The organism is Streptomyces sp. NPDC100445, assembly GCF_044759735.1.
Classification (GTDB): Bacteria; Actinomycetota; Actinomycetes; order Streptomycetales; family Streptomycetaceae; genus Streptomyces.
This window is the reverse complement of the sequence record NZ_JBIVZV010000012.1, coordinates 1-57499: the sequence shown is the minus strand read 5'-3', so window position 1 is coordinate 57499 and position 57499 is coordinate 1. Positions and strand designations below refer to the sequence as shown.

Here is a 57499-nt window from a genome sequence, read left to right as displayed (position 1 = left end):
CGCGGTGTTGAGCAGGACGACCGGCTTGTCGGTGCGGCCGTGCTTCTTCAGCTCCAGGATCTCGGTGGCCTCGTCGAGGGTGCCGGTGCCGCCCACCATGATCACCACGGCGTCGGCCTTCTCCAGCAGCAGCTTCTTGCGCTCGGCGAGGTCGGCGGCGACGACCATCTCGTCGGCGCCGGGCCGTGCCTTGTTCGCCAGGAACTCCACCGAGACGCCCAGCAGCCTGCCGCCCGACTCGTGCACACCGTCGGCGACCACCTTCATCAGGCCGACGTCCGAGCCGCCCCAGACCAGCGTGTGACCGGCCCGGCCGATCAGTTCGGCGAACGCCCGCGCGGGGCGGGTGTACCGCTCGTCGAGATCGGCGGCGGACAGGAAGACGCAGATGTTCATGGCCCCTACCGTACGGTGGCCGGGCCGCGCGGGAAGAAGCGCGGCCCGAGCGGTGCTGACCCGGTATGACACGAGGACACACGATCACGATCGAGAAGAGCGGGCGGCACGTGCGCGTGGAGCGCGACGGCCGGGTGCTCGCCGAGTCCGACCGCTCGCTGGAGCTGCGGGAGACGGGCTGCCCGGTGCGGTACTACGTGCCCGCCGAGGACGTGCGGCTGGACCTGCTGACCCCCTCCGACACGCGCACGGTCTGCCCCTTCAAGGGCACGGCGTCGTACTGGTCGCTGCCGGACGCGCCCGACCTCGTCTGGGCGTACCCCGACCCGCTGCCGGGGGTCGCCGAGATCAAGGACCACTTCTGCTTCTACGACACCGAGGTGTCCTGACCGGCGGGGAGGCCGGCCGGGCGGCGGCCGGGCTCAGACCGCCGCCGCTGCGCGGGTGGTGGTGGCGATCGTCGCCGAGCCCACCACGCGCGTGCCGTCGTACAGCACGATCGCCTGGCCGGGGGCGACCCCGCGGACCGGCTCGGTGAAGGTGACCCGCAGCTCGCCGCCGGCCGGCTCCGCGGTCACCTCGGTCTCGCCGCCGTGGGCCCGCAGCTGCGCGGCGTAGGTACCGGCGGCGGTGGGGGCGGTGCCGCACCAGCGGGGCCTGATCGCGGTGAGGGCGGTGACGTCCAGGGCGGCGGCGGGGCCGACGGTGACGGTGTTGGTGACCGGGGAGATGTCCAGGACGTAGCGGGGCTTGCCGTCGGGGGCCGGGGTGCCGATCCGGAGACCCTTGCGCTGGCCGATGGTGAAGCCGTACGCGCCCTCGTGCGTGCCGAGCCGGGTGCCGGACTCGTCGACGATGTCGCCCTCGGCCCGGCCGAGCCGCTTCGCCAGGAAGCCCTGGGTGTCGCCGTCGGCGATGAAGCAGATGTCGTGGGAGTCGGGCTTCTTGGCGACGGCCAGGCCCCGGCGCTCGGCCTCCGCGCGGATCTCGTCCTTGGTGGTGACCGTGTCGCCGAGCGGGAACAGGGCGTGGGCGAGCTGCCTCTCGTCCAGCACGCCGAGCACGTACGACTGGTCCTTGGCCATGTCGGAGGCGCGGTGCAGTTCGCGGGAGCCGTCCTCGCGCACGATCACCTTGGCGTAGTGGCCGGTGCAGACGGCGTCGAAGCCGAGGGCCAGCGCCTTGTCCAGGAGCGCGGCGAACTTGATCTTCTCGTTGCAGCGCAGGCACGGGTTCGGGGTGCGGCCGGCCTCGTACTCGGCGACGAAGTCCTCGACGACGTCCTCGCGGAAGCGGTCGGCGAGGTCCCAGACGTAGAACGGGATGCCGATGACGTCGGCGGCGCGGCGGGCGTCGCGTGAGTCCTCGACGGTGCAACAGCCCCGCGCGCCGGTACGGAAGGACTGCGGGTTCGCGGAGAGCGCGAGGTGGACGCCGGTGACGTCGTGGCCGGCTTCCGCGGCGCGCGCGGCGGCGACGGCTGAGTCGACCCCGCCGGACATGGCGGCGAGGACGCGGAGGGGGCGGGTGCGCTGCGGGGTGTCAGTCATAGCCCTTCCAGGGTACGGGGGCGTGGGAACCCGGTCGGCCGGATATGCGTTGACGGTCCGTGGGGGGTGGTGACGGAAGTGGCGGCGAAGGACGGGGACCGGCGGCTGGGCCGGCGCGCCCTGCTCGTCGGCGGGGCCGCGGCCGCGGTGGGCACCGCCGCGCTGGCCCGCCAGGAGCTGTCCCGCCTGTGGTGGCGGCTGCCGGGGGTGGCCGAGCCGCGGGTCGCGGGCGCGGTGGACTTCCGGGGCGCGCGCTGGGTGGCGGCCTCCCCGGCGAACTACCGGCGGGCGGACCGGCCGCGGGACTACCCGGTGGACCGGGTGGTGGTGCACGTCACCCAGGGCGACTACGCGTCGGCGGTGAAGGTGTTCCGGGACCCGGCGCACGGGGCGGCGGCGCACTACGTCGTGCGCCGGGACGGGCGGGTCACCCAGCTGGTCCGGGAACTGGACGTCGCCTTCCACGCGGGCGACCGGGGGTACAACGAGCGCAGCGTCGGCATCGAGCACGAGGGGTTCGTGGCGGACGCCTCGTCCTTCACGGACGCCCTGTACGCGGCCTCGGCGCGGCTGACGGCGGCGGTCTGCCGGCGGTACGGCATACCCGTCGACCGGGAGCACATCGTGGGGCACGTGGAGGTGCCGGGCACGGATCACACCGACCCGGGCCGGTTCTGGGACTGGGAGCGGTACATCGGCCTGGTCCGCGCCGCGCGCGCCGGGGACGCGTCCGGCCCGGTCCGTACGACGGGCCCTAGGTGAGGCCGGCCGCGCGGGCCCGTTCCACCGCAGGGCCGATCGCCTCGGCCACCGCGTCGACGTCGGCCCGGGTGGAGGTGTGCCCCAGGGAGAACCGCAGGGTGCCGCGGGCGAGGTCCGGGTCGGTGCCGGTGGCGAGGAGGACATGGCTGGGCTGGGCGACGCCCGCGGTGCAGGCGGAGCCGGTGGAGCACTCGATGCCCTGGGCGTCCAGCAGGAGCAGCAGGGAGTCGCCCTCGCAGCCGGGGAAGGTGAAGTGCGCGTTGGCGGGCAGGCGGCCGTCGGGGGCCGGGTCGCCGCCGAGCAGCGCGTCCGGCACGGTCGTGCGGACGGCGTCGACCAGCCGGTCGCGCAGGGCGCCGATCTCGCGGGCGAACCGCTCCTGCCGTGCGGCGGCGAGCCGGCCGGCCACGGCGAAGGAGGCGACGGCGGGGACGTCGAGCGTGCCGGAGCGGACGTCGCGTTCCTGGCCGCCGCCATGCAGCACGGGCACGGGGGTGTGGTCGCGGCCGAGGATCAGGGCGCCGATGCCGTACGGTCCGCCGATCTTGTGGCCGGACACCGTCATCGCGGCGAGACCGGAGGCCTCGAAGCCGACCGGGACCTGACCGAACGCCTGGACCGCGTCGGCGTGCAGCGGAACGCCGAACTCGGCCGCGACATCGGCGAGTTCACGGACCGGCATGACGGTGCCGATCTCGTTGTTGGCCCACATCACGGTGGCCAGGGCGACATCGTCGGGGTTGCGGGCGACGGCCTCGCGCAGGACCTCGGGGTGGACGCGGCCGTGGGCGTCGACGGGAAGGTACTCGACCGTGGCGCCCTCGTGCTCGCCGAGCCAGTGCACGGCGTCCAGCACGGCGTGGTGCTCGACGGGGCTGGCCAGGACCCGGGTGCGGGCCGGGTCGGCGGCGCGGCGCGACCAGTAGAGGCCCTTCACGGCCAGGTTGTCGGCCTCGGTGCCGCCGGAGGTGAACACGACCTCGCTGGGGCGGGCGCCCAGCGCTTCCGCCAGGGCCTCGCGGGATTCCTCGACCGTACGGCGGGCCCGGCGGCCGGAGGCGTGCAGTGCGGACGCGTTGCCGGTGATGCTCAGCTGGGCGGTCAGTTCCTCCGCCGCCTCCGGGAGCATCGGAGTCGTGGCGGCGTGGTCGAGGTATGCCATGGTGACGCCGATTCTACGTGGCGCCCTCGGCCGGCCCAGGCCGCACCGGGCCGCTTGCGGCGCCTCACAGGCTCCAGGACACCGTGCCGGACACCTCCATGGCCGCCACCAGCACGGCGAGGTCGGCGACGCCCAGGGCCAGGCCCAGCCAGGCGCGACCCGGGCGGCCGGTGCCGCGCCACAGGGCGACCGCGGCGAGGACGACGGCGACGGGGCCGAGGAAGAGGTTGAGGACGAGCAGGCCGAGCAGGCCGAGGACGAAGGACGCCACGGCCATGCCGTCGGCGTCACGCACGCGCGGGCGGGTGTCGGCGCGGGGCGCGGCCGGTGCGGTGAGGTGCATGGGTGTCAGCTCCTGATGGTCCCGGTGATACGGGTGGTCACGATGGTCGTGGTGCTCCTGGTGTCCGCGTGGCCTCGGGCGGCCCCGGCGGCGGACGCCGCGGCCGGTCAGTCGGTCGTGGGCCGCCGACGGGCGTGGCGCTCGCGGAGGGCGAAGACGGCGAGCCAGACGGCGATGACGGCGGCCAGGGCGGCGGTGACGGTCAGCGGCGCGTGGGCGACGGTGCCCAGCACGACCCCGAACAGCATGAGAGCGGCGACGAGGAACAGCATGGGATCGGATCCCCCTTCGGAATACCTCGTGGACGATCGGCGTGATCGGTCGGTGCGTCCGGTCGGCGTGAAGTTTGGGTGAACAGTTGTAGTAACAGTTGTTCACTGACTCCGAGTCTAGCGCCTCCGACGGCTTTCCAATTCCGGAGAACAGTTGTTAACTGGATGACATGAGTCACACCCTCGGCATCCGCCAGGCCCAGAAGCAGAAGACCCGGCAGGCTTTCCTCGACGCGGCGCTCGCGCTGCTGGAGGAGCAGAGCCTGAGCAGCCTGGGCCTGCGCGAGGTCACCCGGGCCGTCGGCGTCGCGCCGACCGCCTTCTACCGGCACTTCCGCTCGACCGCCGACCTCGGGGTGGCCCTGGTCGACGAGGCGCTGGGGAGCCTGCACCCGATGGTGCGGACGACGGTGTCCACGACGGGCGACAGCGAGGAACGCATCACGCGCGCCGTCGAGCTGATCGCCGGTCACGTGGCGGCGTACCCGGCGCACGTCCGCTTCGTCGCCCGGGAACGGCACGGCGGGGTGCAGCCGGTGCGCGAGGCCATACGGGACCAGTTGTCGCGGTTCGCCGAGGAGGTGAAGGCCGAGCTGGCCGGGGACCCGGAGGCGGCGGGCTGGAGCGACGACGACCTGCTGATGCTGGCGCACCTCTACGTCGACCAGATGCTCATCACCGCCTCGCTGTTCCTGGAGGCGCTGGAGGCCCCGGAGGAGGAGCGCGAGCGGGTGACCCGGCTCGCCACCCGTCAGCTGCGGCTCATCACCATCGGTCGGGGCCACTGGCTCGACTGAGCTCCCCCGCCGCGCGGGCGTACGGGCGTACGGGCATGAAGGTGAGGGACGGCCCGGGAGCCGCCCCTCACCTCGGTCCGGTGCCCGTCAGCCGAGCCGGGCGCGGGCCAGCTGGCGGGACTGGGCGACCAGGTGGTCCTCGCTGTCCCAGACCTCGGCGTCCTCCTCCAGGAAGCCGCCGGCCAGGTTGCGGGTGGTGATGGCCACGCGCAGCGGGCCGGCGGCCGGCCGCCGGCGGACGTGGACGGTGAGCTCGACCGTCGGGACCCAGCCCTGGAGGCCGATCTCGAAGGCGGTGGGCGGGAGGGCGTCCACCGCGAGGAGCAGCGACAGGGGGTCGGCGTCGCGGCCGTCGGCGAGGCCGAACCAGGCGCGCATCTCACCCTTTCCGGAGGGCGCGCCGAGTGCCCAACCGAGGGTCTCCGGGTCCAGCTTGAGCATCAACCGGTCGGCGATCGCCGAGCTGCCGGGGACGGGCGCCGGCGCGTCGTCCGGGCCGAAGCAGCGCTCCAGCGGCGGGATCGCGGGCGGGGTGGCCGTGGTACGCACGTCGTCGGGGAGGGCGGCGAGGTCGCCGTAGGAGGCGAGGACGCGGATGCGTTCGACCTCGTTGCCCTCGTCGTCGAGCTGGAGCAGCGAGGCCTGGCCGGTGGAGAGGGTGCGGCCGGTGCGGACGGTCTCGGTGCGGACGACCGCCGGACCGGGCCGGGAGGCGGTCAGGTAGTGCGCGGTGATGGTGAACGGGTCCGGGTGCGGGAGGGTGTCCGCCAGGGCCCGGCCGAGGACGGCGAGCAGATAGCCGCCGTTGACGGCGTTGATGATGGTCCAGCCGGCCGAGAGGTCGACGTCGTAGACGCCGGGCTCGCGCCGGGTGACCGCGGTGTCGCGGTCGAACTCGCTGTCGCCGATCACGGCCCGCGACGGGGAGGGGGCGGAAGTCGCTTCTGGCATGGAGGAACGGTACAACAGCAAACTACTAAGCGGTAGCTTTGTCCATTGCGGCCCTATCCGCTGTCTGCCATCGGTGAACACCACCCCCAGCGGGCGCGCCGATCACTACCGTCCAGTCCATGACGACGGTCACCACCCGTACGGTCGAATACCCGGCCGACAACCTGACGATGATCGGACACCTCGCGCTCCCGGCCGGTGCCGGGCGCCGGCCCGCGGTCCTGATCGGCCCCGAGGGGATGGGGCTCAGCGATGTCGAGCGCCGGCGGGCCGAGGCTCTGGCCGAGCTGGGTTACGTGGCGCTGGCCTTCGACCTCCACGGCGGACGCTATCTGGCGGACCCGGAGGAGATGTTGGCCCGTTGCCTGCCGCTGCTCGCCGATCCCGACCGCATGCGCGGAATCGGTCACGCGGCGCTCGACGTGTTGCGTGCCGAACCACGGGCCGACCCCGACCGGACCGCCGCCATCGGCTACGGCACCGGGGGCGCGGTCGCCCTGGAACTCGGTCGCGACGGCGTCGACCTGCGCGCTATCGGGACAGTCAACGCGACCACCACGGGCCGTCCGGGCGAGGCGGCGCGCATCCGCTGCCCGGTATGGGCCGGGGTCGGGTCGGAGGACCCGATCATGCCGCCCGCGCAACGGGAGGCGTTCACCGCGGAGATGCAGGCCGCGGGCGTCGACTGGCGCCTCGTGGTCTACGGAGGAGCCCTTCACGCCTTCCACCACCCGACGGTCGACCACACCACGCCCCCCGGCGTCGGCCACCACCCACGGCACGCACAGCGAGCCTGGCGTGACATCGTCGCCCTGCTCACCGAGTGCCTGCCCGTCACCGATTGATCCGGTCGGCTCCTGACACCTCGGTCAGTCGATGCCTTCGACGATGCGGAAGTCGCGTTCGACGCCGTCGGCGAGGGCGGCCAGCGCCTCCTGGTAGGCCGCGCTCTCGCGCGCCGCGACGGCCTGCTCGAAGCTGTCGAACTCGATCAGGACGGTGCGCTCGGCGATTCCGGCGTCACGACGAGAGCGATGAACATCAGGGCGGGGACCAGCAACGGCGTCTCGGAACGCGCCACCGGCAACGCCTTCCCGCGACCCCGCCGACCGGCTGCCCGGTCACCGCTTCGGCCCTTCTCGGTCCTGGCTCTCTAGCTCTGCCAGGTGCTTCAGCGCCGGAAGGGCCGCCATCAGCGCCTCGACCTCGTCGCCGGTGAGCTCGCCGATCAACCGCTCGAACGCGAGGACGCGCGCCTGGCGCCGCGTCCGGACATAGGAGGCGCCGGCCTCGATGAGGCACACCAGCGTGACCCGCTTGTCGGACGCGTCGCCCGCCGCTCGACCAGGCCGGACTCCTCCATCACTCGGACCAGGGCGGTCATCGCGGGCTGGGTGACGCCCTCGACCGCGGCCAGATCGGTGATGCGCCGCGGGCCGGTCCGGTCCAGGGTGGCCAGGGTGGCGGCGGACGTCAGGCTCGTGTCCCGGGGCAGGCGCCTCGCGACCCTGGTGGCCAGGCCGTAGAGGGCTGCCCCGATGGCGGCGGACGCGCCGGGAGCGGTGTCTTGACGGCTCACGCTCGGCTCGACTCGGCCCGGGCGGCCTGGATCCACACCCGCGACGACGGCCGGCCATCGCCGGCCTCGGGGGGGTTCGGGCCTCCGGGTGAGGTTCCGGTAATTTCTGAGTAAGTGTCCGGACACGTCCACAACCCCTGGTCGCGGATTCCCCTCTATGGGGACATGAGCCTCACCGGGACTCCGTTCCTCTACACCACCCTCGCCCTGTCGGTGGCCGCCCTCATACTGCCGCTCGTCCTGTGGTCGCGGATGCGCGGACCCCGGCCGCTGCGGGCCGCGGCCCGGATCCTCATGCTGCTGTTCGCCCAGGGCACGGCCGTCACCCTGGTCTTCGTGCTGGTCAACAACCAGAACAACCTGTACGACAACTGGGCGGACCTGCTGGGCACCGGCAACCACGTCCAGGAGGCCGCCGACCTCGGCCGGGACGGCACCGGCGGCATCGCGGTCAAACGGCTGCCCAAGGTCAGGCAGACCTTCCGGGCCGCCGACGGGCCCGGCATGCGCGCGGCCGGCGGCGTGCGGGTCACCCAGCTGCGCGGCCGGGTCTCCGGGGTGAACGCCGAGGTCTACGTCTGGCTGCCGCCGCAGTACGACGACCCGGCCTACCGGCACAAGCGGTTCCCCGTGGTCGAACTGCTCCCCGGCTACCCCGGCTCCGCCAAGGCGTGGTTCGGGTCGATGCGGACCCACGAGCAGCTGCTGCCGCTGATGCGCAGCGGTCGGGTGGCGCCGTTCATCCTGGTCGCCCCGCGCACCAACCTGCTGGCCGGGGTGGACACCGGCTGCGCCAACGTCCCGGGCCAGGTCAACGCCGACACCTGGCTCAGCGTCGACGTGCCGAAGATGGTCACCGACAACTTCCGGGCCCAGCCCGCTCCCCGCGGCTGGGCGGTGGCCGGGTACTCGGCGGGCGCGCACTGCGCGGTCAAGCTGGCGGTGGCCCACCCCGGCCGGTACCGGGCCGCGGTCAGCATGTCCGGCTACAACGACCCGATCGGCGAACGCAGTTCCCTCGCCGCCCAGACCCCCGCCCTGCGCGCCGCGAACAACCCCTACCTGCTGCTCAGGAGGGCCGCCGCGCCGCCGCCCGTCGCGCTGTACCTCTCCGGCGAGTCCGGCGACGGCTACCAGGCGGGCGAGGCCCTGGCGTCCGCCGCCCAGGCGCCGACCACCGTGCACGTGGTGTTCCTGCCGCGCAGCGCGGGCGGCCACACCATGGCCCTGTGGCGGCCGCAGGTCCCCGCGGCCTTCCGCTGGCTGACCCTCCAGATGGGCCAGAACCGTGCCGCCGGTCAGGACGGCTCCCTCGCCGGATCTACTCCTCGGTCACCGTCGAACGGCGGTTCCACGCGCGCGGCGCTCGCCAGTGGAACCGCATCGCGAGCAGCCGGAGCACGAAGGCCGTGACGACCGCGAGCCCGCTGGTGAACGGGGTCAGGGCGCCGTAGCGCAGGCACAGCGCCACCATGGTGGCGCCGACGATCGCCGGGACCGCGTACAGGTCGCGGTCCCAGCGCAGCAGCGAGGGCACCTCGTTGGCCAGCACGTCGCGCAGCACACCGCCGCCGACCGCGGTGGCCAGGCCCATGGTGGCCGACGCGGTCAGGCCGAGGCCGTAGCTGTACGCCTTCGTCGTACCGCTGACGCAGAACAGGCCGAGGCCGGCCGCGTCGAAGACGAGCACCGCGGCCTGGATGCGCTCGACGTGCGGGTGCAGGAAGAAGACGACGAGCGTGGCGAGCAGGGGCGTCAGGAAGTACCCGAGGTCCGTGAAGGCGGCCGGGGGCACGGCCCCGATGACCACGTCGCGGAACAGCCCCCCGCCCAGCGCGGTGACCTCGGCGAGGACCGCGATCCCGAAGACGTCGAAGTTCTTCCGGACGGCCAGCAGGGCGCCGGAGATCGCGAACACGAAGATGCCGATCACATCGAGCGTGTGCTGGACGGAGGGACTGAAGAGTTGCTGGAGCTGCACCCTGACATTCTCACCCGCCGGGGAGCAGAAACCTTACAAAGCCAGGCTCACAGGGTCGGTTTCCCTGTGGTGAACAGCCAGGAGTCGAACAGATCGTCCAGCTGCTGACCGCTGACCCGCTCGGCGAGGCGGACGAAGTCGGCAGTGTCCGCGTTGCCGTACCGGTGCAGTGCCGTCCAGGCGGGCAGCAGCCGGAAGAAGGCGGTGTCGCCGATCCGCTCGCGCAGGGCCTGGAGCGTCATCGCGCCCCGCTGGTAGACGGCGGAGGCGAACATCGTGTCCCGCTGCGGGTCGCCCACCTTCACCTGCCAGAAGGAGGAGTCGGCGGGGCGGGCGTCGTAGGCGGCGCGGAAGGAGTCGTGGGCGGTGCGGGTGCCCTGGTGCTCCGCCCACAGCCACTGGGCGTAGGTGGCGAACCCCTCGTTGAGCCAGATGTCCTTCCAGCGGGCCACGCTCACCGAGTCGCCGAACCACTGGTGGGCCAGCTCGTGCACGATGGTCGTCTCGCTGCGCACGGCCGAGTAGGCGGGCTTGCTCTGCACCTCCAGCGAGAACCCCGCGTCGGGCATGTCGTCCACGATGGCGCCGGTCTCCTCGAACGGGTACGGCCCGAAGACCCGCGACCAGTAGTCGGTGACGGCGGAGGTGACGGCGTACACGTCGACGCTGTTGGCGTTCTTCAGCACGGGGTCGATCGCCACGTACACCGGGATGCCGCCGGGGGTCCGTCCGGTGCGCACGTCGAACTTCCCGATGGTGGCGGTGGCGAGGTAGGTCGCCATCGGCCGGGACTCCCGCCAGTGGGTGTACGTCGAGCCGCCCCGGTCGTACGTCGACACCAGCCGGCCGTTGGAGACGGCGGTCAGCCCCTCGGGCGCCTTGATCCGGATGTCGTAGGTGGCCTTGTCGGAGGGGTGGTCGCTGGACGGGAACCAGGTGGAGGCGGCGTTGGGCTCGCAGGCGACGAAGACGCCGTCGTCGGTCTTCATCCAGCCGTACCGGGAGCCGAAGACGATGGGCCCGCCGAGGGCTTGCGGCACACCGCCGTAGGTGACGGTGACGCGGAAGTCCCGTCCGGCCCGCAGGTCGCGCCGCGGGGTGACGGTGACCTCGTCGCCGTCGCGCGTGAAACTCGCCGGCCGGCCGTCGACCTCGACGCGGGTGATCTCCAGCTGCTGGAGGTCGAGGTCGAAGGAGGAGAGGGTGCGGGTGGCACGGGCGGTGAGGGTCGTACGGCCGTCGAGGCGGCCGGTGCCGGGGGCGTAGGCCACGTCGAGGTCGTAGTGGCGGGCGTCGAAGCCGCCGTTGCCGAGCCGGGGGAAGTAGGTGTCGCCGATCCCCGGGGCGCCCTGGGTGGGGGCGGCCGAGGCGGCGACGACGAGGAAGGAGGCCGCCGCGGTGGCGACGGCCCCCAGACGTGCCGAACGGGAGAGTGCCATGAGTCGTCGTCCCTTTCGAGCATGTACCGGTCAGTGGGCTGACACGGACGACTCTGCGCTCTCCCGATCAGGCATGTACATGACTTTGCCCAGTCGTCATGTGCTACTTCCCGGGGGCCTCCGGGGACTCACCACCGGCGTCCGCGCCCTTCGGCGCCTTGCCGGTCCCCTCGGCCTTCTCGCCCTTCACGGCCTCGGCAGCCTTGTCCTCCGGGACCTCTGAGGCAGGAGCCTCGGCCGCGGGAACTTCAGTGGAAGAAGCCTCGGTCGCGGTCACGGGGGTCTCGGTCAAGGGAGCCTCGGCCGCCGGAGCCTCGGTCACGGAGGCCTCGGTCACGGAGGCCTCGGTCACGGGAGCCTCGGCCGTAGAAGCCTTAGCCGCCGGAGCCTTGATCGCGGGGGCCTTGGTCGCGGAGGCCTCGGTCGCAGAAGGCTCGGTGTCCGAAGCCTCGGTCGCCAGGACCTCGGCCGCTGGAGCCTCGGACGTGGAAGCCTCGTCCTCCGGGGTCTCAGTCGCAGAAGCCTCGGACGCCGGGGCCTCGGCCGCCGGGGTTTCCGGCGCGGACGGCTCCGGTGCGGGCTCCTTCGCCTTCGGCTCGTCGGCCGGGACCTCTTCCGTGGCCGAGGCCGAGGTCGAAGCCTCCTCCGCGGCTGCGGGAGCATGTTCCGACGCCGTCGGCGTCGCGGTGCGCGCGCCCGGTCCGGTGTGCGCGCCCGCGTCCGCGGCCGCCTCGGACGCGGCCACCGCCTCCGGTGCCGCGACCTCCTCCGCCGGCTCCGGCGCCGCCGCCCGGCCGCCGGCCACCTCGGACACCGGCTCCTTGCCCGCCGCGTCGGCGGAGGCCACCGCCGACGACAGCAGGACCGTGTCCTGCGGTGCCTGGTCGGCGAAGTTCTCCGGGTGGTGGCAGGCGACCCGCTGACCCGGCCGCAGCTCCACGAGCTGCGGCTCGGTCGTCTTGCAGATCTGCGTCGCCTTCCAGCAGCGGGTGTGGAACCGGCAGCCGGAGGGCGGGGCGATCGGCGACGGGACGTCACCGCGCAGCAGGATGCGCTCGGTCTTCTGGCCCCGGCGCTTGGGGTCCGGGACCGGCACCGCCGACATCAGGGCCTTGGTGTACGGGTGCATCGGCGCCTCGTACAGCGAGTTGCGGTCGGCCAGTTCGACGATCTTGCCGAGGTACATCACCGCGATGCGGTCCGAGACGTGCCGGACCACGGAGAGGTCGTGGGCGATGATCACATAGGTGAGGCCCAGCTCCTGCTGGAGGTCGTCCATGAGGTTGACGACCTGCGCCTGGATCGACACGTCCAGCGCGGAGACCGGCTCGTCGGCCACGACCAGCTTCGGCTTGAGGGCGAGCGCGCGGGCGATGCCGATGCGCTGGCGCTGGCCGCCGGAGAACTCGTGCGGGTAGCGGTTGTAGTGCTCGGGGCTGAGGCCGACCAGCTCCAGCAGACCCTGGACCTCCTTCTTCACCCCGCCCTCGGGCTCCACGCCCTGGAGCCGGAAGGGCGCGGAGACGATGGAGCCGATGGTGTGCCGGGGGTTCAGGGAGCCGTACGGGTCCTGGAAGATCATCTGGATGTCGCGGCGCAGCGGACGCATCTGCCCGGTGCCCAGCCGCGTGATGTCCCGGCCCTCGAAGGTGATCTTCCCGCCGGTCGGGTCCTGGAGCCGGGTGATGACCCGGCCCATGGTCGACTTGCCGCAGCCCGACTCGCCGACCACGCCCAGGGTCTCGCCCTTGCGCACCTCGAAGTCGATGCCGTCGACGGCCTTCACCGCGCCGACCTGGCGCTGGAGGATGCCCTTCTTGATCGGGAAGTGCTTCGTCAGGCCCTCGACCCGGAGCAGCACGTCACGGTCCTCGGGGGCCGTCGCCTGCTGCGGGATCACGGCCTCGGCCCCGTCCGTCTTCTTGGTCTCACTCACAGCTTCGGCGCAATCTCTTCGGTCCAGATCCGCTGGCGGTCCTCGGCCGACAGGTGGCAGGCGGACCAGTGCCCGGTACCCACCAGCTCCAGCTCGGGGCGCACCGTCCGGGTGACGTTCCCCTTGGGGATGTCCGCGTACGGGCAGCGCGGGTGGAAGGCGCAGCCCGAGGGGACGTTGATGAGGCTCGGCGGCTGGCCCTTGACCGGGATGAGCCGTTCGGAGGTGTCGCGGTCGATGCGGGGCATCGAGCCGAGCAGGCCCCAGGTGTAGGGGTGCTGCGGCTGCTCGAAGACCTCGCCGGCCGGACCGCGCTCGATGCACCGGCCGCCGTACATCACCAGGACGTCGTCGGCGATCTCGGCGACCACACCCAGGTCGTGGGTGATCATGATGACCGCGGAGCCGAACTCCTTCTGGAGGTCGCGGATCAGGTCGAGGATCTGCGCCTGGACGGTCACGTCGAGCGCGGTGGTCGGCTCGTCCGCGATGAGCAGCTCGGGGTTGTTCACCAGCGCCATGGCGATCATGGCGCGCTGGCGCATACCGCCGGAGAACTCGTGCGGGTAGCCGTCGACGCGCTTGGCGGGCTCGGGGATGCCGACCCGGTCGAGCATCTCGATCGCACGCTTGCGGGCGACCTTCCTGCTGACGTCGTGGTGCACCCGGTAGGCCTCGACGATCTGGTCGCCGACCTTGTAGTACGGGTGCATCGCGGACAGCGGGTCCTGGAAGATCATCGCCATCTCGCGGCCGCGGAGCTTGCGCACCTCGTCCGGGGCGGCGGAGACCAGCTCCTTGCCGTCCAGCCAGATCTCGCCGGACATCCGCACGTTCTTGCCGCGCGGGCCGAGCCGGTGCAGGCCCATGACGGCCAGCGAGGTGACCGACTTGCCGGAGCCGGACTCGCCCACGATGGCGAGGGTGCGGCCCTTCTCCAGCGAGAAGCTGAGCCCGTCGACGGACTTGACCAGGCCGTCGTCGGTGGGGAAGTGCACCTTGAGGTCGCGGACCTCGAGGAAGGCTTCCGGCGCCTTGCCGGCGGGCGTGGGCCCGCCCACGGCGGCACCGGTCTTGGAGAGTTCGGTCACGAGAGCCTCACCCGCGGGTCGGCGGCGGCGTACAGCACGTCCACCAGGAGATTTGCGATCACGACGAAGAAGGCGGCGAGCAGGGTCACGCCGAGGATCTTGGGCAGGTCGTTGTCGGTGATGCCCTGTACCGCGTACTGGCCGATGCCGGGCAGCGAGAAGACGCTCTCGGTGATCACGGCGCCGCCGAGCAGCAGACCGATGTCCATGCCGAAGACGGTGATGATCGGGGTGAGGGCGGCACGCAGTCCGTGCCGGACGACGACGTTGCGCTCCTGGAGGCCCTTGGCGCGGGCCGTGCGGATGAAGTCCTCGTTCATCGTCTCCAGCATCCCCGAGCGGGTGAGCCGCGCGTAGATGGCGGAGTACAGCAGGGCGAGCGAACACCACGCCGGGAAGAGGGTGTTGGCCCACTGCGAGGGGTTATCGGTGAACGGGACGTAGGACTTGCCGAAGATCGGCCACTGGTACTCGAAGAGCAGGATCGCCAGGTTGCCCGTGAAGAACATGGGCAGCGAGACACCGGCGAGCGCGATGCCCATGAATCCGCGGTCGAGTGCCGAGCGCGGCTTCAGCGCCGAGACGACGCCGGCCACCACGCCCGAGAGCAGCCACAGGACGGCGGCACCCACGGCCAGCGAGAGGGTGATCGGAAGGCGCGAGGTGAGCTCCGGCCAGACCGCCTGGTGGTTCTTGAAGGAGTAGCCGAAGCAGGGCGCGTCGCAGTGCACCGTGGTGGGGCCGAGGTCGTAGGTGGCGCCGGCCACGATCCCCTTGATGAAGTGCCAGTACTGGACGTAGACGGGCTGGTCCAGACCGAGGTTGTGCTTGACGGCGGCGATGTCCGCCGGCGACGGGCTTTTGCCGATGTACTGCTGCGCCAGCTGGTCCGCTGTCTGGCCGACGAGCCGTGGCAGCAGGAAGAAGATGGCGAAGGTGACCGCGGAGACGACCAGCAGCAGGATCACTGCCGCGAACGTCCGGCGGAGGATGTACGAGATCACGGGGATCGGCGCTGGTGCCCGCGGGCCGCGAAACCCGCGGGCACCAATGCCTTCACCTGCCTTCCGGGGCTGCTACTTCGACGCGACGCCGATGTTGAGGTAGTCGTACTGACCGCTGAAGGCCGCCGTGGAAACCAGGTTGGTGTAGTTCTGCGGGCGGGCGAGCAGGACCTTGAAGTAGGTCAGCGGGACGAGGACGGCATCGTCCATGGTCTTCTTGTCGATCTGCGTGTACAGGCTGTTGCGCGCGGCGGTGTCCTGGGTGCCGATCGCCTTGCCGAGGAGCGTGTTGACGTCCTTGTTGTCGTACTGCGACAGGTTGGTGTTGCCCGACTGGCTGATCGCCTTGCCGTTCAGGATCTGCTGGAGGAAGCCGTAGCCGGACGGCCAGTCGGCACCCCACTGCATCATGATCAGACCGAGGTTCTGCTTCTCCGAGAACTTCGGCACACCCACGTAGTCGGTGAAGTACTTGCCCGACGGGTACTGCTTCAGGGAGGCGTTGATGCCGACCTTCTTCAGCGAGTTGATGATCGCCGTGGCCGCGTCGATCTCCGGCTGCCGGTCGGAGCGCGCCGAGATGTTGGTGTTGATCGGCGCCTTGCCGCAGGCCTTCAGCTGCTCCTTGGCCTTGGCCGCGTCGCCCTTGTTGCCGTTGGTGGCGTACGCGTCGTTCTTCTCGTAGCCCGGGATGTCCGGCGGCAGGACGGTGGAGGCGACCTCACCGCGGATCGGGCCGCCCTCGGCGGTCTGCACCGAGACCTTGTCGATGGCGTACTGGACGGCCTTGCGGCACTCGACCTTGTCGAACGGCGCGACCTTGGTGTTGATCGCCAGGTACACGAGACGGCCACCGTAGGTGTTGTCCGTGTTGGCCTTCTTGTCGGCGTCGGTGAGGACCTTGGCCTGGGTGGAGGCCTGGACACCGGTGCCGGCCAGGTCGATCGCGTCGCCGGCGAGGACGTCCTGGTCGATCGTCTCGGCGTTGACCTTCAGCTTGACGACGATCTTGTCGGGCAGCTGCTTGCGCAGCGGGTCCGTCTTCGGGTCCCAGTTCGGGTTGCGCACCAGCACGGCCTGCCGGCCGTCCTGGTAGCTCTGGAACTTGTAGGAGCCCGAGGAGACGATGTGCTTGATGTAGTCGACGCCCGTGTCCTTCGCCTGCGGCACCGGGGCCGTCTGCGGGGCGGCGACCAGGTAGTCGAACTCCTGGAAGGCCTGCTTCAGGTGGAAGACGATGGTGGTGTCGTCCGGCGTCTGGATGGAGGACAGGCCCTTGGCGCTCTTGTCCTTGTACGGGCCCTTGTACTTGTCGCCACCGGCCATGAACTGCTGGAAGTAGTTCGGGCCGAGGGAGAGCACGTCACGCGCGAAGTTGGAGCGCTCGACGGCGTACTTGACGTCCTTCGAGGTGATCGGCGAGCCGTCCTCGTACTTCAGACCCGCACGCAGCTTGTACGTCCAGGTCTTGCCGCCGTCGCTCGGCACGCCCTTGCTCGCCGCGAGGTCGGGGACGAGGGTGTTGCCCTTCTCGCCGGCGCCCGGCTGGAAGGTCATCAGCGGGCGGGCGTACAGCCGGCTGAGGTTGTACATGTACGCGTAGTACGTGTTGCCGGGGTCGAAGGAGTCCGGGACGTCGGACAGCTCGTAGGTGAGCGTGCCGCCCTTCTTGTCGGACGCGTTGACGACGCCCTTGGTCGCGGCGTTGGCCCCGGCCGACTTGGTGCCGTTGTCGTTCTTGTTGTCATCGGCCTTGCTGCAGCCGGCGAGAAGCAGGCTGACGGAGCCGATGGCCGCTATAGCGGCCAGCGCTGACCTTCGCATGATGGGCGCTTTCCCCTCCATTGTTGGAAAAAAATTTCAGGCTCTTCGCAGCAGGCGTCAGCGGCTGCGCGGGTCGAGAGCATCGCGGAGACCGTCGCCGAGCAGGTTGAACGCGAGGACGGTGACGAAGATGGCGAGGCCGGGGACGATCATGTACTCCGGGTCGACCTGGTAGTAGGTGACCGCTTCGCGGAGCATGCCGCCCCAGGAGGCCTGCGGGGGCTGGATGCCGACGCCGAGGTAGCTCAGGGACGCCTCGAAGAGGATGTTGGTCGGGATCAGCAGCGTCGAGTAGACGATGATCGGGCCGACCAGGTTGGGCATCAGCTCGCGGAACAGGATGTACGGAGCCTTGGCGCCCATGCCCCGGGAGGCGTCGACGAACTCGCGCTCACGCAGGGCGAGGGTCTGGCCTCGGACGATACGGCCCAGGTACGGCCAGTTGAAGAAGCCGATGACGAAGATGAGCACGCTCAGGTGGAGCGGCAGTCCGTTGAGGCCGAAGGCGCCGCCCTGGAGGGTGGCGGAGATGGCGATCGCGAAGAGCAGGAGGGGGAAGGCGAGGAAGGTGTCCATCAGCCGGCTGATGATCGAGTCGACCCGCCCGCCGTAGTAGCCCGCCACGACACCGAGGACCGCGCCGATCACGTTCGACAGGATCGTCGCGCCGAAGGCGACCACCAGCGACACCCAGGAGCCCTCCAGGACGCGGGTGGCGATGTCCCGGCCGAACTTCGGGTCCACACCGAGCGGGTGGTCCAGGCTCATGCCGCCCCAACTGCCCTTGGGCAGCGAGGTGTCGGGGGTGATCAGGTCCTGGTGGAAGGCGTTGGGGTCGAGCCCGAACACGGCCTGGAGGGGGCGCGAGAGGATCGCGAGGAGGATCAACAGGACCACGATGACGCCGCCCGCGACGGCGACCTTGTCCTTCTTGAACCGGGTCCAGGCGATCTGGCCCAGGGAACGACCCTCGATCTGCCCCTTTCCGACACCCGCCAGCACAGCCTCCGGCTGTGCCTCGGCTGCCGCCCCGGTGGTCTCGATCGGTGCGGTCACGGTGAGCGACCCCTCTCGCCGGTGGTGACCGGCCTGCGCCTGCCGCGGATTGCGGCTTTGTCGACTTGCCATCGATCGCGGGGCCTCGGCCCCGCGTCTTGAGTCGCGAGTCTTCAGCGTCGTCGTGATCACCCGCCAGAGTTGGCGGCGAAAGTATGCGCAACCGTGATGCAGTGCAAGGGATTCCGTTATCCGAACAGTGGGTAACGGACCCCGGACGTGTGCCAGTTGGGGCAGAGCGCCGAATTGCCCCGGAAGGGGACGTACCGGCGGCGTCTACGCGCGCAGAAGCGCGTCACCCACCCGTACGATGCCACCCCACCCAACGCCGGCCGCACCCGGGTCCGTTGGTCAGTAGGCGCCGTGCGCGGGCGGGTATCCGTAGCCGGCGGCCGGCGGAACCTGGAGCGGGGGCCGGGGCGGCGGGGCGACGGCGTGGGCCTCCCGGTCGTAGAAGGGGCGCGCATTGGCCCGCATCCACATGACCACCGGGTCGTAGCCGTCGGTCATCACGACCGTCGAGACCGGCAGCCCCTCCGGGACCGCGCCGACGGACTGCTGCATCATCGCGCGCACCGAGTCGACCGCCGCCGGAGAGGTGTCGTACACGTCCAGGCCGAGGGCCAGGTACGGCGCCCCGAGCGCGGGCTGCACCCAGGCCCGGCGCAGCGAGCGCAGCGCGGGGGTGCGGTGCGCGTTCTGCGCGAGCAGGGCGTAGAACTGCGGGATCTCGATGGTGGGTTCGGACAGGCTCAGGGGGCCGGCCGGCTGGCGGTCCAGACCGGCGGCGATCCGGCGCAGGTCGAGCCAGGGGATGCCGACGCCACCGCCCGCAGCGTGCGGATTGAGCCACAGGCCGTAGTGGTCGGGGTAGAGGGTGCGGGCCACGTCGAGGCCGTCGACCACCTCGTAGGAACGGTTCCAACCGCTGGCCGAGAGTTCCTGGGCGGAGGTGACGCAGGGGGCGTAGTGGGCGCCGTCGACCTCCATGTCACCGTACTGGGCGTCGGGGGAGCCGGCCTGGCCGTGCCACAGGAACATCCAGATCTGGCCGGAGGAGGGGGTGGCGAGGGCGCGCAACAGGGCCTCGTAGGCGTCGTAACGTCCAGGCGTGACCTGGCGCAACATGTGCTCGACGCTGCCGCTCGGGCTCGCGCTCACCTGTCTTACCGCCCCTTCTCGTGGAGTGCCCCGCATCGGGGGACAGCTTAAGCGCCCGGTGGCCCGGGGCCTCGTGGCCGTGCGCGGGGCGGGCGCGGTGGCGTACCGGGCCCGGCGGTGCGGCCGGCCACGGGTCAGGGGCCGGCCGGTCCGCTAGTGACCGAAGCGGTAGAAGGGGCGGACGTTGGTCTTCAGCCAGTCGGCCACCGGGTCGTCGGTGACGTCCATGAGGACCAGGTTGACCGGCCACTTCACCGGGACCCTGCCGAGGGCCCGGCCCAGCGCCGCCAGCGGCACGGCGCGCAGGTCACCGTCCCACCGGGACAGCTCCACGCCGACGAACAGCGACGGTTCCTCCGTCTCGACGGCGGCGAGGCAGCGGCGGGCGGTCACCACCACGCCGGTGTCCGCGAACTCGGCGGAGGCGGCGGAGAGGAAGTCGACCGGGTCGTCCTGCCAGTCCGGCTCGAAGAGGCGGACCCGGCCGCCGCTGCCGGGGCCGTCCAGCGGGGTGCGACCCACCCGGCACAGCTCGGCCACGGCCTGGGGCGGCAGCGGGATGCCGACCACGCCCCCCGGGTTCACGGCGAGGCCCGCCTGCGGCGGCAGGCCGCGGGCGAACTCCACGGCGGGGGCGACGGCGAAGGACATGTGGGAGCCGGCCGCCTGGCGGAACTGCTCCTCGGAGCTGAACACCGGCACGTACACCTGCCCCTCGATGTCGAGGGTGGGCAGGTCCAACGGGCCGCTGTCCGGGCCGCCGCCGGCCGGCAGCGGTATCCACAGGAAGCTGCGGCCGAGGACCTCGATGATCCGGCCGCCGGCCGTGGGCACGCCGAGGGAGGCCGAGAGCACCTCCTCCAGCTCGTTGCCGGGCCAACCGCCGTGCGGCTGGGGGTGTGCCTGTGCCGGGAAGTCCGCGGGAAGGTCCGCCGGGAAGTCCATGTGCCTACCGCCTGCTGGGAACCACTGCTGTGAGGTTGAAGGCTATCGGGTGGCTGTGACATCGCGGCGGGGCGCACGTCGACGGCGCTCCCGGGTGGCGAAGGTCAGGTGGTGCGGGGCGTTCGGTGGAGGTCCCTGGTGGCGAAGGTCAGGTGGTGCAGGGCGTCCGCGGCGGGGCGGTCCAGCAGCAGCGCCGAGCCGCAGCCCGGGGGCAGCTCCCCCCGTTCCACCGCACGCAGCAGCCGGGCCGCCGTACGGCGGTGGCGGCGGAAGGCGTACCGGGAGACCCCGCGTCCCCGTTCCCGCTGCCCCTCCCGCGCCACCTCGGGCGCGACGTCGAGCACGAGCAGGCGCAGGGTGCCACCACGGCGGCGGGCCTCGCGGGCGAGCCAGCCACGCACCCAGGGCTGGGTGCCGCAGTCGTGGACGACGACGCCGTCGCCGGTGCGCAGGGCGCGGCGCAGGCCGGCGTAGTGCGCGAGGCGGACCAGGGGGCGGTAGAGCCCGTACGGCAGCGCGCGGGGCAGGCGGGCCGCGAAGCGGTCGCGGGCGTCCTGGGAGTCGACGCGGCGGCCGGTGACGGCGCGCCGCATCAGCGTGGACTTGCCGCTGCCGGGCAGCCCGGTGATCACCACCACGTCGCGCGGCCCGAAGACCAGGGCGCGCGGGCCGCGGCCGGCGCGGTCGCGCAGGTCCCGGACGACCGGGGCCGGGGGTGCCCAGCGGCGGGCGGGGGCGGGGGCGGGGGGCTGCTTCGGCACCGCGAGGCCGGTGGCGGCGGTGACGTACGCCGGAGTCCTGTGCACCGTATTCGTCCTCCCCTGTGGGCTCGGTCATGTCCTGCCCATCGAAGTTAAAGAGAAGGTAATGGCCCGTGCCCGGTGGTTCGGTGCGGGTCGTGCCACAGGTCGGTTACAGAAGCCGGGGTCTCATGCGATGATGTGCGCGCCAACTGCATACCGGCCGCTTGAATCCGCGCGGGAGAGTCCCCAGGTCCCTCGGACCCCTGGGGCGCCGAAGGAGCAAGTCCCTCCCTTGAATCTCTCAGGCCCCGTTACCGCGCGGGCGAGGCACATCTGAAAAGCGGGCCGCAGCGATCAGCGGCCCCACCCACGGTGCAAGCCGTGACCGTCCCCGTGGCGGTCGTGGCGAACCTCTCAGGTTTTCGATGACAGATGGGGAGGAACGTTCCTCGCCCCGTCCGTATGCCCTGGGAGACGACCGACCGATGAGCAGCACCCCACTCCGCCACACCGCGCTGGACGCCGTGCATCGCGCACTCGGCGCGACCATGACCGACTTCGCCGGCTGGGACATGCCCCTGCGCTACGGCTCCGAGCGCGACGAGCACCTCGCGGTGCGCACCCGGGCCGGCCTGTTCGACCTCTCCCACATGGGCGAGATCACCGTGACCGGCGCCGGTGCGGCCGCCCTGCTGAACTTCGCCCTGGTGGGCAACATCGCCTCAGTCGGCGTGGGCCGCGCCCGCTACACCATGATCTGCCGGGCCGACGGCGGCATCCTGGACGACCTCATCGTCTACCGGCTGGCCGAGACCGAGTACATGGTCGTGGCCAACGCCTCCAACGCCCAGGTGGTGCTGGACGCGCTGACCGAGCGGGCCGCCGGCTTCGACGCCGAGGTCCGCGACGACCGGGACGCCTACGCGCTGCTCGCCGTGCAGGGCCCCGAGTCCCCCGGGATCCTGAAGTCGCTCACCGACGCCGACCTGGACGGCCTGAAGTACTACGCCGGGCTGCCCGGCACGGTCGCCGGCGTCCCGGCGCTGATCGCCCGTACCGGCTACACCGGCGAGGACGGCTTCGAGCTGTTCGTGCGCCCGGAGCACGCCGTACGGCTGTGGGAGGCGCTGACCGAGGCCGGCGAGGGCGTCGGCCTGGTGCCGTGCGGCCTGTCCTGCCGGGACACCCTGCGCCTGGAGGCGGGCATGCCGCTGTACGGGCACGAGCTGACCACCGCGCTCACCCCGTTCGACGCCGGGCTCGGCCGGGTGGTCAAGTTCGAGAAGGACGGGGACTTCGTCGGGCGGGAGGCGCTCACCGCGGCCGCCTCCCGCGCCGAGGCGACGGCGCCCCGGGTCCTCGTCGGCCTGATCGCCGAGGGCCGCCGGGTGCCGCGCGCCGGCTTCGCCGTCGTCGCCGGCGGTCAGGTGATCGGCGAGGTCACCTCCGGCGCCCCCTCCCCCACCTTGGGCAGGCCGATCGCGATGGCGTACGTCGACGCGGCGTACGCGACGCCGGGCACCGAGGGCGTCGGCGTGGACATCCGGGGCACCCACGAGCCCTACGAGGTCGTGGCGCTGCCGTTCTACAAGCGCCAGAAGTAGACACTGGGCGCGGTGGCGCTCCCGGCGGACGCCCCGCGCCGCCGGACGTGACCCTGCGCACATTCACCCTGCTCACGAGCAGTTCGCACCGTCCCCCCTTCATCAGCACTCCCGCGCGTACAGGAGAATCCAGGCCATGAGCAACCCCCAGCAGCTGCGCTACAGCAAGGAGCACGAGTGGCTGTCGACCGCCGAGGACGGCGTCGCGACGGTCGGCATCACCGAGTTCGCGGCCAACGCGCTCGGCGATGTGGTCTACGCCCAGCTCCCCGAGGTCGGCACCACCGTGGAGGCGGGCGAGACCTGCGGTGAACTGGAGTCCACCAAGTCGGTCTCCGACCTGTACTCGCCGGTCGGCGGTGAGGTCACCGAGATCAACGAGGACGTCGTCAACGACCCCTCGCTGGTGAACTCGGCCCCCTTCGAGGGCGGCTGGCTGTTCAAGGTCCGCGTCACGGAGGAGCCGGCCGACCTGCTCTCCGCCGACGAGTACGCCGCCCACACCGCCGGCTGAGGAGTCGTAGCCGCATGACTGTCCTGAACACGCCCCTGCACGAGCTCGACCCCGAGATCGCCGCCGCGGTCGACGCCGAGCTGGACCGCCAGCAGTCGACGCTGGAGATGATCGCGTCCGAGAACTTCGCGCCGCTCGCGGTGATGGAGGCCCAGGGCTCGGTCCTGACCAACAAGTACGCCGAGGGCTACCCGGGTCGCCGCTACTACGGCGGCTGCGAGCACGTCGACGTCGCCGAGCAGATCGCCATCGACCGGGTCAAGGAGCTGTTCGGCGCCGAGTACGCCAACGTGCAGCCCCACTCCGGCGCCTCCGCGAACCAGGCGGCCCTGTTCGCCCTGGCCAAGCCCGGGGACACCATCCTCGGCCTGGACCTGGCGCACGGCGGCCACCTCACCCACGGCATGCGCCTGAACTTCTCCGGCAAGCAGTTCGACGTGGTCGCGTACCACGTGGACGCGGAGACCGGCCTGGTCGACATGGCCGAGGTCGAGCGGCTGGCCAAGGAGCACCGCCCGAAGGTGATCATCGCCGGCTGGTCGGCCTACCCGCGTCAGCTGGACTTCGCCGAGTTCCGCCGGATCGCCGACGAGGTCGAGGCGTACCTGTGGGTCGACATGGCGCACTTCGCGGGCCTGGTCGCCGCCGGTCTCCACCCGAACCCGGTGGAGTACGCGGACGTGGTCACCTCCACGACCCACAAGACCCTCGGCGGTCCGCGCGGCGGCATCATCCTGGCCAGGAAGGAGTTCGCCAAGAAGCTGAACTCCTCCGTCTTCCCGGGCTTCCAGGGCGGCCCCCTGGAGCACGTGATCGCGGCGAAGGCGGTCTCCTTCAAGGTCGCCGCCTCCGCGGACTTCGCGGAGCGCCAGCGGCGTACGGTGGAGGGTGCGCGCATCCTCGCCGAGCGGCTGACGGCGGCGGACGCCCGCGAGGCCGGCGTGAACGTCCTGTCCGGTGGCACCGACGTCCACCTGATCCTGGTGGACCTGCGCGCCTCCGAGCTGGACGGACAGCAGGCCGAGGACCGGCTCCACGAGGTCGGCATCACGGTCAACCGCAACGCCGTCCCGGACGACCCGCGCCCGCCGATGGTCACCTCCGGCCTGCGGATCGGTACGCCGGCCCTCGCGACCCGCGGCTTCACGGCCGAGGACTTCGCCGAGGTCGCGGACGTGATCGCCGAGACGCTGAAGGCGTCCTACGACGCCGAGGCCCTCAAGGCCCGGGTGAAGGCCCTGGCCGACAAGCACCCGCTGTACCCGGGGCTGAACAAGTAAGTCACCTTTCGCCGGGCACCGCGCACACTGGAGGAACCGGAGGCGCGCGGTGCCCGCGCCCTGTACCACCTTTTGCACCACCCCCGCATTGAGGAGTCATCCGTGGCCATCTCGGTCTTCGACCTGTTCTCGATCGGCATCGGCCCGTCCAGCTCCCACACGGTCGGCCCGATGCGCGCGGCGCGCATGTTCGCCCGCCGGCTGCGCAACGAGGAGCTGCTCGGCTCCGTCGCGACCCTGCGCTGCGAGCTGTACGGCTCGCTCGGCGCCACCGGGCACGGCCACGGCACCCCGAAGGCGGTGCTGCTCGGCCTGGAGGGCGCCTCCCCGCGCACCGTCGACGTGGAGACGGCCGACGAGCGGGTGGAGACGATCAGGCGGTCGGGGCGGCTGAACGTCCTCGGCGAGCACGAGATCGCCTTCTCCTTCGACGACGACCTGGTCCTGCACCGGCGCAAGGCGCTGCCCTACCACGCCAACGGCATGACCGTGTGGGCGTACGACGCCTCGGGCGCGGAGCTGCTGTCGAAGACGTACTACTCGGTCGGCGGCGGCTTCGTGGTGGACGAGGACGCGGTGGGCGCGGACCGCATCGTGCTCGACGACACCGTCCTGAAGTACCCCTTCCGCACCGGCGACGAACTGCTGCGGCTGACGAAGGAGACGGGCCTGTCCATCTCCTCCCTGATGCTGGAGAACGAGCGGGCCTGGCGCACCGAGGAGGAGATCCGGGCCGGGCTGCTGGAGATCTGGCGGGTGATGCGCGCCTGCGTGTCGCGCGGCATGTCCAGCGAGGGCATCCTGCCCGGCGGCCTGAAGGTCCGCCGCCGCGCCGCCGTCTCCGCCCGCCAGCTGCGCGCCGAGGGCGACCCGCTGGCGCACGCCATGGAGTGGATCACGCTCTACGCGATGGCCGTGAACGAGGAGAACGCGGCCGGCGGCCGGGTCGTCACCGCCCCGACCAACGGCGCGGCCGGCATCATCCCGGCGGTCCTGCACTACTACATCAACTTCGTGCCCGGCGCCGACGAGGACGGGGTCGTGCGGTTCCTGCTGGCGGCCGGCGCGATCGGCATGCTCTTCAAGGAGAACGCCTCCATCTCCGGCGCCGAGGTCGGCTGCCAGGGCGAGGTCGGCTCCGCCTGCTCCATGGCGGCCGGCGCCCTCGCCGAGGTGCTCGGCGGCTCCCCCGAGCAGGTGGAGAACGCGGCCGAGATCGGCATGGAGCACAACCTCGGCCTGACCTGCGACCCCGTCGGCGGCCTGGTGCAGATCCCGTGCATCGAGCGCAACGGCATGGCCGCGGTGAAGGCGGTCACGGCCGCGAAGATGGCGATGCGCGGCGACGGCTCCCACAAGGTGTCCCTGGACAAGGTCATCAAGACCATGAAGGACACGGGCGCCGACATGTCCGTCAAGTACAAGGAGACGGCCCGGGGCGGGCTCGCGGTGAACATCATCGAGTGCTGACCGCCGTTCCCCCGGGGTCTACCCCGAAGTAACCGCATGCCCCTAGGCTGCCGCCGACTCGGCGACACCGAAGGGGTATTGACACATGCGCGGACTGAGACGAGCGGCGGCGCTCCTGGGCGCCGCCGCTTTACTGCTGGTGGGGCCGGGCAACGCCCACGCGGCCTCGCCCAAGTTCTCCGCCACGACGGCCGTCGGCACGCACAACGCGTACGACAAGGCCAAGTACACGTACTTCGCCCAGGCGTTGGACTCCGGCGCCTCGCTGCTGGAGCTGGACGTGTACGCGGACACCGTCAGCCACCGCTGGCGGGTCAGCCACAGCAACCCGCTGGGCGACGACAACAACTGTGAGGCCGCCAAGACCCCGGCCGAGCTGTACAGCAAGAGCCGCAACCAGGATCTCGGCAGCTGCCTGGACAACATGGCCGCCTGGAACCAGTTGCACCCCGACCACCCGCCGATCGTCGTCAAGGTCGAGCTGAAGGTCGGCTTCAACGACAAGGCGGGCCTCGGACCGGACGAGTTCGACACGCTCGTCGCGCAGAAGCTCGGTGGCGCCGTCTACAAGCCCGCCGACCTGCTGGGCGGCGCGTACGGCACGCTGGACGCCGCCGCGAAGGCCGACGCCTGGCCCACCCGCGACTCCCTCAGGGGCAAGTTCCTCCTCGAACTCATCCCCGGCACCGTGGAACAGTCCAACCCGTTCGACCACTACTGGACGGACCAGGAGTACGGCGAACACCTGCGGAACCTGTCCGCGGCCGGGAACGTCTCCGCGGCCCAGGCCTTCCCCGCCGTGCTCGGCGCCGCGGGCGGCGACCCGCGCACCAGCCGCTACGACGCCTCCATCCGGCCCTGGTTCGTGTTCTTCGACGGTGACGCGGCGAGTTACGTCAACAACGGCTACGACACCTCGTTCTACGCCGCCAACCACTACATCCTGATCACGACGGACGCCCACAACGTCTCCCCGGCCATCTCCTCCACCAGTCCGACGGACGCCGAAGTCGCCGCCCGGCTCGCGCTGCTGGCCCAGCGACACGCGAGTCTGATCACCTCGGACTGGTCGGCGAAGTCACCGGCCGTGCTGAGTTCGGTGACGGACCGGGGTTGAGGTTCCGGCCACGGCCGCAGGGGGCACAAATCCCCCATGCTCCATGGCATCGACGTCAGCGCCTACCAGTCCTCCTCCTATGCCACGGACGGCCTCTCCTTCGTCTTCGTCAAGGCGACGGAGGGCCGTTCGTACGTCAGTCCCCGGCTGTCCGCCCAGACGAAACGGGCCCGTGACGCCGGACTGGTCGTCGGCTTCTACCACTTCCTGTGGCCCGGCGACCTCACCGCCCAGGCCGAGTACTTCCTGGCCCACGCCCCCGACCGGCCCGGCGACATCCTCGCCGTCGACTGGGAGACCACCGGCGACGGCACCCACGCGAGCAACGCGGAGAAGGACCGCTTCCTGCGCAAGCTCAAACAACTGCGGCCGGACAACCGGGTCCTGCTCTACTGCAACCGGCACTTCTGGCTGACCGTCGACACCACCTCCTACGCGGGCGACGGGCTGTGGATCGCCGACTACGTCACGGCCGGCAAGCCCCGCGTCAAGGCCGACTGGCTGTTCCACCAGTACGCCAGTGAGCCGCTCGACAAGGATGTGTCCCGGTTCACGCGGAAGGACGACCTGCGCGCGTGGGCCACGCCGTAGGGGCCCGCGCGGGCGTCAGCCCCGGAAGTCCGCCGGGCGCTCACGGGGCGCCTCGGCCAGGGCCCTGCGCACGGCCTCGGTGCCGGCGCGCAGACCGTAGACCGGGGTGCCGGGCTGCTGGCGCCAGGAGTCGTCGAGGCGGCCCGCGTCGACGGTGTCGAAGCCCAGCTCCTCGATCAGGTCCCGAACGGTCCGCTTGGCGGCCTCGTCGTCACCGGCCACCGGGAGGGCCATGCGCTCGGGGTCGCCTGCGGGACGGCCGCGGTCCAGGAGGTCCTGCGCGAAGGTGCCGTTGAACGCCTTGACCACGGGGTGCCCGAGGTGCCGTTCGGTCCAGCGGCTCTCGGTCAGGCCCTCGTCCTCGATGGCGGCGATCCGGCCGTCGCGCTCGCGCGGGTAGTAGTTGCCGGTGTCGATCACCGTGACACCCTCGGCCGCGCCGTCCAGCAGGCCGGCGGGGAGGCCGGGGACCGCCTTCAGCGGCACGGTGACCACGACGACCTGGGCGCCCGCCGCCGCGTCCTCCGCCCGCACCGCCTTCGCGCCGGTCTCCGCCGCCAGTTCGGCGAGGGTCTCCGGGCCGCGGGAGTTGGCCACGGAGACGTCGTGGCCGAGGGCGGTGAGGCGCCGGGTGAGGTTGCCGCCGATGTTGCCCGCGCCGATGATGCCGATCTTCATGACACGCCTTCCGGTTCGTCCATGCACACGCATGGTTCGTGCCGGTCGACAACCGCCCGCCGCACCCGGCTATTCCGGGGCCGCGGCAACCGGGTGAACGGGCGCGGACGCGTGACGCGTGACGCGGGGGGTGCCCGGTCCCCGCGGGGCGGGCACCCCCCGCCGCCGTCACTTGCTCAGGTAGGCCCAGAACTCGTCGAACGACAGCACCTTGTCGCCGTTGAGGTCACGGGTGCGGATGATGGCCTCGGCCACCGTCTCGGTGACGTTCCAGTCACCCTGCTTGGCCAGGGCGGACTTGAACTCCGCCGCGGTGATGAAACCGTCACCGTCCGCGTCGATCCGCTGGAACTGCTTGCGTGCTTCCTCGATGTCCGCCACCGATCCGCCCCTTTATGTTCGTGTGCCACTGCCGTACCGGCGTTCTGTCGCTGGTCAGATTAACGGCCCCCGGGAACGCCGGGTGCCGCGGCCACCCGGGCGCCGGGGCCGGCGGCCGCGTCCCAGAGCCCTGGCCGTACGGTGAGGATGATCGGGAGGAGTGGCCTTGGAGACCTTGCGGGACGTTCTCGACGCGGCGGCGGCAGGTGTGTTCCCGCCGCCCGACGGCCGGACGACGGTCCTGCCGCAGCCGTCGTCGCGGGACGCGGGCGTGCTGTCCTTCACCGCGCACGCGGTCGTCTTCACCGACGAGGACCCGGGGTGGGTGGCGCGGACACTGCGCGCCCTGGACTGCGATCCACTGGCGGCGCCGGTCCATCCCCGTTTCCTGGCCGCCCTCATGGACCGGACGGGCCGGCAGGCCGAGACGGTCGACGCGCTGCTGGTGGGCTCGCCGCTGCCGGGCGGACCGCCGCTCGCGCTGCGGGAGATCCTGGACCGCGGCCATCCCCGCGTCCGGTACGCCCGGGAGCGCCGGGACGACGTGCGCGTCTGGACCGCCGAGGGCGGGGTGCTGGTCGTGGGGCGCGGGGTCGCCGGACGGGCGGAGGTGTCGGTCGAGGTGGCCCCGGACGCCGGCCTGCGGGGTCTGGGCCGGCAGCTGGTGACCGCCGCCCGGCACCTGGTCACGGAACCGCTGTGGGCGCAGGTGACGCCGGGGAACGCCCGCAGCCTGCGGGCGTTCCTGGCGGCCGGCTACCGCCCGGTGGGCGCGGAGGCGCTGCTGCTCGCCCCGGGCGGCTGAGCGGGCGTCAGCGGAAGATGCCGGTGTGGCCGAGGGAGTAGCGGCCCGGCTGGGGGTAGACGGCGAGGCCGTGGGGGCCGCTGCCGACCTTGATGCGGGCCAGTTCGGTGCCGGTGCGGGTGTCGATGGCGTACACCTCGGAGTTGTAGCGGCCCGACAGCCACAGGACCTTGCCGTCGGCGGAGACACCGCCCATGTCGGGGCTGCCGCCGCCGGGCAGCTCCCACTTGCGGGTGAGCCGGTCACTGGCGAAGTCGAAGACGGAGATGGTGCCCTCGCCCCGGTTGGAGACGTACATCTCGCGGGAGTCCCGGCTGACGTAGAGGCCGTGGGCGCCCTTGCCGGTGGCGAGGAAGCGGGGCCGGGTGAACCTGTCGCCGTCGAGGATCCACAGGCCGTTGGCCATCATGTCGGCGATGTAGAACAGCTTGCCGTCCGGGGCGATCTTCACGTCCTGCGGCATGGCGCCGTGGAACGGCAGCTTCTCCTGGGCGACGACCTTCATCCGGGCGGTGTCGACCTTGAGCAGTTCGCCGCTGAACTCGCAGGAGACGATGAAGTAGCGGCCGTCGGGCGAGAAGTCGGCGTGGTTGACGCCGTAGCAGCTGACCGGGACGGACTTGACGACCTTCATGGTGTGCGCGTCGCGGAAGACCAGCCGACGGTCCATGGAGGCCATCACCACGGCGTACTTCCCGTCCGGCGTGAAGTACAGGTTGTACGGGTCGTGCACGTCGACCGGTGCGCCCGCCTTGCCGGTCCGGGGGTCGATGGGGGTGAGGGAGTTGCCGAGGTCGTTGTTGACCCAGAGCGTCTTCAGGTCCCAGGACGGCACGACGTGCTGCGGCTGGCGGCCGACCCGGATGGTGTCGACGACCCGGTAGCTCCTGGGGTCGATGACGCTGACGGTGTCGGAGTTGGTGTTGGGCACGTACACCCGGGACGGGAAGTCCCGGACCACGGGCGAGAGCCGGCCAGGGCGGTCGGCGGCGTACAGGTCGGCCGGGTCCTCCACCGGCGGCATCCCGGGCAGCACATCTACCCGGGGCTGCCTGCGCGCCTCCGGCCGGACCGGGGCCTTGGTGACGGGAGCCGCGTGCTGCCCGCCCCCGCCGTCGCACGCGGACAGCAGGGTCAGGGCGGTGACGGCGGCACCCGCGGCCAGCAGGCGGGCGGCTTTCGTGGTTCGCATCAGCTCAGCAGCTCCGTGGTGGTGACCGCGCGCAGTCCGCGGCGGCCGAGTTGGGTCAGGAGGTCGGGGAGGGCGGCGACCGTGTCCGGATATCCGAGGTGCAGGCTCACCACCGAGCCGCCGCGCACGGTGGCGAGGACCGTGCGGGTGACGGCGGCGGCGCCGGGGCGGGTGTAGTCGAGGGAGTCGACGTCGTACGAGAGCACGTGCGGGTAGCCCGCGGCGCGGGCCAGCCGGGTGACGAGCGGGGAGGCGGTGGGGGTGCGGGAGGGACGGAACCAGGTGCCGATGGAGCCGGTGAGGCGCCGCAGCCGCTCGGCGCAGTCGGTGATCTCCCGGCGGGCGTCGGCCTCGGCCATCTCGTTGACGGAGATGTGCCGCTGGGTGTGGTTGCCGAGGTCGTGGCCGCCGTCGAGGACGCGGCGGGCGAGGTCCGGGTGTTCGTCCAGCCAGGTGCCGACGGCGAGCACGGTGAGCCGGGCGCCGTGCCGTTCGGCCTCGGTGAGCACGGCGCGGGTGAGGGCGGGGTCGCCCTGGCCGTGGAAGGTGAGGGCCACCTGGGGGCGGGTGCGCGGGCCGTGGGTGATCTGGGCGGGCAGGCCGGGGTAGGCGCGCGGGGCGGGGGCCGTCGGGGGGCGCGCGGCCGGGGCGGCGGACGTCGGGGAGGCGGAGGACGGGGTGGGGGGCGGGGCCGCCCGGTCGGTGCCGCAACCGGCGGCGAGCGCGCCGCCGGCGGCGAGCCCCGCGCCCGCGCGCAGCACTCCGCGTCGGTTGGTGGTGGTCACCCGCACCATTTAAGGCGTGCTGGGTGGGAAAACGGCCGATTAGCCCGATCGGGGGGCGTTTCCGGGTCGCGGTGCCCGGGGTGGTGTCAGCGGTCGGTGACCCGCATCTCGAACCAGGTGGTCTTGCCGCGGGGCAGCAGGTCGACGCCCCAGCGGTCGGAGAGCTTGTCCACCAGGAACAGGCCGCGTCCGCTGACGTCCAGCTCCTGGACCGGCATCAGGCAGGGCAGGCCCCGGGAGGGGTCGCGGACCTCCACCCGGACCCAGCCGGGCCGGCGGCGCATCCGCAGGCCGAAGACGCGGGCACCGGTGTGCCGGACGGCGTTGCCGACGAGTTCGGAGACGAGCAGGACGGCGTCCTCGGCCAGCTTGGGGGTGAGCCGCCAGGTGCGCAGGACGACGACCTGGGCGAGGCGGCGGGCGGTGGCCGCGGATTCGGGGCGGGAGGGCAGCGGCACCTCCGCCTCCGTGGGGTTCCCGAACAGTTCGAGCGCCTTCAGCGCCTGTTCGTCCTCGACCGCGGGCGACCAGCGTGCCGCGGCTGCACGGCCTTGTCCCCGCGGCTGATCGATGCCCTCCAGCCCCGCCATGTCCCCATGATGGACGTCCGGCGTCCCCCCGGGGGCCGTTCCGGAGGAATACGCCCCCCGCACGCCCCCGTGCCACCCCGTGCGACCGGCATATGCCGCAGGCACGGCAATGTCCGGTACAGCCCGTCCGACCTGCGGCGACGGCTCGCAACCGGGCAATCGTCGGGCTCCCTCGACGCGACAGACTTAAGGTTGCCCTAAGGTTCCCATAAACCGCCCCATCGAGGGACCCGAACCGGACGGACCGTCAACTGCGCGGTCACCCGGTGGAGTTGGCCGCCGCGGCGGGCACCGGTGCTCAGCGGAACACGGCCTTGCCCGGCCCCTCCTCGACGAAGCTGCGCATGCCGCGCTCGCGGTCCTCGGTGGCGAACAGCCCGGCGAACCAGTTCCGTTCGACGGCGAGCCCGGTGTCGATGTCGGTCTCCAGGCCGGTGTCCACGGACTCCTTGGCCGCACGCAGCGCGATCGCCGGCCCCTTGGCGAGCCCGGCGGCCCAGGCGTGCGCCTGCTCGTACACCTCGGCGGCCGGGACGACCCGGTCCACCAGGCCGATCGCCAGGGCCTCCTCGGCCCTGACCTGGCGGCCCGTGAAGATCAGGTCCTTGGCCCGCGAGGGACCGATCAGCCGGGCCAGCCGCTGGGTGCCGCCGGCGCCCGGGATCAGGCCGAGCAGGATCTCGGGCTGGCCGAGCTTGGCGTTGTCGGCGGCGATGCGGTAGTCGGCGCACAGGGCCAGCTCGCAGCCGCCGCCGAGCGCGTAGCCGGTGACGGCGGCGACGACGGGCTTGGGGATGCGGGCCACGGCGGTGAAGGAGTCCTGGAGGGCGCGGGACCGCGAGACCATCCCCGCGTGGTCCATGGTCTGCATCTCCTTGATGTCCGCGCCCGCCGCGAACACCCGCTCGCCGCCGTAGATCACCACGGCGCGCACGTCGTCGCGGCGCGTGGCCTCCTCGGCGAGTTCCTTCAGCCGGTCCTGGGTGGCGATGTCCAGCGCGTTCATCGGCGGCCGGTCCAGGCGCAGCGTGCCGACGCCTTCGGCGACTTCGAGAGAGACGGTCATGCAGGCAGGTTAACGGCGACTAACGCCGGACGGCCCGGTGCCGTAGGTCACAGCACCGGGCCGGTGGAGCGGGTGGGCTCACTTCTTCCAGTCGGCCCAGGACATGTTCCAGCCGTTCAGGCCGTTGGCCGGGTCCACCGTGCGGTCGTGGGAGTTCTTCACGACCACCACGTCGCCGATGATCGAGTGGTCGAAGAACCAGGCCGCCGGGACGGAGCTGTCGTGGCCGCCGCGGACGTCGCGCAGACCCACGCAGCCATGGCTGGCGTTGAAGTGGCCGAAGGCGCCGCCGCCCCAGTAGTTGCCGTGGATGAAGGTGCCGGAGGTGGTGAGGCGGATGGCGTGCGGGACGTCCTTGATGTCGTACTCGCCGCCGTAGCCGACGGTCTCGCCGTTCATCCGGGTCACGGGGAGCTTCTCGCTCATGACCATCTGGCCGTTCCAGGTCTCGTAGCCGGGCTTGCCGGTGGTGACCGGGAGGGACTTGACGGTCCGGCCGTCCTGGGTGACCCGCATCGTGTGCTTCTCGGCGTCCACGACGGAGACCTGGTTGCGGCCGACGGTGAACTTCACGGTCTTGTGCTGCTTGCCGTAGACGCCGTCGCGGCCCTCGACGCCGCCCAGGTCGAGGTCGACGGTGACCTCGGTGCCGGACTTCCAGTACTTCTCGGGGCGGAAGTCCAGGCGGTCGTTGCCGAACCAGTGCCCCTCGACGTCGACGGCCGGCCGGGTCCTGATCCTGACGGCCTTCTCGACGGCCGCCGCGTGGGTGATGCCCCGGGTGAAGCGTATGGAGAACGGCATGCCGACGCCGACGGTCGAGCCGTCCTCCGGGGTGAAGTAGCCGACGAAGGTGTTCTTCGGCGTGAGCGTGGTGAAGCTGGTGTCCTCGGCGGCCTCGCGGCCCTCGGCGTCCTTGGCGACCGCGTGCACGGTGTACTTGGTGGCCGCGGCCAGATGGGTGGACGGGGTCCAGGAGGCGCCGTTCGCGGCGATGGCCCCGGCTATCTCGCCGCCCTGGGCGTCCTTGACGGTGACCCGGGTCAGCCTGCCCCTGGTGACGCCCACCTTCAGGGCGCCACTGGTGTCGACGCCGGTGGCACCGGCCCTGGGGGCGATGCTGACGGCGGCCGTGGACTGCGCGCCGTGTCCGCGGCTCCCGCCCTTGTTCTTGCCGTTCCCCGAACCCGAGCCCCCGCCCCCGCCGCACGCGGCGAGCGACAGCACCAGGGCGCCGGCTATGAGCGCCAGTCCCCCACGGCCCCGCCGCCCCCGAGCCGACGCCCCCGCCACAGGCCGCACGTCCACCTTGTTCTCCCCTCGCCGGACCTGCGAAGGCCCGCTCCCCACCACATCGGTGCGCGCATATTAACCGCCGGGTTTTCAGCGGGGTGTCAGGCTGATGTCACCGTTCCGTCGCAACTCGCGCCGACAACCCCGCCGTCACCCCGCCCTCACCCCATTACTTCACCGCGCTGCCCGCCTTCCACGCCTTCCAGCCCATGTTCCACCCGCCGAGGCCGTTGTCCGGTGCGACCGTCCTGTCCTCGCTGTGCACGACCTGGATGACGTCACCGATGAGACTGCGGTCGAAGAACCAGCCGGCGGGGGTGTCCGAGCTGCCGCCCTTGACGTCCACCAGACCGACGCAGCCGTGGCTGACGTTCACCTCCCCCGGAGCCTCCGGGGCCCAGTAGTTGCCGTGCAGGAAGGTGCCGGAGTCGGTGAGCTTCATGGCGTGCGGGACGTCCGGGATGTCGTACTCGCCGCCGAAGCCGACCGTGCGGCTGTTCATGCGGGTGACCTCCAGCATGTCCATCACCACCATCTTCCCGTTGTACGTCGGGTGCTTGGGGGCGCCCGCGGTGATGGGCACGGTGGCGAGCAGCTGTCCGTCGCGGCGGACGTCCATGGTGTGCTTCGCGGCGTCGACCACGGAGACCTGGCTGCGGCCGACGGTGAAGGCGAACGTGCGGTCCTGGAGCCCGTAGACGCCGGGCGCGCCCTGCACGTCCCGCAGGCGCAGGCCGACGGTGACCTCGGTGCCCGGCTTCCAGTAGCGCTCGGGACGGAAGTCCAGGCGGTTCTTGCCGAACCAGTGCGGCCGGATCTCGACCGGGGGCCGGGCGCTGACGCGGACGGCGCGTTCCACGGCGGCCCGGTCGGCGATGTCCCGGCTGAAGGAGAGGGAGACGATCATGCCGGTGCCGACGGTGGCCCGGTTCTCGGGGGTGACGTAGCCGATGAACCGCTCGTCGGGGACGTAGGTGGTGAAGGTGGTGTGCCGCGCGGTGCGGCGGCCGTGCGGGTCCAGCGCGACCGCGTCCACGGTGTACCGGGCGGCGAGCGCCAGCCGGTCCGTGTCGGGCCGCCAGCTCAGCCCGTCGTCGCTGACCCGCCCCGGGACCGGCGAACTCCGCGCGTCCTGCTCCCTGACCACCGTCACCTTCTCCAGGCGCCCGCCCGGCACCCGCACCCGCAGGTGTGCGCCGGGGCGCACGCCCCTGCCGCCGTCACCGGGCGTGACCCGGATGACGTCCTCGGCGGCGGGGGGTCTGCCCGGGCCCCCGCCCATGCCCAGCGGCCCGGAGCCGTCCGAGGAGCAGCCCGCCAGCAGCCCCGCCCATGTCAGTACGGCGGCCAGCGCGGCCCCCACGCGCCGTGCGCGTCGTTGTACGTGCCTCACAGGACACCCAACGACGGGCACGCCCCGGGGAAACGTGAGTGCGAGCCACGCACTGGGCAGAACAGAGGGAAGGACGACACGTGGGGGTGCCTCCCCGGGACGGGGGGCACCCCCGGCCCGGCCGGAGCCACTGGGAAGAGGGGCCGACTGTGACGAGCGCAGCCGAGCGGCGGGCACCGGCCGGGGAGCCGGCCCGGAGCGGGCAGAAGACGGCGGTGAGCGGCGCCCGGCGTGCCGTGCCGCCGGTACCGGCCGTGTGGCCGGGCACGCCGACCCCGCTGGGGGCCCGGTTCCGGACCGGTCCGGACGGGGTCGCCGGCACCAACTTCGCCCTGTGGGCGGCCGGGGCCGAGGCGGTGCGGCTGTGCCTGTTCGACGAGGGCGGCCGGGAGACCCGCATCCCGCTGACCGAACTGACCCACGAGATATGGCATGGTTTCGTGCCCGGTGTACTGCCCGGCCAGCGGTACGGCTACCGGGTCGACGGCCGCTGGGACCCGTGGACCGGCGCCCGCTGGAACCCGGCGAAACTCCTGCTGGACCCGTACGCCCGGGCGGTGGACGGCGAGTTCGGGCTGCCGCCGCAGGTGTACGGGCACGTGCGGGACTGGCCGGAGCAGCATGTCGCGGACACCGTGCGCGACGAACGGGACTCGGCGCCGTACGTCCCGAAGGGCGTCGTCGTCCATGACGACGACGACTGGTCCGACGACCGACGCCCCAAGACACCCTGGGCGGACTCGGTCATCTACGAGCTGCACGTGCGCGGTTTCACCCGGCTGCACCCGGGGATACCCGAGGAACTGCGCGGCACGTACGCGGGGCTGGCGCACCCGGCGGCCGTCGAGCACCTGGTGGGCCTCGGCGTCACGGCCGTCGAACTGCTCCCCGTCCACCAGTTCGCGCACGAGGACCACCTGTTGCGCCGGGGCCTGCGCAACTACTGGGGCTACAACTCGATCGGCTACTTCGCCCCGCACGCCGCCTACGCGGCCTCCGGTACGACGGGCGCGCAGGTCGGCGAGTTCAAGCGGATGGTGCGCGCGCTGCACGCGGCCGGCATCGAGGTCATCCTCGACGTGGTCTACAACCACACGGCGGAGGCGGGCGAACTGGGGCCGACGCTGTCCTTGAAGGGCATCGACAACCGCGGCTACTACCGGCTCCAGGACGACGCCCGCCGGTACGCCGACTACACCGGCTGCGGCAACACCCTGCACGTCGTCCAGCCCCAGGTGCTGCGCCTGATCACCGACTCGCTGCGCTACTGGGTGACCGAGATGGGCGTGGACGGCTTCCGCTTCGACCTCGCGGCGGCGCTGGCCCGCTCGATGCACGACGTCGACATGCTCTCGCCGTTCCTGGCGGTCATCGCCCAGGACCCGGTGCTGCGCCGGGTGAAGCTGATCGCCGAGCCGTGGGACATCGGCTCGGGCGGCTACCAGGTGGGCGCCTTCCCGCCCCTGTGGACCGAGTGGAACGACCGCTACCGCAACACCGTCCGGGACTTCTGGCGGCACGCCCTGCCGGACGTGCGCGAGATGGGGTACCGCCTCTCCGGCTCCAGCGACCTGTACGCCTGGGGCGGCCGGCGCCCGTACGCCTCGGTCAACTTCGTCACCGCGCACGACGGCTTCACCCTGCGCGACCTGGTGTCGTACCAGAGCAAGCACAACGAGGCCAACGGCGAGAACAATCGGGACGGCACCGACGACAACCGCTCCTGGAACTGCGGGACGGAGGGCGAGACGGACGACGAGCGGGTGCGGGCGCTGCGCCGCCGGCAGCTGCGCAACCTCCTCACCACCCTGCTGCTGTCCACCGGCGTACCCATGCTGGTGGCCGGGGACGAACTGGGCCGCACCCAGCGCGGCAACAACAACGCCTACTGCCAGGACGACGAGATCAGCTGGCTGGACTGGTCGCTGCTGGAGGAACCCGGCTGGCGGGCGCTGTACGACCTGACCTCCCGGCTGATCGCGCTGCGCCACCGGCACCCGGTCCTGCGCCGACGTGCCTTCTTCTCCGGCCGGGCCCGGACCGCGGACGGGCTGCGCGACCTGGCCTGGTTCACCGCGCGGGGCGCGGAGATGACCGAGGGCGACTGGTACGCCCCCGCGGCCACGCTCGGCATGTACCTTTCCGGGCGCGACATCCCGGGACGCGACGAGCGGGGCGCGCCGGTGGTGGACGACAGCTTCCTCGCGGTGCTGCACGCCGGGGACCGGCCGACGGGGTTCCTGCTGCCCGGCCCGCCCTGGGCCGAGCGGTACGAGGTGGTCGTGGACACCTCGCGGGAGGAACAGGCCGAGTCCCCGGACACGGTCCATCCGGCGGGGGCGGAGATCGTGGTGCCGGCGCGGTCGGTGCTGCTCCTGCGGGTCGCCTGAACCCGCCGGGACCGCGGTGCGAGAGACTCCCCGGAGCCTGTGCCCCGACTGTGCGTGACGCGGATCACGCCCGTCGGGTGCAGCGCGGGCGGGGGTCCAGGGCCTTTCTCCTGGTGTGAAGAGCCGGCGAGAACGGGGACCGTGGGGATGGAGCAGACCAGGGCCGGTGAGTACGACGCGTTCGTGGCGGCCCGCTGGTCGGTGTTGTTCCATCTCGCCCGTCTGCTCACCGGCGGGGACCGGTACCGCGCCGAGGACCTGCTTCAGGAGTCCTTGGTCAAACTGTGGTTCGTCTGGCCGAAGGTCGCCGACGAGGCACCGGAGGCGTACGTGCGCAAGGTGCTGGCGCGGGCCGCGGCCCGGTCGGCGCGCCGGCGCTGGTGGGGCGAGCGGCCCGTGGAGGAGCTCCCCGAGGTGGCGGCGGCCGGTGACGTGTCGGCGACCGTCGCCGAACGGTCCCGGCTGGAGGCGGCGCTGGCCCAGTTGACGCCGCGGCAGCGGGCCGCGGTGGTGCTGCGCTACTACCAGGACCTGCCCGACCGGCAGGTGGCCGAGACGCTGGGCTGCCCGGTGGGCACGGCCCGGTCCCACGCCGCGCGCGGGGTGGCCCGGCTGCGCGGACTCCTGACCGACGTCATCGAGCCGGTGGGGTGAGGGGGGACCCATGGACCACAGGAACGGCATGAACGGCTTCGACGGCTTCGACGGCTTCGACGGCCCGAGTGATTCCGACGGGACGGACCGCGGGATGGGCACGGGCGGCGGGGACCTCTTCGAACGGCAGCTGGCACAGCTCATGCACCAGGCCCGGCAGCCGGCGCCGTTCGAGACCCGGCACCGGGAGGCGCTCCGCGCCGGCGTGCGCGCCCGGCACCGGGTGCGCACGGCGCGCCGGGCCGCCGGCTCCGCGCTGGCCGTGGCCGGCCTCGGCCTGGGGCTGCTGCTGTGGCCGCACGGCCACACCGACGACCGGCCCAGCGCCCCGAACCCGCGGCCCCTGACCAGCCCGGTGCCCGGCCCCAGCACGTCACCGTCGCGGTCCCCCTCACCCTCGGCGACGTCCCCGGCGACCCCGCTGTCGCCGTCGACGCCGACGTCGTCGCGGTCGTCGAGCGTGCCGCCGCCCACCTGGTCGCCGACGACGGTCCCGCCCACGCCGTCCGACACCGCGACGGCCACGGCGACGAGCACGGCCACCGCCACGTACCGGCCGCCGTCGGCGACCGCGGCGGCCCGCACGTCCGCCACGACGACGGACCGGCCCTCCGCGACGGCCGGCCCGGCCGGCTAACCCCGCCGCGCCTCCCGCCCCGCGTGCCCGGCACGCCCGACACAGCTGACCCCAGGGAATGACGTGACACACATACGACCGAGCCGGCCGCCGGCGACGACCCCGGCAGCCCGGTGCGCGCCCCTGCCGGCGGACCCCGGCGAACCCGTCCTGGACGTGGCCGTACCGGTGTTCAACGAGGAGAAGGACCTGGAGCCGAACGTACGGCGGCTGCACGCCCATCTGCGGGACACCTTCCCCTACCCGTTCCGGATCACCATCGCCGACAACGCGAGCACCGACCGCACCCCGGCGATCGCCGCCTCGCTCGCCGGCGAACTGCCGGAGGTGACCTCGCTGCGGCTGCCCGAGAAGGGCCGCGGCCGGGCGCTGCGGGCGGCCTGGTCGGGGTCGCGGTCGCCCGTCCTCGCCTACCTCGACGTGGACCTGTCCACCGGGCTCGCCGCGCTGCTGCCGCTGGTCGCCCCGCTGATCTCGGGCCACTCCGACCTGGCCATCGGCACCCGGCTCGCCCCGGGCGCGCAGGTGGTGCGCGGCACCAAGCGCGAGGTCATCTCCCGCTGCTACAACGTGCTGCTGCGCTGCACGCTCGCGGTGGGCTTCTCCGACGCCCAGTGCGGGTTCAAGGCGGTGCGGCGGGAGACCGCCGAGCGGCTGCTGCCGCTGGTCCGTGACGGGGAGTGGTTCTTCGACACCGAACTGCTGGTCCTCGCCGAACGGGCGGGCCTGCGCATCCACGAGGTCCCGGTGGACTGGGTGGACGACCCCGACAGCAGCGTCGACCTGCTCGCCACCGCCCTGGCCGACCTGCGGGGGATCGCCCGGATGCGGCGGGCCCTGGGCCGCCGCCGCCCCGGTCCGGTGACCCGGTGACCGCGACCCTGCCCGGGACGGCGGCCGCGGTCTCCCCCACCGCGCCCGGGACCCGGCTGCGGGCCGCAGCGCGCCGTCACGGGCCGGTCCTCGCCCTGTTCGGCGCGCTGAAACTGGCCGGTTTCTGCTCCTTCATGTACCTGCTGTCGGCCACCGGCGACTACCGCACCCGCGACCCCCGGTTCGGCGGCGGCGCGCACGCCTGGGACGTGCTGGCCACCTGGGACGGCTGGTGGTACCAGCAGATCGCCCTGCACGGCTACGACCCGAGGCTGGTCCCGGTCCCGGGCGCCACCGGGCTGATCACCCTGGAGGGCAACTCCGCGGCGTTCTTCCCGCTGTACCCGGCCCTGATCCGGCTGGCCTCGACGGTCACCGGCCTCGGCTCGTACGGCGCCGGGCTGCTGGTCTCCGTCCTCGCCTCCTTCGCCGCCGCCCTCGGCGTGTACGCCGTCGCCGAACGGTTCGGCGGCCGGCGGGCCGGGTTCGCGGCGGCCGGGCTGTGGGCGGTCTGGCCGGGCTCGGGCATCGAATGGGCGGTCTACTCCGACTCCCTCTACGTGGCCCTCGCCGTCTGGGCCTGCCACGCCGTCCTCGCCCGCCGCTGGCTCACCGCGGGGGTGCTCGCCTTCGCCGCCGGCCTCAACCGGCCCACGGCCGCCGCGCTGATCGCCGCGCTCGGCGTCGCCGCGCTCCTCTCGCTGCGCCGCCGCGAGGAAGGCGCCCTGCGCCCGCTGCTCGCCACCGCCCTGGCCCCGCTCGGACTCCTCGGCTACCTGCTCTGGGTCGGCGACCGCATGGGTGACCTGGGCGGGTACTTCAAGCTCCAGTCGGGTGCCTGGGCGCACCGCTTCGACTACGGCAGGCAGACCTGGGACGTGCTGACGTCCGTGCCCGTGGGCAAGTTCGACTACCTCTTCGCGTACCCCTTCACGGACGTCATCTCCGTCGGCGTCATCCTGCTCGCCTGCGCGCTGCTGCCGCTGCTGCTGCGCCTGCGCCCGCCGCCGCTGCTGGTCGTGTACACCGTGCTGACGTTGGTCCTGGTGCTCGGCAGCCAGCAGATCGTCGCCAACATCTCCCGCTACCTGCTGCCCTGCTTCCCGCTGTTCCTGCCGCTCGCGGCGGCGATGCGCCGGCTGAGCCTGCCCGTGCTGTGCACGCTGCTCGGCATCGCGGCGCTCGCCTCCGGGTCGTACGCGGGGTACGCGCTGTTCGAGCTGGGAGTGCCGTGACGGCGCCCGGCGGACGGCACCCGCACGGTGGGCGCGGCGCTCACGCCAGGCTGTCCCGCCAGGCCTTGTGCAGGTCGGCGAAGCGTCCGGTGCCGGCGACGAGGTCGGCGGGACTGCCGTCCTCGACGATCCGGCCGTGCTCCATCACCAGCACCCGGTCGGCGATCTCCACGGTGGACAGCCGGTGCGCGATCACCACGGCGGTACGGCCCCGCAGCACCGTCGACATCGCCCGCTGCACCGCCCGCTCCCCGGGGATGTCCAGCGAGCTGGTCGCCTCGTCCAGGATGAGCACCGCCGGGTCGGCGAGGAGGGCCCGGGCGAACGCGACCAGCTGGCGCTGCCCGGCGGAGATGCGGCCGCCGCGCTTGCGGACGTCGGTGTCGTAGCCTTCGGGCAGCGCGGTGATGAACTCGTGGGCGCCGATCGCCTTCGCGGCCCGCTCGATCTCGTCCCGGCCGGCGTCGGGCCGGCCGATCGCGATGTTGTCGGCGACGGTGCCGGAGAACAGGAACGCCTCCTGTGTCACCATGACCACCCCGCGCCGCAGTTCCGGCGCGGCCAGTTCGCGCAGGTCCACCCCGTCCAGGAGGACCCGCCCCGCGGAGGGGTCGTAGAACCGGGCGAGGAGCTTGGCCAGGGTGGACTTGCCCGCGCCGGTCGAGCCGACGACCGCGACCGTCTGCCCGGCCGGCAGCGTCAGGTCGAAGCGGGGCAGCACCTCGCCGCCGGTGCGGTAGGCGAACCGGACGCCGTCGAAGACGACCTCGCGGCCCGGGAGGCCGTCCGCCGGCGGCGGGAGTTCACGGGGCCGCTCGGGCTCCGGCACGGACGGGGTCTGCGCCAGCAGCCCGGCGATCTTCTCCAGGGAGGCGGCGGCCGACTGGTAGGAGTTGAGGAACATGGCGAGCCGGTCGATCGGGTCGTACAGTCGGCGCAGGTACAGCACCGCCGCCGCCAGCACGCCCAGCTCCAGCGAGCCGGACGCCACCCGGTAGGCGCCCCACAGGACGATCGCCGCGACCGCGGTGTTGGCGACCAGCCGGGAGCCCACCACGTAGCGGGCCATCTCCAGCAGCGCGTCCCCGTTGGTGCGTTCGTGCCGCCGGTTCAGCACGGTGAACTCGGCGTCGTTCGCGGCCTCCCGCCGGAACGCGCGCACCGGCCGGATGCCGTTCATCGTCTCCACGAACCGCACGATCACCGACGCGATCGCCGTGGACCGCGCCCGGTAGACCCGCCCCACGCGCCGCTGGTAGAGCCGGACGAGCAGGTACAGCGGCACGAAGGAGCCCACCGCGACCGCGCCCAGCCCGAGGTCCAGCCAGAGCAGCATCGCCGCGATGTACACGAAGGACAGCACGACGGTCACCAGTTCCTGGATGCCGTCGTCGAGGAGTTCGCGCAGCGACTCGACGTCCGTGGTGGAGCGGGAGATCAGCCGGCCGGAGGTGTACCGCTCGTGGAAGTCCAGGCTCAGCGCCTGCGCGTGCCGGAAGATCCGGCCCCTGAGGTCCAGCAGCACGTCCTGGCTGACCCGGGCGCTGTGCTCGATGAAGCCGAACTGGAGCACCCCGGAGGCGAGGGCGCTCAGCGCGGCGCCGACGGCCACCGCGGTCAGCGGGCCGTGCCGGCCGTCCCGGAACGCGGGTACGGCGGTGTCGATGGCGTACGCCACCAGCAGCGGGCCCACCTGCGTGGCCGCCTGCTGGAGCAGCAGCAGGAGCCCGGTGAACACGGCCCGGCCCCTGCGGGGCGCGAGCAGCGAGCGCAGCAGGGCGGCCGTGGCGCCGGGCGGGCCGGCGAGGTCGTCCTGGTCGACGGGGTCGACCGGGCCGGCGGCGGCCGGGGCGCCGGGGTCGTCGCTGCCCGTGGCAGGGGCGGAGGCGGTCGTCGTCATCGCTGGTCCTCCGGGTCCGCGGACATCAGCCGGGCGTACTCAACGTTGTCGCGCAGCAGTTCGTGATGGGTGCCGACGGCGGCGATCCGGCCGCCCGAGAGCAGGGCGACCCGGTCGGCGAGCAGCACGGTGGACGGGCGGTGGGCGACGATCAGCGCGGTGGTGTCGGCGAGGACCCGGCGCAGCGCGGCCTCCACGGCGGCCTCCGTGTGCACGTCGAGGGCGGACAGCGGGTCGTCCAGCACCAGGTACTCCGGCCGGCCGACCACCGCGCGGGCCAGCGCGAGGCGCTGGCGCTGGCCGCCGGACAGGCTGTGCCCCTGTTCGCCGACGCGGGTGGCGGTGCCCTGCGGGAGGGCGTGCGCGAAGTCGGCCTGGGCGACGGCGAGCGCCCGGCCCAGCTCCGCCTCCCCCGCCCCGTCCGGTGCGCCCATCAGGACGTTGTCGCCGACCGTGGTGGAGAACAGGGTGGGTTCCTCGAAGGCGACGGCGACCCTGGTGCGCAGTTCCTCCCGGGACATGGCGGTGATGTCGACGCCGTCGAGGGTGATCCGCCCGGAGGTGACCTCGTGCAGCCGGGGGACGAGGGCGGTGAGGGTGGTCTTGCCGCTGCCGGTGGCGCCGACGAGGGCCATCGACTCGCCGGGACGGATGCGCAGGTCGATGCCGGTGAGCAGGGGCGGGGAGCCGGGGGGCGCGTCGGGGTAGCGGAACGAGACGTTCTCGAACCGCAGTCCCCGCGTGGCCGCGGCCGGCCGCGCCCGCCCCGTCGCCGCGGGGACCCCGGGCCGGGCGGCGGCCCCGTCGGACCGGTCCTCCGGCTCCTCGTCCATCACCTCGAAGTAGCGCTCCGTGGCGGAGGCGGCCTCCTGGCTCATCGCCAGCATGAAGCCGATGGAGTCCACGGGCCAGCGCAGCGCGAGTCCCGTGCTGAGGAAGGCGACCAGCGTGCCCGTGCTGAGCCCGCCGTCGGCGACCCGCACCGCCCCCAGCACCAGCGCCGCGCCGATGGCCAGTTCGGGCAGCGTGACGATGACGCCCCAGATGGTGGCCAGCAGCCGCGCCTTGCGCAGTTCGGTGGAGCGCAGGGTGCCCGAGAGCTCGCGGAAGGCGCGGGCCTGGCTGCGGTGTCGGCCGAAGCCCTTGATGATGCGGATGCCGAGCACGCTCTCCTCGACCACCGTGGTGAGGTCCCCGACCTGGTCCTGGGCGCGCCGCGCCACCTGGGCGTACCGCCGCTCGAAGATCACGCAGGTCCAGGTCACGGGGAGGGCGGGGCCGAGGATGACCAGGCCCAGCTGCCAGTCCTGCACCAGCATGATCACCAGGCCGACGGCGATGGTCACGGCGTTGACCAGCAGGAACGTCAGCGGAAACGCGAGGAACTGACGGACCAGCATGAGGTCGGTCGTGCCCCGCGAGAGCAGTTGGCCGGACGCCCAGCGGTCGTGGAAGGCGACGGGCAGGCGCTGGAGCCGGCGGTAGAGGTCCGCGCGCATCTCCGCCTCGACGTGCGACAGCGGCCGGGCCACCAGCCACCGCCTGACGCCGAACAGGCCGGCCTCGGCGATGCCGAGCAGCAGCAGGATCAGCGCGCCGAGCCAGACACCCGCCGGGTCCCGGTCCGAGACGGGCCCGTCGACCAGCCACTTCAGGACGAGCGGGATGACCAGTCCCGTACAGGAGGCGACGACCGCGACGAACGCGGCGGTGAACAGCCGGGCGCGCACCGGGCGGACGTACGGCCACAGGCGCAGGAGGGTCCGGACCGCGGACCGGTCCTCGGTGGTTGCGGGTGTCTTGGGCATCACGGGCGAGCCTACGGACCGCCACCGACAACGCCCACCGGGTTTCCACCGGACGCGGGACGGACGGGGGGCGGAGGGGCGGGTGGGGGTGGCGTACCGGCTGATATTCGCTGGAGCCGGCCCCTGCGGTGCCGGTACCTTCCGGGTTCGCCGCCCGCACCGGGTGCGTGGGCGAGCCGGAGAACATCGGGGGACGGATGATCGACGCGTACGCGGATCCGGGCACGGCCGACGTCCGGGGCGGCTGGTGGTACCTGTGGTGGCTGGTGCGGTGCCAGCCGGGGCGGTCGGTGGCCGGTGCGGTGCTGGGCAGTGCCTGGATGGTGCTGATGGCCGTGCAGCCGTACCTGATGCAGCGGGCCGTGGACGACGGGCTGGTCCCGGGGCGCACGGGGGTGCTGGCCGGCTGGACCGCCGTGATGTTCGTGACCGGATCGGTCAACGCCTGGCTGAGCACGCTGCGGCACCGCACGCTGACCCGCATCCGGATGGACGCCAACTTCCGCACGGTGAAGGTGGTCGTGGGGCACGTGGTGCGGCTGGGGGCGGCGCTGCCGCGCCGGGCGGGGGCCGGGGAGGTCGTCACCATCGGGGTCGGGGACGTGCAGACCCTCGCGCAGGCGCTGACCGTGGTCGGGCCGGGCGTCGGCGCGGTCGTGGTGTACGCGCTGGTGGCCGGGGTGCTGCTGTCGGTGTCCGTGCCGATCGCCGTGGTGGTGCTGCTCGGGGCGCCGGTGATCGCGCTGCTCGTCGGGCCGCTGACACCGCGGCTCCAGCGTGCCGAGAGCGCGTACCGGGAGTCGCAGGGCGTGCTCGCCGCGCGCATCGGTGACCTCGCGGGCGGACTGCGGGTGCTGAACGGGCTGGGCGGCAAGGGGCTGTTCGCCGACGCGTTCCGGGACGACTCGCGGCGGCTGCGGGACCAGGGGTACCGGGTCGGCGCGGTGGCCGGCTGGGTGCAGGCGCTGGGGATCGGCCTGCCCACCGTGTTCCTGGCCGTGGTGACCTGGACGGCGGCCCGGCTCACCGCACAGGGGCAGCTGACCGTGGGCGAGTTGGTGTCGGTGTACGGCTATGTCGCCGTCCTGGTCGGCCCGGTGGGCTTCTTCGTGCAGATGATGTACGACCTGAACCGGGGCGTGGTGGCCGCGCGCCGGGTGGTCGGCCTGCTGCGACTGGCACCGGAACCGGACACCGGCACGCTGCCGGCGCCCGCCGGCCCGGCCGAACTGCGCGACCCGGCGTCCGGGGTGCGGGTGGTGCCGGGCCGGCTGACGGCGCTGGCCGCCGCCCGGCCCGCCGAGGCCGCGGCGGTGGTGGACCGGCTGGGCCGGTACGGGCCGACCGACGTCATCTGGGACGGGGTACGGCTCGACGCGGTCCCGCTGACCGAGGTGCGGCGGCGGGTCCTCGTCGCGGAGAACGAGGCCGACCTGTTCGCGGGTCCGCTGCGGGAGGTGGTGGCCCCCGCCCGCCCGGTGGACGGGGCGTCGCTGCGCCGGGCGGTGCACGCGGCGGCGGCCGAGGACGTGGTCCGGGGCCTGCCGGACGGGCTCGACTCGGTGGTCAGCGGGCAGGGCCGCAGCCTGTCCGGGGGGCAGCGGCAGCGGCTGCGGCTGGTGCGGGCGCTGCTGGCCGACCCGGAGGTGCTGCTCGCCGTGGAGCCCGTCTCGGCACTGGACGCGCACACCGAGGCGACGGTCGCCGCACGGCTCCGGGCGGCCCGGGAGGGTCGTACGACGGTGGTCACGACGACGTCCCCGCTGGTGCTGGACCACGCGGACACGGTCGTGTTCCTGGTCGACGGCAAGGTGGCGGCCACCGGGCCGCACCGGCGGCTGCTGGCCTCGGAACCGGCGTACCGGGCACTGGTCGCGCGGGACACCAGGGACACCGGGAACGCCGAGGACACAGCGGACACCGGAGACGCGGGGGACCCGGGGGGCGGACGGGACGCCGGGGGCGGTCCGGTGTCCGGGGTGCGCGAGGGGGTCACGCGATGACGGCGGGAGGGACGCCGCTGCCCGTCGCGGACCGGGCGACCGTGCGCCGGGCAGCGGTGCGGCTGGTGCGGGCCGACGGGCGGGCGTTCGCCGCCGTGCTGGCGCTGAACGTGCTGGCGGCCGCGGCGGGCGCGGCCGGGCCCTGGCTGGTGGGCCGGATCGTCGACGAGGTGCGCGCGGGGCACGGGGTGGGCACGGTGGACCGGCTGGCGCTGTGGATCGTGCTGTGCGCGCCGGCGCAGCTGCTGCTGGCCCGCTGGGCGCGGTACGCGGGGCACCGGCTCGGGGAGCGGACGCTGGCCCGGGTACGCGAGGAGTACGTCGACCGGGTGCTGGCGCTGCCCGCGTCCGCGGTGGAGCGGGCCGGGACCGGCGACCTGACCGCGCGGGGCACGGCGGACGTGGCGACGGTCGGCACGACGCTGCGGGACGTCGGCCCGGACCTGCTGGTCAACGCCGTGCAGGCGGGGTTCGTGCTGGGCGCGGTGTGCGTGCTGAACCCGTTGCTGGGCGCGTTCGGGGCGTTGTGCCTCACCCCGGTCGGGCTGGCGCTGCGCTGGTACCTGCGGCGGGCTCGGGACGCCTATCTCGCCGAGGGCGCGGCCACGTCGGAGGTCGCGGAGATCGTCGCGTCGACGGCGGCCGGCGCCCGGACCGTGGAGGCGTTCCGGCTCCGGGAGCGGCGGACGGCGGCGAGCCGGGACGCGCTGGAGGAGTCCCGCCGTACCCGCCTGTACACGCTGCGCCTGCGCTCGGTGTTCTTCCCGGCGGTCGAGGTGACGTACACCGTGCCCGTGGCCGGGGTGCTGCTGCTCGGCGGGTGGCTGCACGCGCGGGGCGCGGCCGGGGTGGGCGAGGTGGTGGCGGCGGCGCTGTACCTGCGGCAGTTCGCCGAGCCGCTGGACCAGGTGCTGATGCGGGTGGAGCAGCTCCAGAGCAGCGGAGCCTCGTTCGCGCGCGTGGAGGGGCTGGCGCGGGCGTCCGTCGCTTCGGGCGGGGACGGGTCCGGGGTGCCGGCGGACGACCGGATCGAGGTGCGCGGGGTCCGGTACGCCTACGGGCGCGGCGGGGAGGTGCTGCGCGGGGTGGACCTGACGGTGCGCCCCGGGGAACGGCTCGCCGTGGTGGGGCCGTCGGGCGCCGGGAAGACGACGCTCAGCAGGCTGCTCGCGGGCGTCGACCGGCCGGTCACCGGCTCGGTGACGGTGGGCGGGGTGCCGGTGGCCGATCTGGCACCGGAGTCGCTGCGCCGGCAGGTGGTACTGGTCACACAGGAGCACCACGTCTTCCTGGGCTCGGTCCGGGACAACCTGCTGATCGCCGAACCGGACGCCGGTGACGACGAGTTGTGGGCGGCACTGGAGGCCGTGGGCGCCGACGACTGGGTGCGGGGCCTGCCGGACGGCCTCGGCACCCGGCTGGGGGCGGGCGGCCGGCCGACGGACGGCGCGCAGGCCCAGCAACTGGCGCTGGCCCGGGTGGTGCTGGCGGACCCGCACACCCTGATCCTCGACGAGGCGACGGCCCTGCTGGACCCGGCCACGGCCCGGCACACCGAGCGCGCGCTCGCGGCGGTCCTGGCGGGCCGCACCGTCATCGCCGTCGCCCACCGCCTGCACACGGCCCACGACGCGGACCGGGTGGCGGTGATGGAGGACGGCCGGTTGAGCGAACTCGGCTCGCACGAGGAGCTGGTGGCGGCCGGCGGGGCGTACGCGGCGCTGTGGCGGACCTGGCACGGGACACCGGCCGGGCGCTGACCCGCCGCCTCGACGCTCCGCATACCGAACATGGACCACCGTTCAACGAACTGTTTCCGGCCAACTTTGTGACGCGCTCCTGACATGTCGCGGCATTCCTGCCACTCTTCCCAGACCGACTCACAGCCGCCCCACAGCTCCTGCGCTCCGGCGTGAGCCGGCTCAGCACCTGCACCTGGTTTTCGCGTAACGCCTGCTCTGCCCGGACGACGGCACCCACCGTCCGGTCTCCCCTGGCCGCGCGACCCGCGGCCATGCAGAAGGAGTCAGTGTTGAGAAGCAATTCCTCTCGCGGACGCACCTCCCACACTCTGCGCCCCACCACGCACCGCCGCACCGCCACCGTCGCCCTCGCGGGCGTCGCCGCCCTGCTCGCCGCCGCCGTCCAGGCGGGCGCCGCCGACGCCGCCCCGGCCGCGCCGCGGGCCGGCCGGGCGAACCCCGCGCACACGGCACTCCGGCTCACCCCGTCCCAGCGCGCCGAGCTGATCCGGCACGCGAACGCCTCGAAGGCGGCCACCGCCCGGGGCATAGGCCTGGGCGGCAAGGAGAAGCTCGTCGTGCGCGACGTCGTCGAGGACGCCGACGGCACGCTCCACACCCGCTACGAGCGCACCTACGCGGGCCTGCCCGTGCTCGGCGGCGACCTGATCGTGAAGTCCTCGCGGACCGGCAAGACCATGGAGGTCATCCGGGCCGGCGGCGCCTCGCCGAAGGTGGCCGGCCTCACCCCGTCCGTGCCGAGGGCCACCGCCGAGCGGCAGGCCGTGCGCCGGGCGAAGGCGCTCGGGGGGACCCGGTCGGCCGCGGACAGCGTCCGCACGGTGATCTGGGCCGCGTCGGGCAAGCCCGTGTTGGCGTACGAGACGGTCGTCGGCGGCCTCCAGGACGACGGCACCCCCAACCGGCTGCACGTCGTCACCGACGCGCGCACCGGCAAGAAGCTGTACGAGTACCAGGGCATCGAGACCGGCGTCGGCAACACGCAGTACAGCGGGCAGGTCACGCTGACCACGACGCAGTCGGGTTCGACGTACACGCTCACCGACGGGGCCCGCGGCGGCCACAAGACGTACAACCTCAACCACGGCACCTCCGGCACCGGCACCCTGTTCTCGCAGACGAACGACACCTGGGGCAACGGGACCAACTCCAACGCCGCCACCGCCGGCGCCGACGCGCACTACGGCGCCCAGGAGACCTGGGACTTCTACAAGAACACCTTCGGGCGCAGCGGCATCAAGAACAACGGCGTGGGCGCCTACTCACGGGTGCACTACGGCAACTCGTACGTCAACGCGTTCTGGGACGACGGCTGCTTCTGCATGACCTACGGCGACGGCTCCGGCAACGCCAAGCCGCTGACGGCGATCGACGTCGCCGGCCACGAGATGAGCCACGGCGTCACCTCCAACACCGCGGGCCTGAACTACAGCGGGGAGTCCGGCGGCCTGAACGAGGCCACCTCGGACATCTTCGGCACCGGCGTGGAGTTCTACGCGAGCAACGCCTCCGACGTCGGCGACTACCTCATCGGCGAGAAGATCGACATCAACGGCAACGGCAGCCCGCTGCGCTACATGGACAAGCCCAGCAAGGACGGCTCGTCCAAGGACAGCTGGTACTCGGGCATCGGCGGCGTCGACGTGCACTACTCGTCGGGCCCCGCGAACCACTTCTTCTACCTGCTGAGCGAGGGCAGCGGCGCCAAGGTCATCAACGGCGTCAGCTACAACTCGCCCACGGCGGACGGCCTCCCGGTCACCGGTATCGGGCGGGACAAGGCGCTCCAGATCTGGTACCGGGCGCTGACCACGAAGTTCACCTCGACGACCAACTACGCCGGCGCCCGCACCGGCACCCTCGCGGCCGCCGGTGAGCTGTACGGCACCACCAGCGCCGAGTACAAGGCGGTGCAGGACGCCTGGGCGGGTGTCGCGGTCGGCGCGCGCTCCGGCGGCGGGGGCGGCGGCGGCACGTCGTACGAGAACACCTCCCCGGTGGCGGTCCCGGACAACGGGCCGGCCGTCACCTCGGACATCGCCGTCTCCGGCCGGACCGGGAACGCGCCGAGCAACCTCCAGGTGAGCGTGGACATCTCCCACACCTGGCGCGGCGACCTGGTGATCGACCTCGTCGGCCCGTCCGGCACCGCCTACCGGCTGAAGAACTTCAGCTCCTCGGACTCGGCGGACAACGTGGCCGAGACCTACACGGTCAACGCCTCGGCGGAACCGGCCAACGGAACGTGGAAGTTGCGGGTACAGGATCAAGCCACGTACGACACGGGAACGATCAACAGCTGGAAGCTGACCTTCCCGTAAACCGCAGGCCACAACCCCAGCGCAGCAAGGCCGTCCGGAGGCGCCGGACCTCCGGACGGCATGCGTTCACATCGTCGCAACATTCACCCGGCAGTCGATTTTCGGCCAACATCACTTCAGGGTCCTGACATGTACGCGCCCCTGATGTCACTCTCTCTCCACCCGCCGCAGTAGCACAGCAACTTCTCAACGCCACACTCTCCGGCCAGTAACCCCACGCTGACCGGACTCCCCCACGAAGGAGCTTCTGTGAGCCCCCTCTACGCGCGTCACAAGCGCACCACTCTGGCCATCGCCACCGGCGTCGCGGCCGGAGCTCTCCTCACCACCGGTCTGACCACCGGTGCCAGCGCCGCCCCGGCCGGTGCCGCCGCCAAGCCCCTGGCCGCCGCCCCGACCACGCTGTCCGCCGCGGCCCGCACCACCCTGATCCAGAAGGCACAGGCCGGCGCCGCCGAGACCGCGCGGCACATAGGCCTCGGCGCCAAGGAGAAGCTGGTCGTCAAGGACGTCGTCAAGGACGTCGACGGCACCGTCCACACCCGGTACGAGCGCACCTACGCGGGCCTCCCGGTGCTCGGCGGCGACCTGGTCGTCCACACCGCCAAGTCGGGCAAGACCGAGGGCGTGACCAAGGCCAACAAGGCGGCCGTCAAGCCGGCCTCCCTCAAGCCTCAGATCACCGCCGCCAAGGCCGAGAAGCAGGCGGTGTCCGCCGCCAGAACCCTCGGCTCCGCGAAGACCACCGCGGACGGCGCCCGCAAGGTGATCTGGGCCGGCTCCGGCAAGCCCGTCCTCGCCTACGAGACGGTCGTCGGCGGCCTCCAGGACGACGGCACCCCCAACCAGCTGCACGTCATCACCGACGCGGCCACGGGCAAGAAGCTCTTCGAGTACCAGGGCATCGAGAACGCGACCGGCAAGACGCTGTACTCGGGCACGGTCACCCTCAACAGCACGCAGTCGGGCTCGACGTACACGCTCACCGACAGCGCCCGGGGCGGTCACAAGACCTACAACCTGGCCCGCAAGACGTCCGGCACGGGCACCCTGGTGGCCAGCTCGTCCAACGTCTTCGGCACCGGCACCGCCTCCAGCTCCTCCTCGGACCAGACCGCGGCCGCCGACGCCGCCTACGGCGCGGCGGAGACCTGGGACTTCTACAAGAACACCTTCGGCCGCAACGGCATCAAGAACAACGGTGTCGGCGCCTACTCCCGCGTCCACTACGGCAACGCGTACGTCAACGCGTTCTGGGACGACAGCTGCTTCTGCATGACCTACGGCGACGGCTCCGGCAACGTCGACCCGCTGACCTCGCTGGACGTCGCCGGCCACGAGATGAGCCACGGCGTCACCGCCAACACCGCCGGCCTGAACTACTCCGGCGAGTCCGGCGGCCTGAACGAGGGCACCTCGGACATCTTCGGCACCGGCGTGGAGTTCTACGCGAACAACGCCTCGGACCCCGGTGACTACCTCATCGGCGAGAAGATCGACATCAACGGCGACGGCTCCCCGCTGCGCTACATGGACAAGCCCAGCAAGGACGGCGGCTCGGCGGACTACTGGTCCTCCTCCGTCGGCAACAAGGACGTCCACTACTCGTCCGGTGTCGCCAACCACTTCTTCTACCTGCTGTCCGAGGGCAGCGGCGCGAAGACGATCAACGGCGTCAGCTACAACTCGCCGACGTACAACGGCGCCGCGGTCACCGGCATCGGCCGCGCCAAGGCGCTCCAGATCTGGTACAAGGCGCTGACGACGTACATGACGTCGACGACCAACTACAAGGCCGCCCGCACGGCGACCCTGAACGCGGCGTCCGCCCTGTACGGCTCCACCAGCGCCGAGTACAAGGCCGTCGCCGCGGCCTGGACCGGCGTGAACGTCAACTAGTCACACCCCGCGCCGCGCCAGGGCGGCACCCGGAACGCGAGCGTTCCGGGTGCCGCCCTACCCTTGTGACCCATGTCCTCGGCGCCCTTCACCTACGAGCCGGTCGGCGCGACACGCGACGACCTGGCCGTCTGCCCGCCCGGTTTCCACCCCCTCTTCGTCCGCACCCGGCTCGGCGAGGGCGGGGAGGTGTTCGACCGGGCCGCCGAGGCGGTCCTGACCTGGGAGATGCACCGCGCGCTCGGCGTCGGCGTCGACGCCACGGCTCCCCGCGCCGCCCCCGGCGTCGACGTCACGATCACCCTGGCCGGCCTCGTCCGGGCCCCCTGCCGCATCGTGTGGACGGCCGAGGAACCCCGCCGGGCCGGCTGGGCCTACGGCACCCTGGAGGGTCACCCCGAGTGCGGCGAGGAGGCCTTCGTGGTCGACCGCACCGGCGACGGCACGGTGTGGCTCACCGTGGCCGCGTTCAGCCGGGCCGCCAAGTGGTACGCCCGCGCGGGCGGCCCGGCGACCCGGAGCCTCCAGCACGCGTACGCCCGCCGGTGCGGGACGGTCCTCAGGAACCTGGTCGCCCCGGACACGGCGGACTGACGCTCACCTGAGCAGCACCCCGGCTCCCTCCACCACCTCCTGCGACGGCACCGCCACCAGCCCGGGTTCCGCGGCGGAGGCCAGGAGGCGGTGGGCGGGCAGGATGCGGACCGTGTAGCCGTAGGGGCCGGTGCGGTCCAGCGACAGCGGGCCCTCGTACAGCAGGCGGCCCTCCAGGTCGGGGGCGCCGGCCGGCTTCAGCGGGACGACCGTGGCGTCGGTGATGCGGTCCTCCGCGTCCACCCGGCCGGACACCGCCTGCACCTCGACGTCGTCCGGACCCAGTTCGCCCAGCCGCACCCGGACCCGCAGCCCGACGGCCGTGCCCAGTTCCGCGGTGGCGGTCGTCGCGGTCGTCTCGACGTGGTCCACGGCCACCCCCGGCCACGCCGCCCGCACCCGGGCCTTCCAGCCGGCCAGTTCCCGGGCGGTGTCCGGGGTGAGCGCGCGGTGCGACTGCGCGGCGGGGGTGTAGAGCCGGTCCACGTACTCGCGGACCATGCGGCCGGCCAGCACCTTCGGGCCGAGCCGGGAGAGGGTCCGGCGGACCATCTCGATCCAGCGGTCGGGCAGCCCGCCCCGCCCGCGCTCGTAGAAGCGCGGCGCGACCCGCTGTTCGAGCAGGTCGTACAGGGCCGCCGCCTCGATGTCGTCACGGCGCTCGGGATCGGTGCAGGCGCCGTCCGCGGTGGGGACGGCCCAGCCGAAGTCGGGCTGGAACCACTCGTCCCACCAGCCGTCCAGCACGGACAGGTTGAGGCAGCCGTTCAGCGCCGCCTTCATGCCGGAGGTGCCGCAGGCCTCCAGGGGGCGCAGCGGGTTGTTCAGCCAGACGTCACAGCCCGGGTAGAGCTTCTGGGCCATCGCCATGCCGTAGTCGGGCAGGAAGACCAGGCGGTGGCGGACCCGCGGGTCGTCCGCGAACCGCACCAGCTCCTGCACCAGGCGCTTGCCGCCGTCGTCCGCCGGGTGCGCCTTGCCCGCGACCACGATCTGCACCGGCCGCTCCGGGTGCAGCAGCAGCTCCGTCAGCCGGTCGGGGTCGCGCAGCATCAGCGTCAGCCGCTTGTACGACGGCACCCGGCGCGCGAACCCGATCGTGAGGACGTCCGGGTCCAGGACCCCCTCGATCCAGCCCAGCTCGGCGTCGCCGGCGCCGCGCTGCCGCCAGGACGCCCGCAGCCGGTCCCGCACCTCGTGCACCAACTGCTCGCGCAGGGTGCGGCGCAGCTCCCAGACGTCCTGGTCGGGAATGTCCGCGACGGAGCCCCAGCGCTCGGAGCCGCCGACGCTCAGCGCGTCCTCGGTGCGCTGGGAGCCGACCTGCCGGGCGCCGAGCCGCAGCACCTCGGGGGCCACCCAGGTCGGCGCGTGCACCCCGTTGGTCACGGAGGTGATCGGCACCTCCTCGGCGTCGAACCCCGGCCACAGCCCGGCGAACATGTTCCGGCTGACCTGCCCGTGCAGCAGGGAGACGCCGTTGGCGCGCTGGGCCAGCCGCAGTCCCATCACGGCCATGTTGAACAGGTCCGGCTCGCCGCCGGGGTAGGTCTCCCTGCCCAGCGCCAGGATCCGTTCCACGTCGATGCCGGGCAGTTCGGCGTCCGGGCCGAAGTGCCGGGCGAGCAGCTCCCGGTCGAAGCGGTCGATGCCGGCCGGGACCGGGGTGTGCGTGGTGAACACCGTCCCGGCGCGCACGGCCTCCAGCGCCGCGTCGAAGTCGAGCCCGCCGGAGCAGAGTTCGGCGATGCGCTCCAGTCCGAGGAGACCGGCGTGGCCCTCGTTGGTGTGGAAGACCTCCGGCGCCGGGTGCCCGGTCAGCCGGCAGTAGGTGCGTACGGCCCGCACACCTCCTATGCCGAGCAGCATCTCCTGGAGCAGCCGGTGCTCGCTGCCGCCGCCGTAGAGCCGGTCGGTGACCCCGCGTTCGCCGAGGTCGTTCTCCTCCACGTCGGAGTCGAGCAGCAGCAGCGGCACCCGGCCGACCTGGGCCAGCCAGATCCGGGCGTGCAGCGCGGTGCCGCCGGGCAGGGCGAGAGAGACTTGCGCCGGGGTGCCGTCGGCCTCCTCGAGCTGGGTCAGGGGCAGCTCGTTGGGGTCGAGGACCGGGTAGTGCTCCTGCTGCCAGCCGTCCCGGGAGAGGGTCTGGCGGAAGTACCCGTGCCGGTAGAGCAGTCCGACGCCGATCAGCGGTACGCCGAGGTCGCTGGCCGCCTTGAGGTGGTCGCCGGCGAGGATGCCGAGGCCGCCGGAGTACTGCGGGAGCGCGGCGGTGATGCCGAACTCCGGGGAGAAGTAGGCGACGGCCGCGGGCAGGCCGTCGGACTGTGCCTGGTACCAGCGGTCGCCGGTCAGGTAGTCGTCGAGGTCGTCCGCGACCGCGGTGAGACGGCGCAGGAACCGCCGGTCACCTGCCAGTTCGGCCAGCCGGGCCGGGCGCACGCTGCCCAGCAGCCGCACCGGGTCGCCTCCGGCGGCGGCCCACGCCGCGGAGTCGACGGACTGGAACAGGTCGCGCGTTTCCGCGTGCCAGGACCAGCGCAGGTTGCGCGCCAGGTCGCTCAGTGGCCGCAGGGGGTCGGGGAGAACGGGACGGACGGTGAACCGACGGATCGCCTTCACATTCACCTCGGGCGCGTTGCGGGGTGAGACGCACGGCGCTGTGCGTCTCGTCGTCACCTTCGACGGTAGTGGTTACCGCGCGGTCGGTGGGGACTTACCGGCTCGGTGTCGGGGGGCGTCAAGAGCCGGTCACCGGGCACTCGGAGAAAAGGGGGGCGGTCTTGTGTGTGGACGTACGCGTCGGTAGGGAAGAGAGTGCCGGGTTGGCCACCCGAACAGGGTGGGCAGGCTCCACCGGTACACGTCCCACAGGCGTCACGCGGCACCACCCGCAGGACCCACCTCCCCATACCCATCCGCCCATACCCACGTTGACGCGGACAGGAGCGGTCATGCCCGCCAGGCACCACTCGTCAGCACCGTCCACCAGCAAGTCCACAGGAGCAGCGAAGAAGACGACGGGCAAGAAGAGCGCGGCGCGCGCGGGCGCCGCCGGCGCCGGGCCGTCCGCCGGCAAGCGGCCCTCCTCCGCCGCGGCCACCGCCGTGGGCCGCATCCCCGTTCTCGACGTGCGCCCCGTGGTCCAGCACGGCCGCCGGCCCGCCAAGGCCGTGACCGGGGAGTCGTTCGAGGTGTCGGCCACCGTGTTCCGCGAGGGGCACGACGCCGTCGCGGCGAACGTGGTGATGCGGGATCCGGCGGGCCGCGCCGGACCGTGGACGCCGATGCGGGAACTGGCCCCGGGCACCGATCGCTGGGGCGCGACCGTCACCGCCGGCGAACCCGGCCGGTGGACGTACACGGTGGAGGCGTGGTCGGACCCGCTCACCACCTGGCGGCACACCGCCCGCATCAAGATCCCGGCCGGTATCGACACCGGTCTGGTCCTGGCCGAGGGCGCCGAGCTGTACGAGCGGGCGGTGGCCGGGGTGCCCGAGGACCGGCGGCGGCCGGTGCTGGACGCCGTGGCGGCCCTCAGGGACGAGGACCGCCCGGCCGCCTGGCGGCTGGCGGCGGCGTTGTCGCCGGAGGTGGAGGCCCTGTTGGAGCGGTTTCCGCTGCGGGAGCTGGTGACGGCCTCGGAGGCGATGCCGCTGCTGGTGGAGCGG

At 72.6% G+C, this 57499-nt stretch carries 50 protein-coding genes, 3 pseudogenes and 1 riboswitch (1 of these 54 cut by a window edge); of the genes and pseudogenes, 23 read left to right on the top strand and 30 right to left on the bottom strand.

Translation table 11 applies throughout. The annotated features are described in order from the left end of the window. Nucleotides 1-396: the 5' portion of a TIGR00730 family Rossman fold protein gene (locus ACIQVT_RS26215; RefSeq protein ID WP_403758850.1), read on the bottom strand. Its footprint begins 135 nt before the window's first position; the window shows 396 of its 531 coding nt (coding positions 1-396); the start codon lies at nt 394-396; its stop codon lies off the left edge, out of view. A 65-nt stretch (nt 397-461) separates the two neighbouring features. Between ACIQVT_RS26215 and ACIQVT_RS26210 the strand changes: the two genes are divergently transcribed. Continuing rightward, a complete protein-coding gene (locus ACIQVT_RS26210; protein ID WP_403758847.1) occupies nt 462-785 on the top strand; it encodes a DUF427 domain-containing protein in 324 nt (107 codons plus the stop codon). A gap of 33 nt (nt 786-818) precedes the next feature. Here the strand turns inward: ACIQVT_RS26210 and mnmA are convergent, their stop codons facing one another. Beyond that, complete coding sequence (mnmA, locus tag ACIQVT_RS26205; RefSeq protein WP_403758844.1) at nt 819-1946, bottom strand: tRNA 2-thiouridine(34) synthase MnmA; 1128 nt, start codon at nt 1944-1946, stop codon at nt 819-821. Between the two features lie 78 nt (nt 1947-2024). Here mnmA and ACIQVT_RS26200 point away from each other — a divergent pair, with 78 nt between their 5' ends. After that, a complete protein-coding gene (locus ACIQVT_RS26200) occupies nt 2025-2708 on the top strand; it encodes an N-acetylmuramoyl-L-alanine amidase (RefSeq protein WP_403758841.1) in 684 nt (227 codons plus the stop codon). Here ACIQVT_RS26200 and ACIQVT_RS26195 read toward each other — a convergent pair. From ACIQVT_RS26195 to ACIQVT_RS26185, 3 genes are all read right to left on the bottom strand, one after another. Further along, nucleotides 2701-3870 (bottom strand): cysteine desulfurase family protein, encoded by a 1170-nt coding sequence (locus ACIQVT_RS26195; RefSeq protein ID WP_403758838.1) that lies wholly within the window; start codon nt 3868-3870, stop codon nt 2701-2703. The two genes, ACIQVT_RS26200 and ACIQVT_RS26195, sit on opposite strands and share 8 nt — an antisense overlap. Nucleotides 3871-3934: 64 nt before the next feature. Continuing rightward, the gene (locus ACIQVT_RS26190; protein WP_403758835.1) at nt 3935-4213 is read right to left on the bottom strand and encodes a DUF4190 domain-containing protein; all 279 of its coding nucleotides are present in this window, start codon (nt 4211-4213) and stop codon (nt 3935-3937) included. A gap of 107 nt (nt 4214-4320) precedes the next feature. Next, entirely contained in the window at nt 4321-4485 is a 165-nt protein-coding gene (locus ACIQVT_RS26185; protein ID WP_403758832.1) for a hypothetical protein, read from the bottom strand. Nucleotides 4486-4655: 170 nt separating this feature from the next. Between ACIQVT_RS26185 and ACIQVT_RS26180 the strand changes: the two genes are divergently transcribed. Beyond that, nucleotides 4656-5282 (top strand): TetR family transcriptional regulator, encoded by a 627-nt coding sequence (locus tag ACIQVT_RS26180; protein ID WP_403758828.1) that lies wholly within the window; start codon nt 4656-4658, stop codon nt 5280-5282. Between the two features lie 87 nt (nt 5283-5369). Here ACIQVT_RS26180 and ACIQVT_RS26175 read toward each other — a convergent pair whose 3' ends face one another. Beyond that, complete coding sequence (locus tag ACIQVT_RS26175; RefSeq protein ID WP_403758826.1) at nt 5370-6233, bottom strand: thioesterase family protein; 864 nt, start codon at nt 6231-6233, stop codon at nt 5370-5372. A gap of 119 nt (nt 6234-6352) precedes the next feature. Between ACIQVT_RS26175 and ACIQVT_RS26170 the strand changes: the two genes are divergently transcribed. Next, the gene (locus tag ACIQVT_RS26170) at nt 6353-7078 is read left to right on the top strand and encodes a dienelactone hydrolase family protein (RefSeq protein WP_403758822.1); all 726 of its coding nucleotides are present in this window, start codon (nt 6353-6355) and stop codon (nt 7076-7078) included. Nucleotides 7079-7102: 24 nt separating this feature from the next. Here ACIQVT_RS26170 and ACIQVT_RS26165 read toward each other — a convergent pair. The 3 genes and pseudogenes from ACIQVT_RS26165 to ACIQVT_RS26155 all read right to left on the bottom strand — a co-directional run. Further along, nucleotides 7103-7333: pseudogene (locus ACIQVT_RS26165) on the bottom strand (DUF1330 domain-containing protein); the annotation flags it as partial. 21 nt (nt 7334-7354) lie between these two features. Beyond that, nucleotides 7355-7537: a hypothetical protein gene (locus ACIQVT_RS26160; RefSeq protein ID WP_403759493.1), complete on the bottom strand. Its 183-nt coding sequence runs from the start codon at nt 7535-7537 to the stop codon at nt 7355-7357. After that, on the bottom strand, nt 7462-7812 hold the full coding sequence (locus tag ACIQVT_RS26155; RefSeq protein WP_403758819.1) for a MarR family transcriptional regulator: 351 nt from the start codon (nt 7810-7812) through the stop codon (nt 7462-7464). Before ACIQVT_RS26155 ends, ACIQVT_RS26160 begins: the two co-directional genes overlap by 76 nt. 165 nt (nt 7813-7977) lie before the next feature. On the opposite strand from ACIQVT_RS26155, the gene ACIQVT_RS26150 reads away from it, so the two are divergent. Further along, on the top strand, nt 7978-9225 hold the full coding sequence (locus tag ACIQVT_RS26150) for an alpha/beta hydrolase (RefSeq protein WP_403758816.1): 1248 nt from the start codon (nt 7978-7980) through the stop codon (nt 9223-9225). Here ACIQVT_RS26150 and ACIQVT_RS26145 read toward each other — a convergent pair. From ACIQVT_RS26145 to ACIQVT_RS26100, 10 genes and pseudogenes are all read right to left on the bottom strand, one after another. Next, nucleotides 9134-9793, bottom strand: a complete 660-nt coding sequence (locus ACIQVT_RS26145) for a trimeric intracellular cation channel family protein (RefSeq protein ID WP_403758813.1) — start codon at nt 9791-9793, stop codon at nt 9134-9136. The genes ACIQVT_RS26150 and ACIQVT_RS26145 overlap by 92 nt on opposite strands. A gap of 47 nt (nt 9794-9840) precedes the next feature. Then, the gene (locus ACIQVT_RS26140) at nt 9841-11232 is read right to left on the bottom strand and encodes a M1 family metallopeptidase (protein WP_403758810.1); all 1392 of its coding nucleotides are present in this window, start codon (nt 11230-11232) and stop codon (nt 9841-9843) included. Nucleotides 11233-12078: 846 nt separating this feature from the next. Continuing rightward, nucleotides 12079-13168 (bottom strand): annotated as a pseudogene (locus ACIQVT_RS26135) (ABC transporter ATP-binding protein); the annotation flags it as partial. Then, entirely contained in the window at nt 13165-14259 is a 1095-nt protein-coding gene (locus tag ACIQVT_RS26130) for an ABC transporter ATP-binding protein (protein ID WP_403758807.1), read from the bottom strand. The pseudogene ACIQVT_RS26135 and the gene ACIQVT_RS26130, both read right to left, overlap by 4 nt. Further along, entirely contained in the window at nt 14256-15263 is a 1008-nt protein-coding gene (locus tag ACIQVT_RS26125; protein ID WP_403758804.1) for an ABC transporter permease, read from the bottom strand. Before ACIQVT_RS26125 ends, ACIQVT_RS26130 begins: the two co-directional genes overlap by 4 nt. 72 nt (nt 15264-15335) lie before the next feature. Continuing rightward, nucleotides 15336-17108, bottom strand: a complete 1773-nt coding sequence (locus ACIQVT_RS26120) for an ABC transporter substrate-binding protein (protein ID WP_403758801.1) — start codon at nt 17106-17108, stop codon at nt 15336-15338. Nucleotides 17109-17144: 36 nt separating this feature from the next. Then, a complete protein-coding gene (locus ACIQVT_RS26115) occupies nt 17145-18143 on the bottom strand; it encodes an ABC transporter permease (RefSeq protein WP_403758795.1) in 999 nt (332 codons plus the stop codon). Nucleotides 18144-18494: 351 nt separating this feature from the next. After that, nucleotides 18495-19340, bottom strand: a complete 846-nt coding sequence (locus ACIQVT_RS26110) for an enhanced serine sensitivity protein SseB C-terminal domain-containing protein (RefSeq protein ID WP_403758792.1) — start codon at nt 19338-19340, stop codon at nt 18495-18497. A 117-nt stretch (nt 19341-19457) separates the two neighbouring features. After that, nucleotides 19458-20249: an enhanced serine sensitivity protein SseB gene (locus ACIQVT_RS26105; RefSeq protein ID WP_403758789.1), complete on the bottom strand. Its 792-nt coding sequence runs from the start codon at nt 20247-20249 to the stop codon at nt 19458-19460. 104 nt (nt 20250-20353) lie between these two features. Beyond that, nucleotides 20354-21055 carry an AAA family ATPase gene (locus tag ACIQVT_RS26100; RefSeq protein ID WP_403758786.1) on the bottom strand — a complete coding sequence of 234 codons (702 nt, stop codon included), beginning with the start codon at nt 21053-21055 and terminating at the stop codon, nt 20354-20356. Between the two features lie 162 nt (nt 21056-21217). Continuing rightward, nucleotides 21218-21319, top strand: a riboswitch (glycine riboswitch). A gap of 158 nt (nt 21320-21477) precedes the next feature. On the opposite strand from ACIQVT_RS26100, the gene gcvT reads away from it, so the two are divergent. The 6 genes from gcvT to ACIQVT_RS26070 all read left to right on the top strand — a co-directional run bounded on the left by gcvT (nt 21478) and on the right by ACIQVT_RS26070 (nt 27568). Next, on the top strand, nt 21478-22596 hold the full coding sequence (gcvT, locus tag ACIQVT_RS26095) for a glycine cleavage system aminomethyltransferase GcvT (protein ID WP_403758783.1): 1119 nt from the start codon (nt 21478-21480) through the stop codon (nt 22594-22596). 136 nt (nt 22597-22732) lie between these two features. Continuing rightward, nucleotides 22733-23110 carry a glycine cleavage system protein GcvH gene (gene gcvH / locus ACIQVT_RS26090; RefSeq protein WP_403758780.1) on the top strand — a complete coding sequence of 126 codons (378 nt, stop codon included), beginning with the start codon at nt 22733-22735 and terminating at the stop codon, nt 23108-23110. A 14-nt stretch (nt 23111-23124) separates the two neighbouring features. Beyond that, on the top strand, nt 23125-24390 hold the full coding sequence (gene glyA, locus ACIQVT_RS26085) for a serine hydroxymethyltransferase (protein WP_403758777.1): 1266 nt from the start codon (nt 23125-23127) through the stop codon (nt 24388-24390). A gap of 102 nt (nt 24391-24492) precedes the next feature. Further along, a complete protein-coding gene (locus ACIQVT_RS26080; protein ID WP_403758774.1) occupies nt 24493-25860 on the top strand; it encodes an L-serine ammonia-lyase in 1368 nt (455 codons plus the stop codon). Nucleotides 25861-25945: 85 nt separating this feature from the next. Beyond that, nucleotides 25946-26977, top strand: coding sequence for a phosphatidylinositol-specific phospholipase C domain-containing protein (locus ACIQVT_RS26075; RefSeq protein WP_403758771.1), 1032 nt, complete (start codon nt 25946-25948; stop codon nt 26975-26977). A gap of 36 nt (nt 26978-27013) precedes the next feature. Further along, on the top strand, nt 27014-27568 hold the full coding sequence (locus ACIQVT_RS26070) for a GH25 family lysozyme (protein ID WP_403758768.1): 555 nt from the start codon (nt 27014-27016) through the stop codon (nt 27566-27568). A 15-nt stretch (nt 27569-27583) separates the two neighbouring features. Here ACIQVT_RS26070 and ACIQVT_RS26065 read toward each other — a convergent pair whose 3' ends face one another. Continuing rightward, entirely contained in the window at nt 27584-28246 is a 663-nt protein-coding gene (locus ACIQVT_RS26065; protein WP_403758765.1) for an NADPH-dependent F420 reductase, read from the bottom strand. Between the two features lie 168 nt (nt 28247-28414). Beyond that, nucleotides 28415-28627, bottom strand: a complete 213-nt coding sequence (locus tag ACIQVT_RS26060; RefSeq protein ID WP_403758761.1) for an EF-hand domain-containing protein — start codon at nt 28625-28627, stop codon at nt 28415-28417. A 166-nt stretch (nt 28628-28793) separates the two neighbouring features. Between ACIQVT_RS26060 and ACIQVT_RS26055 the strand changes: the two genes are divergently transcribed. Further along, on the top strand, nt 28794-29432 hold the full coding sequence (locus ACIQVT_RS26055) for a GNAT family N-acetyltransferase (protein WP_403758758.1): 639 nt from the start codon (nt 28794-28796) through the stop codon (nt 29430-29432). A gap of 7 nt (nt 29433-29439) precedes the next feature. Here ACIQVT_RS26055 and ACIQVT_RS26050 read toward each other — a convergent pair whose 3' ends face one another. The 6 genes from ACIQVT_RS26050 to ACIQVT_RS26025 all read right to left on the bottom strand — a co-directional run bounded on the left by ACIQVT_RS26050 (nt 29440) and on the right by ACIQVT_RS26025 (nt 35751). Further along, nucleotides 29440-30624 carry a YncE family protein gene (locus tag ACIQVT_RS26050; protein ID WP_403758755.1) on the bottom strand — a complete coding sequence of 395 codons (1185 nt, stop codon included), beginning with the start codon at nt 30622-30624 and terminating at the stop codon, nt 29440-29442. Then, nucleotides 30624-31418, bottom strand: a complete 795-nt coding sequence (locus tag ACIQVT_RS26045; RefSeq protein ID WP_403758750.1) for a polysaccharide deacetylase family protein — start codon at nt 31416-31418, stop codon at nt 30624-30626. Before ACIQVT_RS26045 ends, ACIQVT_RS26050 begins: the two co-directional genes overlap by 1 nt. A 77-nt stretch (nt 31419-31495) precedes the next feature. After that, a complete protein-coding gene (locus tag ACIQVT_RS26040) occupies nt 31496-31999 on the bottom strand; it encodes an ATP-binding protein (RefSeq protein WP_403758747.1) in 504 nt (167 codons plus the stop codon). Between the two features lie 298 nt (nt 32000-32297). After that, complete coding sequence (locus ACIQVT_RS26035) at nt 32298-33065, bottom strand: enoyl-CoA hydratase/isomerase family protein (RefSeq protein ID WP_403758743.1); 768 nt, start codon at nt 33063-33065, stop codon at nt 32298-32300. 78 nt (nt 33066-33143) lie between these two features. Beyond that, complete coding sequence (locus ACIQVT_RS26030; RefSeq protein ID WP_403758740.1) at nt 33144-34373, bottom strand: Ig-like domain-containing protein; 1230 nt, start codon at nt 34371-34373, stop codon at nt 33144-33146. Between the two features lie 154 nt (nt 34374-34527). Continuing rightward, a complete protein-coding gene (locus ACIQVT_RS26025; protein ID WP_403758735.1) occupies nt 34528-35751 on the bottom strand; it encodes an Ig-like domain-containing protein in 1224 nt (407 codons plus the stop codon). A gap of 149 nt (nt 35752-35900) precedes the next feature. Here ACIQVT_RS26025 and glgX point away from each other — a divergent pair, with 149 nt between their 5' ends. The 5 genes and pseudogenes from glgX to ACIQVT_RS26000 all read left to right on the top strand — a co-directional run bounded on the left by glgX (nt 35901) and on the right by ACIQVT_RS26000 (nt 41540). Continuing rightward, a complete protein-coding gene (gene glgX, locus ACIQVT_RS26020) occupies nt 35901-38141 on the top strand; it encodes a glycogen debranching protein GlgX (RefSeq protein ID WP_403758732.1) in 2241 nt (746 codons plus the stop codon). A gap of 147 nt (nt 38142-38288) precedes the next feature. Beyond that, nucleotides 38289-38795 carry a SigE family RNA polymerase sigma factor gene (locus ACIQVT_RS26015; protein WP_403758728.1) on the top strand — a complete coding sequence of 169 codons (507 nt, stop codon included), beginning with the start codon at nt 38289-38291 and terminating at the stop codon, nt 38793-38795. A 10-nt stretch (nt 38796-38805) separates the two neighbouring features. Further along, nucleotides 38806-39432, top strand: a complete 627-nt coding sequence (locus tag ACIQVT_RS26010; RefSeq protein WP_403758724.1) for a hypothetical protein — start codon at nt 38806-38808, stop codon at nt 39430-39432. A gap of 123 nt (nt 39433-39555) precedes the next feature. Next, nucleotides 39556-40278 (top strand): annotated as a pseudogene (locus ACIQVT_RS26005) (dolichyl-phosphate beta-glucosyltransferase); the annotation flags it as partial. A 23-nt stretch (nt 40279-40301) separates the two neighbouring features. After that, a complete protein-coding gene (locus ACIQVT_RS26000; RefSeq protein WP_403758721.1) occupies nt 40302-41540 on the top strand; it encodes a hypothetical protein in 1239 nt (412 codons plus the stop codon). Between the two features lie 40 nt (nt 41541-41580). Here the strand turns inward: ACIQVT_RS26000 and ACIQVT_RS25995 are convergent, their stop codons facing one another. Further along, entirely contained in the window at nt 41581-43440 is a 1860-nt protein-coding gene (locus ACIQVT_RS25995; RefSeq protein WP_403758717.1) for an ABC transporter ATP-binding protein, read from the bottom strand. Next, complete coding sequence (locus tag ACIQVT_RS25990; RefSeq protein WP_403758714.1) at nt 43437-45248, bottom strand: ABC transporter ATP-binding protein; 1812 nt, start codon at nt 45246-45248, stop codon at nt 43437-43439. Before ACIQVT_RS25990 ends, ACIQVT_RS25995 begins: the two co-directional genes overlap by 4 nt. Before the next feature lie 197 nt (nt 45249-45445). On the opposite strand from ACIQVT_RS25990, the gene ACIQVT_RS25985 reads away from it, so the two are divergent. The 5 genes from ACIQVT_RS25985 (at nt 45446) to ACIQVT_RS25965 (ending at nt 53828) form a co-directional block, all read left to right on the top strand. Then, entirely contained in the window at nt 45446-47251 is a 1806-nt protein-coding gene (locus ACIQVT_RS25985) for an ABC transporter ATP-binding protein (RefSeq protein ID WP_403759458.1), read from the top strand. Next, nucleotides 47248-49011 carry an ABC transporter ATP-binding protein gene (locus ACIQVT_RS25980; protein WP_403758712.1) on the top strand — a complete coding sequence of 588 codons (1764 nt, stop codon included), beginning with the start codon at nt 47248-47250 and terminating at the stop codon, nt 49009-49011. Before ACIQVT_RS25985 ends, ACIQVT_RS25980 begins: the two co-directional genes overlap by 4 nt. Nucleotides 49012-49283: 272 nt before the next feature. Then, on the top strand, nt 49284-51335 hold the full coding sequence (locus tag ACIQVT_RS25975) for a M4 family metallopeptidase (RefSeq protein WP_403758709.1): 2052 nt from the start codon (nt 49284-49286) through the stop codon (nt 51333-51335). A gap of 249 nt (nt 51336-51584) precedes the next feature. After that, nucleotides 51585-53234, top strand: a complete 1650-nt coding sequence (locus ACIQVT_RS25970) for a M4 family metallopeptidase (protein WP_403758706.1) — start codon at nt 51585-51587, stop codon at nt 53232-53234. Between the two features lie 72 nt (nt 53235-53306). Beyond that, nucleotides 53307-53828, top strand: a complete 522-nt coding sequence (locus ACIQVT_RS25965; protein WP_403758703.1) for a DUF1990 domain-containing protein — start codon at nt 53307-53309, stop codon at nt 53826-53828. Nucleotides 53829-53831: 3 nt separating this feature from the next. On the opposite strand, the gene ACIQVT_RS25960 is transcribed toward ACIQVT_RS25965, so the two are convergent. After that, on the bottom strand, nt 53832-56450 hold the full coding sequence (locus ACIQVT_RS25960; RefSeq protein WP_403758700.1) for a glycosyltransferase family 1 protein: 2619 nt from the start codon (nt 56448-56450) through the stop codon (nt 53832-53834). Nucleotides 56451-56782: 332 nt separating this feature from the next. Between ACIQVT_RS25960 and ACIQVT_RS25955 the strand changes: the two genes are divergently transcribed. Further along, nucleotides 56783-57499: maltotransferase domain-containing protein (locus ACIQVT_RS25955; protein WP_403758697.1), on the top strand; the 717-nt coding region annotated here is incomplete at its 3' end.

Coding starts and splice junctions, on each gene's coding strand:
- ACIQVT_RS26075 (WP_403758771.1), top strand. CDS start 25,946: ATGCGCGGACTGAGACGAGCGGCGGCGCTCCTGGGCGCCGCCGCTTTA.
- glyA (WP_403758777.1), top strand. CDS start 23,125: ATGACTGTCCTGAACACGCCCCTGCACGAGCTCGACCCCGAGATCGCC.
- ACIQVT_RS26190 (WP_403758835.1), bottom strand. CDS start 4,213: ATGCACCTCACCGCACCGGCCGCGCCCCGCGCCGACACCCGCCCGCGC.
- ACIQVT_RS26065 (WP_403758765.1), bottom strand. CDS start 28,246: ATGAAGATCGGCATCATCGGCGCGGGCAACATCGGCGGCAACCTCACC.
- ACIQVT_RS26110 (WP_403758792.1), bottom strand. CDS start 19,340: ATGCGGGGCACTCCACGAGAAGGGGCGGTAAGACAGGTGAGCGCGAGC.
- ACIQVT_RS25985 (WP_403759458.1), top strand. CDS start 45,446: ATGATCGACGCGTACGCGGATCCGGGCACGGCCGACGTCCGGGGCGGC.
- ACIQVT_RS26035 (WP_403758743.1), bottom strand. CDS start 33,065: ATGACCGTCTCTCTCGAAGTCGCCGAAGGCGTCGGCACGCTGCGCCTG.
- ACIQVT_RS26170 (WP_403758822.1), top strand. CDS start 6,353: ATGACGACGGTCACCACCCGTACGGTCGAATACCCGGCCGACAACCTG.
- ACIQVT_RS26210 (WP_403758847.1), top strand. CDS start 462: ATGACACGAGGACACACGATCACGATCGAGAAGAGCGGGCGGCACGTG.
- ACIQVT_RS26010 (WP_403758724.1), top strand. CDS start 38,806: ATGGACCACAGGAACGGCATGAACGGCTTCGACGGCTTCGACGGCTTC.
- ACIQVT_RS25980 (WP_403758712.1), top strand. CDS start 47,248: ATGACGGCGGGAGGGACGCCGCTGCCCGTCGCGGACCGGGCGACCGTG.
- ACIQVT_RS26105 (WP_403758789.1), bottom strand. CDS start 20,249: ATGGACTTCCCGGCGGACCTTCCCGCGGACTTCCCGGCACAGGCACAC.
- ACIQVT_RS26185 (WP_403758832.1), bottom strand. CDS start 4,485: ATGCTGTTCCTCGTCGCCGCTCTCATGCTGTTCGGGGTCGTGCTGGGC.
- ACIQVT_RS26050 (WP_403758755.1), bottom strand. CDS start 30,624: ATGCGAACCACGAAAGCCGCCCGCCTGCTGGCCGCGGGTGCCGCCGTC.
- ACIQVT_RS26040 (WP_403758747.1), bottom strand. CDS start 31,999: ATGGCGGGGCTGGAGGGCATCGATCAGCCGCGGGGACAAGGCCGTGCA.
- ACIQVT_RS26150 (WP_403758816.1), top strand. CDS start 7,978: ATGAGCCTCACCGGGACTCCGTTCCTCTACACCACCCTCGCCCTGTCG.
- ACIQVT_RS26140 (WP_403758810.1), bottom strand. CDS start 11,232: ATGGCACTCTCCCGTTCGGCACGTCTGGGGGCCGTCGCCACCGCGGCG.
- gcvH (WP_403758780.1), top strand. CDS start 22,733: ATGAGCAACCCCCAGCAGCTGCGCTACAGCAAGGAGCACGAGTGGCTG.
- ACIQVT_RS26180 (WP_403758828.1), top strand. CDS start 4,656: ATGAGTCACACCCTCGGCATCCGCCAGGCCCAGAAGCAGAAGACCCGG.
- ACIQVT_RS26015 (WP_403758728.1), top strand. CDS start 38,289: ATGGAGCAGACCAGGGCCGGTGAGTACGACGCGTTCGTGGCGGCCCGC.
- ACIQVT_RS25995 (WP_403758717.1), bottom strand. CDS start 43,440: ATGACGACGACCGCCTCCGCCCCTGCCACGGGCAGCGACGACCCCGGC.
- ACIQVT_RS26070 (WP_403758768.1), top strand. CDS start 27,014: ATGCTCCATGGCATCGACGTCAGCGCCTACCAGTCCTCCTCCTATGCC.
- ACIQVT_RS26120 (WP_403758801.1), bottom strand. CDS start 17,108: ATGGAGGGGAAAGCGCCCATCATGCGAAGGTCAGCGCTGGCCGCTATA.
- ACIQVT_RS25990 (WP_403758714.1), bottom strand. CDS start 45,248: ATGCCCAAGACACCCGCAACCACCGAGGACCGGTCCGCGGTCCGGACC.
- ACIQVT_RS26175 (WP_403758826.1), bottom strand. CDS start 6,233: ATGCCAGAAGCGACTTCCGCCCCCTCCCCGTCGCGGGCCGTGATCGGC.
- gcvT (WP_403758783.1), top strand. CDS start 21,478: ATGAGCAGCACCCCACTCCGCCACACCGCGCTGGACGCCGTGCATCGC.
- mnmA (WP_403758844.1), bottom strand. CDS start 1,946: ATGACTGACACCCCGCAGCGCACCCGCCCCCTCCGCGTCCTCGCCGCC.
- ACIQVT_RS25965 (WP_403758703.1), top strand. CDS start 53,307: ATGTCCTCGGCGCCCTTCACCTACGAGCCGGTCGGCGCGACACGCGAC.
- ACIQVT_RS26195 (WP_403758838.1), bottom strand. CDS start 3,870: ATGGCATACCTCGACCACGCCGCCACGACTCCGATGCTCCCGGAGGCG.
- ACIQVT_RS26045 (WP_403758750.1), bottom strand. CDS start 31,418: ATGGTGCGGGTGACCACCACCAACCGACGCGGAGTGCTGCGCGCGGGC.